The sequence below is a fragment of the Extensimonas perlucida genome (assembly GCF_007655255.1).
In the GTDB taxonomy this organism is placed as follows: Bacteria; Pseudomonadota; Gammaproteobacteria; order Burkholderiales; family Burkholderiaceae_C; genus Extensimonas; species Extensimonas perlucida.
The window spans coordinates 1-56419 of sequence record NZ_VMYE01000020.1 but is presented as its reverse complement, the minus strand read 5'-3'; the positions used below and the strand labels follow the sequence as shown (position 1 = coordinate 56419).

The following is a 56419-nucleotide window of genomic DNA, read 5'->3' as shown; positions in this document are numbered from 1 at the left end:
TACGATCAGGCCCACAACCAACAAGAACACCGCGAACAAGCCCACCGCGATAATATGCAGCGGATTGAGTTTTTCGATGTCTTGCTGGTATTCGCTGCCCTTGCGCAAGCCGACCAGCGACCAAGCCACCGCGCGCACCGTGCGGCCCAACGAGCCCTTGCGCTGCAGCGGTGACTGCGCAGAATCTTGCCCGCTCATGCGCCCGCCCCCGTCGCCCCTGGGGCTGCCGCTTGCTGCGGCGCCTGTGGGGTCTTGCCGCCAACCTCGAAGAAGGTGTAGGACAGCGTGATGGTCGTGACGTCCTTGGACAGTCGCGGATCAATCACGAAGGCAACCGGCCACTGCTTTTTCTCCCCTGGCTCGAGCGTGTACTGGTTGAAGCAAAAACACTCGAGTTTGTTGAAATGCGCGGCCGCCTGACGCGGCGCATAGCTGGGAATGGCCTGTGCCGACATGCGCCGATTTTGCGTGTTCTGGAACTCGTACATCACTGTGGCCAGCTCGCCCGGATGCACCTGCATCGAGTGCACCGCAGGTTTGAACGCCCAAGGACCGCGGACATTTGCGTCGAACTCCACGGTGATCGTGCGGCTCGTGTCCACCTGCGTATTTGCCGGCAGCTTGCTGCCTTTGGTTGTACCACCGGGCACGTCCAACTCTGCCAGCGACAGAATGTTGATGCCCGTGACCTCGCAGATGTGTTTGTACAGCGGGATCAAGGCATAACCGAAGGCGAACATGCCGGCCGCCACTACGGCCAGCTTGCCCACCATCTTGGCGTTGTCGCTGCGAATGCTCATGGCAATACCCGGGCAATGCGAGATTCAATGCGAAAGCCAAGCGATCTTGGCCACAAAGCCGAGGAAAAAAGCCAGCGCCACCGAGACCAGAATCAAGGCCATGCGCAGATTGCTCTTTCTTTTCTCAGGGCTCATGAGTGTGCTTTCAGCCGATCACGCGGGTTGCCGTGGCGTCGAGCTTGGGCGGCGTCTCGAAGGTGTGGAAAGGCGCGGGCGATGGCACTTCCCACTCGAGGCCTTCGGCAGCTTCCCAGGGCTTTTGCGGCGCCTTGGCACCATGGCCACGCATCATGGGCAACACGACGAAAAAGAAGAAATACACCTGCGCCAAGCCGAAGGCAAAACCGCCAATGGATGCCACCACGTTGAAGTCGGCGAACTGCATCGGGTAGTCAGCATAGCGGCGCGGCATGCCGGCCAGCCCCAGGAAGTGCATGGGGAAGAAGGTGACGTTGAACGAAATCAGCGACCACCAGAAATGGACCTTGCCGCGCGTTTCGTTGTACATCACACCCGTCCACTTGGGAGCCCAGTAATAGAACGCCGCAAACATCGAAAACAGCGACCCTGCCACGAGCACATAGTGAAAATGGGCCACCACGTAGTAGGTGTCCTGCAGTTGGATGTCGAGTGGCGCCATGGCCAGGAACAGGCCCGTAAAGCCACCCATGGTGAACACGAAGATGAAGCCCACCGCAAACAGCATGGGGGTTTCAAAGGTCATGGAGCCGCGCCACATGGTGGCGATCCAGTTGAATATCTTCACGGCCGTGGGTACGGCGATCAGCATGGTCGCGTACATGAAGAACAGCTGCCCCGTCACCGGCATGCCGGTAGCGAACATGTGGTGCGCCCACACGATGAACGACAGAATCGCGATCGAGGACGTGGCGTACACCATCGACGCATAGCCGAACAGCTTCTTGCGCGCAAACGCCGGCACCACCTGGCTGATGATGCCGAAGGCCGGCAAGATCATGATGTAGACCTCGGGGTGGCCGAAGAACCAGAAAATGTGCTGGTACATGACCGGGTCACCACCGCCGGCAGGATTGAAAAAGCTGGTGCCGAAGTGGCGATCCGTGAGCGTCATGGTGATGGCACCTGCCAGCACGGGCATCACGGCAATCAGCAAATACGCGGTGATGAGCCAAGTCCAGGCGAACATCGGCATCTTCATGAGCGTCATGCCAGGCGCGCGCATGTTGAGGATGGTCACGATGATGTTGATCGAACCCATGATCGAGCTCGCACCGAGGATATGCATGGCGAAAATGCCCGCATCCATAGACGGCCCCATTTGCAACGTAAGCGGCGCATAGAGCGTCCAGCCCGCGGCCGGCGCGCCGCCCGGCATGAAAAACGACGCCACCAGCATGATCGCCGCCGGGATCATGAGCCAGAAGCTGAAGTTGTTCATGCGCGCAAATGCCATGTCGGACGCGCCGATCTGCAACGGGATCATCCAGTTCGCAAAGCCGACGAAGGCCGGCATGATCGCGCCGAACACCATGATCAGGCCATGCATGGTCGTGAGCTGGTTGAAAAGCTCGGGGTTGACCAATTGCAGACCGGGCTGAAACAGTTCCGCGCGGATCAACAAGGCCAGCACCCCGCCCACCATCAGCATGGTGAACGAGAACAGCAGGTACAGGGTACCAATGTCTTTGTGGTTGGTGGCAAAGACCCAGCGCCTCCAGCCGCTCGGCGCATGGCTGTCGTGGGCATGATCGGCTGCATGCCCATGGTGGTCGAGAACTGCGCTCATTTTGGATTCCTCACTGCAAAAAGACGATGATCATTTGCCACGCTGGGCCACCACTTCGGCGGGCTGTACCAGCTGACCGGTTTTGTTGGACCAGGTGTTTTTGGTGTAGGTGACGACGGCTGCGATGTCGGTGTCGCTGAGCTGCGACCATGCAGGCATGCCCAGAGCCTGGCGCCCTTGGAGCAAGAGCTGGACTTGCTTCGCATGGTCTTCGTCGAGCACGATGGCAGCTCCGTCGAGCGGCTTGATCGGCCCCGCACCCTTGCCGTTGGCCTGGTGGCAGGCGGCGCAGTTGGCCGCATAGACCTTTTCGCCACGCTGCAGGATTTCGGCTAGCGTCCAGACCTTGGCCGGGTCGTCGAGCTTGGCGGCGGCGGTTTTCTTTTGCACGCCCACCCAGTTGGTGTAGTCCTGCGCCGACACCACTTTCACGTGGATGGGCATATAGGCGTGCTCCTTGCCGCAGAGTTCGGAGCATTGGCCATAGTAATCGCCGACCGTTTCGGCGCGGAACCAGGTGTCGCGCACGAAACCAGGAATGGCATCCTGCTTGATTCCGAATGCTGGCACCGCAAACGAGTGGATCACGTCATTGGCCGTGGTGATGATGCGCACTTTTTTGCCCACCGGAACGACCAGCGGGTTGTCCACGCGCAACAGGTAGTCTGCAGGCGCCTGGCTCACGTCGCCGCTGTCGGACATGGCGCGCTGGCTACTGTCCAGCGTAGAGATGAAGCCCAAGCCCTCGCCCTCGCCATTGAGGTAATCGTAGCCCCACTTCCATTGGTAGCCCGTGACCTTGACGGTCAAGTCGGCATTGGTGGTGTCTTTTTGCGCCACGATCGCCTTGGTGGCCGGCAGGGCGATCAAGATCACGATGATGAAGGGCACGATCGTCCAGGCAACCTCCACAGCCACCGATTCATGAAAGTTGGCGGGCTGGGCGCCGCGGGACTTGCGGTGCTTCCAGATGGAGTAAAACATCACGGAAAACACACCAATGAAGATCACCGTGCAGATGATGAGCATCATCCAGTGCAGAAAATGCTGCTCCTCGGCGATTTTGGTCGCGGGCGCCGCCAGATTCAACTGACGCACCCCTGGGCCGCCAGGCAGGCTTTGCACGGCGTAGGCCGCCCCACCGACCCACGCACCGGCAGCGAGCGAAATACGCGCCAATCTGTTGGGAATGCTCTTGATATTTTCCATTTGCTTCTTTGTCCCGATTGAAAACCAACCCTTCGCTACAGCCCGCGCGCCGCCTTCTGTCTCAGGCCGCGCGCAAAGCCATACGTATTTCCGATGCCAGTGCAGCACGCAATTCAGGGCGCACAAAGCGTCCGACCTGCACCACCCGCCCCTGCGCAGACAAGGTGATCAGCGAACGATCGCCGGTTTTGGGTTCGACACGCACCCACTGGCGGTCGAACTCCGAGCGCTCGAGCCTGCCTGCAGTTTCGCGTTCCACGACAAGTCGTGTGCCCTCGAGCGAAATCCGCTCGCCGTCTGCCGCATGGCGGCCGTACACGAGGAATGCGATCCCCAAAGCGACGATCTCCACCCCCGTGAACGGCAGCACCAGCAATGCGCCGTGCATCCAGAAAAAGACGGCGATCGCCAGCGACAACGCGCACAAGGACAGGTACATGCCGGCGAGTTGCGCGGGCGTGAAAGAGCAATTGCGCGCAAGGCGCCAGTCCACACGCTGCCCCGTCACGGTGGCGAAACGAAAAACCATGCGGCCTACCTGCATACCCACTTCGCTCTGCGCCAGCGGCTCCGTCCATGCAATGGACGCAGACTGTCTTCTGAGCAGACACGATCTGAAACCAAACAATCGTTCGCCGGAGATTGTAGCGCGCCTTGCTTTAGATCATTGACAAGAAATTTACTCAGGATCTTGCTGGGTGGCCTGCTCGCAGCAAAGTGCGCATGTCTGCCAAAGACACGCTGCTTTGCTCTGTAACGCGCACGCGCGGCGCGGGCTTGAGCGCGTGGCCGTAGATGATCTCGAAGGTCAACGCGAGTTGTCCGCCATGGCGCGGGTCAGCGAGCCGATCCGCGAGCGTCCGGTGCAGGTGCGCACGCCAGTGGCGCCCACGCATGGCCGCGAAACGCTGCGGATGCAGGTTGCGGCCCAGCTCGGCGAGCTCTTGCAACAGCCGCTCGGGCGTCGCAAAGGTGAGCGTGAGGCGCTCCATGTCCATGACCGGCTCGGCAAAGCCCGCGGCGATCAGCATGTCGCCCCAGTCGTGCATGTCGGTAAAGGCGTGGCTGGGCGGTGGCCAACCGAGCTCAGCGTAGAGCGCGCGCAATTCGCGCAGGGTGTCCGGCCCAAGACAAGAAAACATCACATAACCGTCCACGGCCAGCGCCTGCTGCCATTGCACGAACAAGGCTTGCGGATCGGCTGTCATGTGCAGCGCCATGTTGGACCAGAGCATCTGCACGCTGCCAGGCGCTGGCAGCGCAAAACGGGCTTTCGGGGCGCGCCAGCGCGTCGGGCGCCACCAGGGCTGACGCAACGCCCCGCGCGCCACGGCTGCATGGCGCGGCACAGTTTCCACGACCACACATTCGGCCTGCGGATAGCGCTGGCTGATCAGTGCATGGGCCTGCAGACCACCGCGCACCGGCTCCCAATGGCACCAAACCTTGGGCGCCAGGCGTATCCATTGCAGGCGCTCCTGCATGCGCCGAGCCACCTCTTCGTGCAACCAGGGTGGGTACGCAGGTGCGGCGGCGTGCCAGCGCGCCGCCGCAACCGGGTCTATGGTGGGAGGGCGCCCGATCTCCGCCATGGCCGCATCAAAGGAAGCGCTCGAGCAAGCGCCGCGACGGGCGGTCGAGGGCGGTGGCGTCTGGCACCTTGAACTGCAAGCCATCGCTCGAGGAGACCAGCAAGCGCGTGCGGCTACCCAGGCGACGGATGTCCTCCTCACCCTTGAGCACGAACTGCGCCGGGCCGCGATCCGTTTGCACCTGCCAGGTGCTGGGCGTGGAGAAGCTCGAGACGGAGAGGATTTTTTCTATCGCCGGAGTGAACTCGCGCACGGCGAGTTCTTCTTCAACGAGCTGCCGATCCGCGGCGCTCAGCTGATCAAGGCATTCCACCCACACGACCTCATGCCCATCCGGGCCCAGCAGCGCCAGTCCTTCCTGTGGCGCGGCGATGGGAAAGGCGCGCACGGGCGTGACGTCTGTGTGCACGCTGCCATCGGGCAGGGTCAGCACCAAGCGTCCGTGCGCATCGCGCTGCAACATGGCCTCCATGCCAGCCGGGGCATGGGCGGGAGAAGTCTTTGTATTCATGCACCCATTCCTTCGCAGTCAAGCCTGGCCTGCCGGATGCGCCGAATGCAGCACGCTGCTTTCGATCACCACACCAGCGGCCTCGGCATCTTCTTCGGCACGGCGCACCTGCGCCTGGTACAGCCGCCAATACGCGCCCTGGCGCGCCATGAGCTCGTCGTGCGGCCCCACCTCGACGATCTCGCCGCGATCCATCACGACCAGGCGGTCGGCCTTGCGCAGCGTCGAGAGGCGGTGCGCGATGGCGATCGTCGTGCGCCCTTGCACCAGGTTGTCGAGCGCCTTCTGGATTTCTTTTTCCGTTTCGGTATCGACGGCCGAAGTCGCCTCGTCGAGGATCAGGATGCGCGGATCGATGAGCAGCGCACGCGCGATGCTGATGCGCTGGCGTTCGCCGCCCGACAGGCCCTGACCGCGCTCGCCGACGAGCGAATCGTAGCCATGCGGCAAGCGCAGGATGAATTCGTGCGCATGCGCAGCGCGCGCCGCAGCGACGATCTCCTCGCGCGTGGCGTCGGGCTTGCCGTAGGCGATGTTCTCGGCAATGGTGCCGAAGAAGAGGAAGGGTTCCTGCAGCACCAGCCCGATGTGGCGCCGGTATTCGGCCACAGCGAAACGGCGGATGTCCACCCCATCGACCTGGATGCTGCCTTCACTCACGTCGTAAAAACGGCAGATCAGGTTGACCAGCGTGCTCTTGCCCGAACCGCTGTGGCCCACAAGACCGATCATCTCGCCGGGGCGAATGTCCAGGTTCAGGCCGCGGATCACCGTGCGGCTGCCGTAGCGAAAACCCACGTTGCGCAGGCTGATCGCACCTCGCACCTGCGGCAGCGGCACGGGCTGGGCCGGGTCGGGCACGTTGCTCACGTGGTCGAGGATGTCGAAGATGCGCTTGGCGCCCGCGGCCGCCTTTTGCGTGACCGAGACGATGCGGCTCATCGAGTCGAGCCGGCCATAAAAGCGCCCGATGTAGGCGATGAAGGCCGTGAGCACGCCGACCGTGATCTGGTGGCGCGCCACGAGCCAGATACCAAAGGCCCAGACCACCAGCAAACCGACCTCGGTGAGCAAGGACACCGTGGGCGAGAACAAGGCCCAGGTCTTGTTGAGCTTGTCGTTGACTTCCAGGTTGTGCAGGTTGGCCTCGCGAAAGCGCTGCGCCTCGCGTTGCTCCTGGGCAAACGCTTTGACCACGCGGATGCCGGGAATGGTGTCGGCGAGCACGTTGGTCACTTCAGACCAGACGCGGTCGATTTTCTCGAAGCCGGTGCGCAGACGGTCGCGCACGTTGTGGATCAGCCAGCCGATGAAGGGCAGCGGCACCAGCGTGACGAGCGCAAGCCACGGGTTGATCGAAAACAGGATCGCCGCGGTCATGACGATCATGAGCACGTCGGTGACGAAGTCGAGCGCATGGAGCGACAAAAATACGTTGATGCGATCCGTCTCAGAGCCTATGCGCGCCATCAGATCGCCCGTGCGCTTGCCGCCGAAATAATCGAGCGACAGGCGCAGCAGGTGCTCGTACGTCGTGGTGCGCAAGTCGGCGCCTATGCGCTCGGACACCAGTGCGAGGATGTAGGTGCGCGCCCAACTCAGCCCCCAGGCGAACACCGCCGCCAGCAACAAGCCGCCCAGGTACAGCAACACCAGCGAAGGGTCGATCGCCTGGCCGTTTTGGAACGGAATCAGGATGTCGTCCATCAGCGGAATCGTCAAGTACGGCGGCACCAGCGTGGCCGCCGTCGAGGCCAGTGTGAGCAAAAACCCCGCAATGAGCTTGCCCTGATAGGGCCGCGCAAACCGCCACAGGCGCAGCAGCACCCAGGTAGAGGTCTGCGGCGGCTGGGCGCGGGCGCAGGCCGGGCATTCTTCGCTGTCGGGCGGCAGTGGCGTATGGCAGACGGGGCATACGGGTGCCTCAGATATTTCGTGCGCGGGGCCACCTGCCGTCTGCTGCTCGAAGCGCTGCAGCAAGCGTAGCGCCTGCCCGTGCTTGGACTGGGTGAAGCGCCATAGCGCGACACGCGCCTGCGCCGAATGCAGCTCCAAGGTACCTACGCCCGCATGGTCGAAAATCCGTAAGCTCCAGCCCGGCATCAGCGGCCAAGAACGCCAGACGTCAGAGCCGTTGCTGCCATCAAGCAAACGCCGGTTCGTGAGCACGAGCCAGCCCTCGGTGAAATGCAGGTCGACGCTCAGGTCAACCTGTAACACGGCCAGCACGTTCTCATCGGAAGCGAGTTCGGCGCGCAGCGCCGCCCCGGCAGCGCCGGAAATGACATCAGAGGTATCCACGAGCAGGGTGATATATGAAGAGCCCAATCTGGCGAGGATTATCCCCCGCCACGTACCCCAGCCGGCCAGAGCCGCTATTTCGCGCCATTTCGCGCCGGGCTGCTTGGGTTCCCATGGGCCTCACAATAGCAGCCGCAAACGGCTACCCACTGCCACGCCGATCTCTTGCCTTTTTTCGACCCATTCCACCACCTTATGGCCCAGACCTTCGACGACATCCGCCTGCTGCGCATCCAATACCTGCGCGGCCCGAACATTTGGACGTATCGCCCGGCACTCGAAGTATGGCTGGACTTGGGAGCGCTCGAGGACTATCCCTCGAACCGCCTGCCCGGTCTGACGGAACGCCTGACTGCGTGGCTGCCGGCCTTGCGCGAACACCACTGCGGCGTGGGCGAGCGCGGGGGCTTTTTGCAGCGGCTGCAAGAGGGCACGTGGTGTGGCCACATCCTCGAGCACGTGGTAATCGAACTGCTCAACCTCGCCGGCATGCCCACGGGATTCGGCCAGACGCGCAGCACCTCGCAGCACGGGGTCTATCGCATGGTGTTTCGTGCGCGCGACGAGCAGGTGGCGCGCATGGCGCTCGTGCAGGGGCACCGCTTGCTCATGGCCGCGATCAACGACCAGCCCTTCGACGTGGCCGCCGCCGTAGCGCGCGTGCGCACCGAAGTCGATGAACGCTACCTGGGCCCGAGCACGGCGTGCATCGTCACCGCGGCGACCGAGCGCGGCATCCCGCACATCCGCCTCAATGACGGCAACCTCGTGCAACTCGGCTACGGCGCGCGCCAGCGGCGCATCTGGACGGCCGAGAGCGAGTTCACGAGCGCCATTGCCGAAGGCATCGCCTGCCACAAAGACCTCACGAAAAGCCTGCTGCAGTCCTGCGGCGTGCCCATCCCCGAGGGCCGGGTCGTGCACAGCCCTGAGGAAGCCTGGGAGGCAGCGCAGGACATTGGTCTGCCCGTGGTCGTCAAGCCCTCGGACGGCAACCACGGACGTGGCGTAACGCTCGATCTGCACGAGCGCGAGAGCATCGAAGCCGCGTTCCATGTGGCCCAACCAGAAGGCAGTGAAGTGATGGTCGAGCGCTACATTCCTGGGAGCGAACACCGCTTGCTGGTCGTTGGCTCCAAGGTGGTTGCAGCCGCACGCGGCGAAGTGGTCTGCATCACCGGCAACGGAACCTCGACGGTTGCCGAGCTGATAGACACGCAACTCAACTCCGACCCGCGCCGCGGCTACGAGGAAGAATACCCGCTCGAACTCATCGACGTACGCAGCAACCGCGCCGTGCAGCTCGAACTGCAGCGCCAGGGCCTGGACGCCGACGCCGTGCCCGCCGCGGGCCGGCAGGTCGTGGTGCAGCGCAATGGCAACGTGGCCGTGGACTGCACCGACGAAGTGCACCCCGAAGTCGCCTATACCGCAGCCCTGGCGGCCAAAGTGGTGGGGCTGGACATCGCAGGCATTGACCTCGTGGCGCAAGACATCGCACGGCCGCTGCGTGAGCAAGGCGGCGCGATCGTCGAGGTCAACGCCGGGCCGGGCCTGCTCATGCACCTCAAGCCCGCCGTGGGCGCGCCGCAGCCCGTCGGGCAGGCCATCGTCGAACACCTGTTCCCCTCGGACGACGCGCACGCGCCGGCAGGCCGTATCCCGGTCGTGGGTGTGGCAGGCAGCCGCAACACCGCGCTGATCGCACGCCTCGTCGCCTGGCTTCTGCACTTGAGCGGCCGCCACACCGGGCTGGCCTGCCGCGCCGGCTTGTTTCTGGATCGCCGCCGCGTCGATGCCGCCGACAGCGCCCATTGGGAGGCCGCGCACCGCCTGCTCGTGAACAAGATGGTGCAGGCCGCCGTGATCGAGAGCGACGCGCGCGCGATCCTGCGCGACGGCCTCGCCTATGACCGCTGCCAGGTCGGCGTGGTCACCGACATGGAAGGCGCGCAAGACCTGCCCGAATACGACATCCAGGAGCGCGAGCAAATGGTCAAGGTGCTGCGCACGCAGGTCGATGTGGTGCTGCCCGAGGGCGCGGCCGTGCTGCACGCCGCCGATCCGCTCGTGGCGGGCCTGGCGCCCTTGTGCGATGGCAGCGTGGTGCTGTACGCGCAAGACCCGACGCTCGAGGTGATCGTGCAGCACCGCGCGCACGACCATGGCCGCGCCGTGCTGCTGCGCCAGGGGCATGTGGTGCTGGCCACGGGCAGCCATGAACAGGTGCTAGGCACGCTCGCCGAGCTGTGTTTCGGCCGCAACGCCGTGGTGCCCGACACCGAGGCGCTGCTCGCCGCGATCGGCGCAGCCTGGGCGCTCGACATCTCACCCGACCTGATTTCCGCAGGCATCAAGACCTTCGAGCCCGCACTGCCGCTGGCCGAGATCGCCTCGGCGCGGGTCTGACCACCGTTACACCATCATTTCCCTCGCACGGCCCTGGCGACACGGCCCAGACCAACACCCCAAGAGACTCTCATGGAAGTATCCCGTATCCGCGCACTGCGCGGGCCCAACCTCTGGAGCCGCCACACTTCTATCGAAGCCATAGTGGCTTGCGCAGAGCCGGAGCGCTCCATAGACCAATTGCCAGGCTTCGAGGCGCGCTTGCGCGCGCTCTTTCCCGCCATCGGCGCTTTGCACCCCGAAGGCGGCGGCGCGGTATCGCTCGCGCATGTCCTGCAAGCGGCGGCGCTCGCATTGCAGGCGCAGGCCGGCTGCCCCGTGAGCTTCGCGCGCAGCACCGCCACAGTCGAGCCAGGCGTGTACCAGGTGGTGGTCGAATACAGCGAAGAAGCCGTGGGCCGGCAGGCGTTCGACGATGCGCAGCGCCTCATCGCAGCGGCGCTCGGGCAAGGCAGCTTCGACGCCGACGCGGCCATCGCGCAGCTGCAATCGCTCTACGAAGACGAGCGGCTGGGCCCGAGCACCGGCGCGATCGTCGAGGCTGCGGCGGCGCGCGGCATTCCGTGGCGGCGCCTGACGCGCGGTAGCCTGGTGCAATTCGGCTGGGGCTCCAGGCAGCGCCGCATCCAGGCCGCCGAGATCGACGCCACCAGCGCCGTCGCCGAATCCATAGGCCAGGACAAAGACCTCACCAAGCGCCTGCTGCACGCCGCGGGCGTGCCGGTGCCGCGCGGCCGCCCGGTCGAGAGCGTGGACGAGGCCTGGCAAGTGGCGCTCGAAGTCGGCCTGCCCGTGGTCGTTAAGCCGCAGGACGGCAACCAGGGCAAGGGCGTGACGGTCAACATCAACGACCGCGCCGGACTCGAAGAAGCCTACCGCAGCGCGGCCGAATACGGTACCGTCATGGTCGAACGTTACCTGCCGGGGCACGACTTTCGCCTGCTCGTGGTGGGCGACCAGCTCGTCGCGGCCGCGCGGCGCGACCCGCCGCAGGTGCTCGGCGACGGCCAGCACACGGTGCGCGCGCTGGTCGAGCAGGTCAACCAGGACCCGCGCCGCGGCGAGGGCCACGCCACCGCGCTGACCAAGATCCGCCTCGACGACATCGCGCTCGCGCAGCTCGCCGCGCAAAACCTCACGCCCGACTCGGTGCCGGCCAAAGGCCAGCGCGTGATCCTGCGCAACAACGCCAACCTCTCCACGGGCGGCAGCGCCACCGACGTGACCGACGACGTACACCCCGAAGTCGCGGCGCGCGCCGTGGCCGCCGCGCAGATGGTGGGGCTGCACATCTGCGGCGTGGACATGGTCGCGCAGACCGTGCTGCGCCCGCTCGAAGAACAAAGCGGCGGCATCGTCGAGGTCAACGCCGCACCGGGGCTGCGCATGCACCTTGCGCCCTCGTATGGCAAGCCGCGCAATGTGGGCCAGGCCATCGTCGAGCGGCTGTTCGCGCACGGGCAGGAGGGGCGCATCCCTGTGGTCGCGGTCACGGGCACGAACGGCAAGACCACCGTCACGCGCCTGATCGCGCACCTCTTTACCGCGCACGGCCAGCGTGTGGGCATGACCAACACCGACGGCGTCTATGTCGATGGCCGCCAGATCGACAGCGGCGACTGCTCGGGCCCGCGCAGCGCGCGCAACGTGCTGCTGCACCCCGAGGTGGACGCCGCCGTGTTCGAGACCGCGCGCGGCGGCATCCTGCGCGAGGGCCTGGGCTTCGACCGCTGCCAGGTCGCGGTAGTGACCAACATCGGTGCGGGCGACCACCTGGGCCTGAACTACATCACCACCGTGGAAGACCTGGCCGTGCTCAAGCGCGTAATCGTGCAAAACGTCGCGCCCACAGGCTATGCCGTGCTCAACGCGGCCGACCCCATCGTCGCCGCCATGGCCTCGGCCTGCCCCGGTCAGGTGATCTACTTCGCGAGCGACCGCCACCACCCCGTGATGGCCACGCACCGCGCGCAAGGCAAGCGCACGGTGTATGTCGATGGCGACTCCATCGTCGCCGCCGAAGGCTCGTGGCGCGAAGCCATCCACCTGCGCGACGTGCCCATCACGCGCAACGGGCGCATCGGCTTTCAGGTCGAAAACGTCATGGCCGCCGTGGCCGCGGCCTGGGGCGTGGGCCTGCCCTGGCAGACCATACGCCGCGGGCTCTCGGGCTTCGTGAACGACACCGACAACGCGCCGGGGCGCTTCAACCTCATGGACTACCGCGGCGCCACGGTGATTGCGGATTACGGCCACAACGCCGACGCCATGCGCGCCCTCGTGGCCGCCATCGACGCCCTGCCCGCGCGCCGGCGCAGCGTGGTCATCAGCGGCGCAGGCGACCGGCGCGACGAAGACTTGCGCGTGCAAACCGAGATTCTGGGCGACGCCTTCGACGACGTGATGCTTTACCAGGACGCCGCCCAGCGCGGCCGGGACGACGGTGAAGTGATCGCGTTGCTGCGCGAAGGCCTGGCCGGCGCCAAGCGCGCACACCACATCGAGGAGGTGCGCGGCGAATTCCTCGCCATCGACAAGGCGCTCGCGCGCCTGGAGCCGGGCGACCTGTGCCTGATCCTCGTCGATCAGGTCGAAGAAGCGCTCGCGCATCTGGCGCGGCGCATCCAGGAAGTCAGCGCGTGAGCATGCGCCTTGTTGTCCTGATGCGCACCGCCTTGGCCATCGGCCTCGCTGCGGCATGCGGAATCGGCCTACTGCTCCTCGCCAAGGCACACGCTGAAGTCATAGGCGCCGTCAGCACCGCCTTTCAGTGGGTAGGCCCCAACCACAAAGTGGTGGTCGAGGCCTACGACGACCCGCTCGTGGACGGCGTGACCTGTTACGTCTCGCGGGCGCGCACGGGCGGCATCTCCGGCGCGCTGGGGCTGGCGGAAGACAAGGCCGAGGCATCCATCGCCTGCCGTCAGGTCGGACCCCTGCGCTTTGACAAGCCCCTGCCCCTGCAGGACGAAGTGTTTTCCGAGCGCATGTCGGTACTGTTCAAGCGCCTGCGCGTCGTGCGCATGGTCGATCCAAAGCGCAACGCCCTGGTGTACCTGACCTACTCGGACAAGCTCATCGACGGCTCGCCGCAAAACGCCGTCACTGCCGTACCTGTCCTTTCTTCGCAGCCAATCCCTATCAAAAAATGAGCTTCAAGTGCTTGTCAATAGGGCGCGAAGCTCGGTTTTTAGCACTTTTCCGTAGCTGTTCTTGGGCAGCGCCTCGACGAACTCGTAACGCTTGGGGCGCTTGAAGCGGGCGATGTGTTCGAGGCACAGCGCATCGAGCTCCTCGGCGCTGACCTCGTCGCCCACGATGAAGGCCACGGGCACTTCGCCCCATTCGGCGTCGCGCAGGCCCACGACAGCCACTTCGCGCACCTGCGGGTGCAAGAGCAGTACCTCCTCGACCTCGCGCGGATAGATGTTCGAGCCGCCCGAGATGATCACGTCCTTGGAGCGGTCGAGAAGTGTGAGAAAGCCGTCCGCGTCGAGCTGCCCCACGTCGCCCGTGTAAAGCCAGCCGTCGCGCAGCGTCTTGGCCGTGGCCTCGGGGTTGCGCCAGTAGCCGGGCATCACGCTCGGCCCGCGCACCACCACCTCGCCCAGGGCGCCGGGCGGCAAGGTGTTGCCGGCCTCATCGACCACGCGCACCTGCACCGCTGCCTGCGCCGTGCCGACCGAAGCGGCGCGTTGCAGCCAGCGCGGATGGCCCATGTCGGCCAAGTGCCAGCGCGCGAGCGCCGTGATCGTCATCGGGCTCTCGCCCTGGCCGTAAATCTGCACGAAACGCTGCCCCATCACGCGCAGCGCCTCGCGCAGGTCGTCGACGTACATGGGCCCGCCGCCATAGACGATGGTTTTGAAACCCGACACGTCGGCACCCGTCGCCTTCACGTATTCGACGAGGCGGCGCACCATGGTCGGCGCGGCAAACAGCGTGAGCCGTCCCACCGAGGCCGCGAGCTGCACGAGCTCGGCCGGATCGAAGCCGCCCGAGCGCGGCACCACATGCCGCGCGCCGCGCTGCATCTGCGCGTAGTTGTAGATGCCCGCGCCGTGCGACATAGGCGCGGCATAGACCATGGCGTCCTCGGGCGCAATGTCGTCCACGTCGGAAAAGTAGCACAGCGTCGTGGTCAGCAGGTTGCAGTGCGTCTGCATCACCCCCTTGGGCCGGCCCGTGGTGCCCGAGGTGTAAAACAGCGAGGCGAGGTCGTCAGGCGCGCGCTCCTGCAGCGCCAGCGGCGCGTGCAGCAGGGCCTGCGCGTATGCCGCGCTGCCGAGCACCAGCGTGTGCGCCGCATCCGCCCCCGCGGCGAGCGCCGCGTCCCGCAGCTCTTCAGAGACGAACACCCAGCGCACCCCGGCGTCGGCAAGCACGTAGGCCAACTCCTTGGCATGCAGTTTGTAGTTGACCGGCACCGTCACCGCACCGGCCCAATACACGGCGTGCAGCGCCTCGAGGTATTGCGGGCAGTTGGCGGAAAAAATCGCCACGCGCTCGCCCGGCGCCACGCCCCATTGGTGGCGCAAAAAACCCGCGAGCCCGGCCACGCGGGCACCGAGCGTGCGGTAATCCATCAACACTTCGTCGCCCGTGAGCACGGCAGGCCGCTCGGCATACGCAAGGGCGCTGCGGCGCAACAGTTCGGTGATATTCATGGGGAACGTCTCCTGAAGAAAGCAAGCCATTTTCCCGCCATAGACTTGCAAGGCCGCTTCCAGCACATCAGTGAAAACCCTGATACGACGACCATCCTGAAAAAAGGCCTTAATTTCCCCTTCTTTTTGACGAAATGAAGAGCGAGACGGCGGAAGTCCATTGCGCGCCGCTTCATTTGTTTGCCGAAAGGAGCACCCCATGCCCATTCATGCCGTAGACCGATCTCCTCCTTGGCGACCGCAAGGGGCGGACTTGTATTCGAGCGGCGCCTCGGGCGCGCCGCCCGTGCGTCCGGTCAACACTTCACATCCGGTCGAGTCGACCGACCGCCTCGGCGAAGGCAGCACCTTGCGCACCCCCGAAAAGCTGCAAACCGAAGGCACGGACGGCATGCGTGCGCGCCGCGACGGCATCGAGACTCCGGCCGAAAAAGAGCAAAAAGCCAAAGAACAAATTCCGCCGCAGCCTCCGCTGTACCAGCAGTTGCTGGACTTCGTCCAATCGATGTGGCGCGCCAGCAGCAACGCCGTGGAGGTCGCACAAAACGTCCACCAGACCGCGCAGCAGGAGCGCCTGGCACAGCAGGCACCACCGGAGTCGCCGACCTACTCGGCGCCCAAGATCAAACGCAGCGGCGGCTCTTGAAGGCCCGCTCCCGCAGCGCATGCGCTTTGGACTCATGGCCGCTTTGCCCGCTGGTGCCCCACGTTTTACCGCGCAGATAGCGCGCAGGGTATACGACCACCTTCTGTTTCGCGTGCCCAGCCAATGCGCAATCTGCCGCGTCTGGCCTGCGCAACGCATCTGCTCGGGTTGCGTGGCACGCTTCGCCCAGCCACGCACGCGTTGCCTGCGCTGTGCGCTGCCTGTACCCGCGGGCGTGCACACCTGTGGCGCCTGCCTGCGCACGCCACCCATGCTCGACGCCTGTCACGCTGCGGTCGATTACGGCTACCCCTGGGCCGGGGTGATCGCAGACTTCAAATTCCATGGCGACCCGGGCTGGGCGGCAGCGCTGGCAGGATTGCTACGTGCCACACCCGGCGCCGAGTCAGCGCTCGATGCCGCCGACCGCGTGCTGCCCGTGCCGCTCGCTCGCGCGCGCCTGCGCGAACGCGGCTTCAACCAGGCCGCGCTGCTCGCGCAGCGGCTGGCAGCGCACAAAACCGACAAGCACCTGCTGCTGCGCCTGCGCGACACGCAAGCGCAAAGCAGCCTGCCGCGCCGCGAACGGCTGCGCAATCTGCAGGGTGCTTTTGCCGTCGAGCCGCTGCGCGCGGCGGACCTCGCCGGGCAGCGCATCGTGCTCATCGACGACGTGCTCACAACGGGCGCCACGCTGGACGCCGCAGCGCAGGCGCTGCGCGCTGCGGGCGCCGCGCACATCACCGCGCTGGTGCTCGCGCGCACACCGGCACGCTGAACGCGAAGCGCGGGGCATGGAGCCGCGCGCGACAATGCGCACCATGTTCCGCATCGTCCTCGTCGAACCTGAAATCCCGCCCAACACCGGTAACGTGATCCGCCTCGCGGCCAACACCGGCTGCGAGCTGCACCTGGTCGAGCCGCTGGGCTTTGCCATGGACGACCGGCGCCTGCGCCGCGCGGGGCTCGACTACCACGAATATGCGCGCGTGCAGCGCCACCGCGACTGGGAAGCCTTACTGCAAAGCCAGCAGCCCGATCCCGCACGCATGTTCGCGCTGACCACGCAAGGCAGCCAGAGCGTCTATGCCGGCCGCTTCATGTCCGGCGACTGGCTGGTGTTCGGCGCCGAAACACGCGGCCTGTCGCCCGCGTTGCGCGAGCGCTTTCCTCCTGCGCAGCGCCTGCGTCTGCCCATGCGTCCGGGCCAGCGCAGCCTCAACCTCTCGAACGCCGTGGCCGTGACCGTGTTCGAGGCCTGGCGGCAAAATGGATTTGCCATGCCAGACGACGCGCCGTGAAGCACTGATGTTCAGGTATCGAGCCAGGCGCAAATCCCCTGCCACTGTGCCAGGTCACGTGCCACGCGGCTGGGCGCGACGTCGAACAGCGTGAGCCCGTGCGCTGCGAGGTGCAGGTAGTTTTGCGTGTCGCGCAGATAGCCCAGCACCGGCAGGCCCAGCCCGCCGACAAAGCGCTGCAGCTGCTCGGCCGCGTGCGTGCGCTCGTCCACGCGCATGCCCACCAGGCCCACCGACACGCCTGCGGCGCGGCGGTGCTCGGCAAGCTGCTGCAAGAAGGCATGCGTGGCAAAGATGTCGAACACGCTGGGCTGCAGCGGCACGATGACCTTGTCGGCGCGCTTGAGCAAGGCGTCCAGGCGCTTGCCGTGCAGGCCCGCAGGGGTGTCGATCACGACATGCGTCGTGCCTTTGGGCGGCTTGGCGACCTGATCCGGGCCAATGTCCCAGGTACCTATGGGGCGCGCCTGCGCCGGGCGCAGCCCCAGCCACATGCGCGCCGATTGCTGGCGGTCGGTGTCGCCGAGCATGACGGCGTGGCTTTGCGCGGCAAAGTAGCCCGCGATGTTCGTCGCGAGCGTCGACTTGCCAACGCCGCCCTTGGGGTTGGCGACCAGGACTATGCGCATGGCCGCCCCTCTTGCCTGGAAATCGTGGGTCGATCCATATCCTTCGTAGCGCGCCTCACACGCGCTCGAGGATCACGGCGATGCCCTGGCCCACGCCTATGCACATGGTGCACAGCGCGTAGCGCCCGCCCGTGGCGTGCAGGCGGTTCACCGCGGTGGTGGCCAGGCGTGCGCCGCTCGCGCCGAGCGGGTGGCCCAGGGCAATCGCCCCGCCCCAGGCGTTGACGCGCGCGTCGTCGTCGGGCAGGCCGAGCAGGCGCAGCACGGCCAAGCCCTGCGCGGCAAAGGCTTCGTTGAGCTCGATCACATCGATTTGCGCCAGATCGAACCCCGTTTGCGCGAGCACTTTTTGCGTCGCAGGCACCGGGCCTATGCCCATGATGCGCGGCGCCACGCCGGCCACGGCCATGCCGACCACGCGCGCCTTGGGCGTGAGGCCGTGGCGCGCGGCCTCGGATTCGCTGGCGAGCAAGAGCGCGCAGGAGCCGTCGTTCACCCCGCTCGCATTGCCTGCGGTCACGCTGCCGTCGGGCTTGACCACGCCCTTGAGCTTGGCCAGCGCTTCGAGGCTGGTTTCGCGCGGGTGCTCGTCCTGCGTGACGACGATGGGATCACCCTTTTTTTGTGCAATGTGCACGGGCGTGATCTCGCGCGCGAGGTGGCCGGCGCGCTGCGCGGCCACGGCTTTTTGCTGGCTGGCAAGCGCCATGCGGTCTTGCGCCTCGCGTTCGATCTTGAACTCGGCAGCGACGTTTTCCGCCGTCTCGGGCATGGAATCGGTGCCATAGAGCTGCTTCATGCGCGCGTTCACGAAGCGCCAGCCTATGGTCGTGTCGTAGATCGCAGCATTGCGGCTGAAGGCGGATTCGGCCTTGGGCATGACGAAGGGCGCGCGGCTCATGCTCTCGACGCCGCCGGCGATCATCAGGCCCGCCTCGCCCGCCTTGATCGCACGTGCCGCCGTGCCCACGGCGTCCAGCCCCGAGCCGCACAGGCGATTGATGGTCGCGCCCGGCACTTCCACGGGCAGGCCGGCGAGCAGGCCCGCCATGTGCGCGACGTTGCGGTTGTCCTCGCCCGCCTGGTTCGCACAGCCGTAGAGCACGTCGGTGAGGCGCGCCCAATCGACCTGCGGATTGCGCTGCATCAGCGCCTGGATCGGGATCGCGGCAAGGTCGTCGGTGCGCACGCTCGCGAGCGCGCCGCCATAGCGGCCGATAGGGGTGCGGATGGCGTCGCAGATGAAGGCTTGGGTCATGGCGTCTCCTTGTCGATTCGATAAGCGCCGATAGTACCTGCAGTCACCAAGCCTGGATTTGCGACAATGGCGCCCTCTTTTTGCCGGAGCACCGTTTTCATGATCTGCCCCGTGGTTCTGTGTGGTGGCTCGGGCACGCGCCTGTGGCCGCTCAGCCGCAAGGCCCTGCCCAAGCAATTCGTCCCCCTGATCGACGGCCAAAGCCTGCTGCAGCTCACGCTGGCGCGGCTCAAGCTGCTGCAGCCCGAAGCCGACACCACGGCCGAGGCACGCGCCGTCTGCGTGGCGGCTGAAGAGCACCGCTTTCTCGTGCTCGATGCGCTGCAAGCCACGGGCGTGCGCGGCGAGGTCATCCTCGAGCCCGTGGGCCGCAACACCGCTGCGGCGATGGCGCTCGCCGCCTTGCGTGCGCCCGCGCACGAGCTGCTGCTGTTTTGCCCGGCCGACCACCACATCCCCGACGCCGCGGCCTTCGCCGCAATGGTGCAGCAGGCGAGCGCGGCCGCGCGCAGCGGCGCCATCGTCACCTTCGGTGTGCACCCAAGCTTTCCGAGCACGGCCTACGGCTACATCCAGCAAGGCGCGGCACGCGGCGACGGCAGCTACGCGGTGGCGCGCTTCATCGAAAAACCCGACGCCGCGCGCGCGCAGGCGCTGCTGCTGCAGGGGGACGTGCTCTGGAACGCGGGCATCTTTTTGTGCCAGGCCGACGTGCTGCTGGCCGCGCTGCAGGCGCACGCGCCCGACATCCTCGAGAGCTGCCGCCGCGCCATGGCGGGCGCCACGCAGGACGAGGTCTTCATCCGCCCCGAGCCCGCCGCCTTTCGCGCCTGCCGCGCCGAAAGCATCGACTACGCCGTGATGGAGCATTGCCAGAACGTCGCCGTCGTGCCTTTCCACGGGCGCTGGAGCGACGTGGGCAGCTGGAACGCGGTGGCCGAGCTCACGCCCGCCGACGCGCAGGGCAACCGCATCGTCGGCGCGGGCCTGGCGGTGCAGGCGCAGGACACCTACATCCACGCACCGCACCGCCCGGTGGTGGCGCTGGGCACGCAAGACCTGTTGATCATCGACACGCCCGACGCCGTGCTGGTCATGGAGCGCAACCATGCCGAGCAGGTCAAGGGCGTGGTCGCGCAGCTCGAAGCGCAGCAGACGCCGCAGGCCGCGCAGCACCGCAAGGTGGCGCGCCCCTGGGGCTGGTACGACAGCGTGGACGCGGGCGAGCGCTTTCAGGTCAAGCGCATCATGGTGCGCCCCGGCGCTGCCTTGAGCCTGCAGCTGCACCACCACCGCGCTGAGCACTGGATCGTCGTCAAGGGCACGGCCGAAGTCACGCGCGGCAAAGAGAGCTTTTTGCTCACCGAAAACCAGTCCACCTACATCCCCATCGGCGAATTGCACCGGCTGCGCAACCCGGGCAAAACCGACCTGGAGATGATAGAGGTGCAGTCCGGAAGCTATCTCGGCGAGGACGACATCGTGCGCCTCGAAGACCGCTACGGGCGCTAGGAGTCTGTCGGACTTTGGGCGTCGATAGCGAGAATGCGCCCCAGCGAGAACAGTTTTTGCCGGATTCGCCGCCCCATAGTGGTGTTATGGGGCAAGAAGACGGTAAAAAATGGGCCGCTGCGGCGCATTCACAGCCGACGATTCCAAAGTCCGACAGGCTCCTAGGACGCTTGATGCACGTCTTCAGCGCGCGACGAAGTTGCCCGACTTGCCGCCGTGCTTTTCGAGCACGCGCACGTCGGTGATCGTCATGCCGCGATCGACGGCCTTGCACATGTCGTAGATCGTGAGCAGCGCCACCTGCACCGCAGTGAGCGCTTCCATCTCCACGCCCGTGGGCCCCACGGTTTCCACGGTTGCAGTGCAAAATATGCCGATAGCGCCTGTCACATGGGCACTAGCAGCTTCGAAGTCGATAGCAACACGCGTGAGCGGCAGCGGGTGGCACAGCGGAATCAGCTCGCTCGTCTTTTTCGCGGCCTGGATGCCCGCGATGCGCGCGATGCCCAGCACATCGCCTTTTTTCGCGCTGCCCGATTCGATCAGCGCGAGCGTCTCGGGCAGCATCTCGATACGCCCGCCGGCCACGGCGATGCGGTGCGTCGCAGGCTTGGCCGCGACATCAACCATGTGGGCTTGGCCTTGGGCGTCGAAATGGGTTAGTGGGGACATGGCGGGGGACATGGCAAGGGATTGTCGGGGACTGGCATCATACGGATCTGCGTCCATGGCACGAGACGGTCTTTTATGCGGATTTTCAAGCCAAATCGGCCTCTAGCCTTTATCCATAAAGCGCTAGCAGCTTCTCTTATAGTAGCAATCGGAGCTGCACTGCCCATCAGCGTGCCCGCGCAGACGCGCTTGCCCGCGCTCGGCGAGGGCGGCGACATCACCGTCGCCGAGGAGCGGCAGCTCGGCGACATGATCGTACGCGACATCTACCGCGACCCGTCCTACATCGACGACCCTACGCTGGCCGAATACGTGCAAGGCATCTGGGACGAACTGCTCGCCGCGGCGCGCAAGCTCGGCGAGCTCACGCCCGAAATCGACGAGCGCTTCGCCTGGGAGGTGCTCCTGATCCGCGATCGCACCGTGAACGCGTTTGCGCTGCCCGGCGGCTATATGGGCGTGCAGTTCGGCCTGATCGGCGTCGTGACCTCGCGCGACGAGCTCGCTTCGGTCATGGCGCACGAGACCAGCCACATCACGCAGCGCCACATCTCGCGCCTGATCACGCAGCAGGGCCAGCAGACGCCGCTCGTGATCGCCGCGATGGTGCTGGGCGCGCTCGCGGCTTCGCGCAGCCCCGACGCGACGCAGGCGCTGGTGCTGGGCGGGCAGGCGCTCGCGGTGCAAAACCAGCTCAACTTCTCGCGCGACATGGAACGCGAGGCCGACCGCATGGGCTACACGCTGATGCAACCTGCTGGCTTTGCGCCGCAGGGCTTCGTGAGCATGTTCGACAAGCTGCAGCAGGCGAACCGCCTCAACGACAACGGCGCCTGGCCCTACCTGCGCACGCACCCCTTGACCACGCAGCGCATCGCGGACATGCAGGCGCGCCTGCAGTCCGCCGGCCTGAGTTTTTTCCTGCCGCCGCCCACGACCGAGCACGCCATGCTCTCGGCGCGCGCGCGCGTGCTCGCAAGCCCCGGCGTCGATGCGCTGCGCCAGCGCGTGGCCGAACCCAAGAGTCCGGGCTTTGCCAGCCTGCCGCTCGCGCGCCGCGCCGCCGCGCTATACGCCACGGCGCTCGCGAGCAGCCAGTTGCGGGATTTTGAGGGCGCGCGTGCCGGGGCCAGGCAACTCGCCGACACCGTGCGCGCCGACGCCGCTGCGCTACGCCAGGCACAACTGCTGGCGGCCGAAATAGAGCTCGCTGCGGGTGACGCCAATTCCGCGTTGCAATACCTGCCGGCGGCGCACACCAAGGTGCCGGAAAAGCGCCCCGAACTGCTGCTGCGCGCGCAAGCCCTACTGCGCAGCGGCCGCGCGGCCGACGCCGCCGAGGTGGCCGAGACCTTGCAAACCTGGGTGGCCACGCATCCGCGCGACGCCACGGCGTGGCAACTGCTGGCCAGCGCCTGGCAGGCCCAGGGCCAAGCGCTGCGCGCGATACGCGCCGAGGCCGAATCCTTTGTCGCGCATTACGACTACGCAGCGGCGGTCGATCGCCTCCAAGCCGCGCAAAACCTCGCGCGCAAGGGCGGCCCCAGCGTTGATTACATCGAGGCTTCGATCATTGACGCCCGCCTGCGCGCCGTGCAGCTACTTGCGAAGGAGCAGGCCGCCCAGCGCTGAATCGATCACGAGCCCGAGCAGCGAATACAAAACCGACCCCCACAGCGCCGCGCCAAAGCCGTTCACGTGAAAACCCTCGAGGATGGAGGCAGCGGCCCAGAACAGCAGCGCGTTGATCACGAACAAAAACAGCCCCAGCGTGAGCACCGTCACTGGCAAGGTCAGCAACACCAGCACGGGGCGCAACGCCACATTGAACAAGCCGATCACCAAGGAGGCGATCAAGGCCGCACCAAAACTCTGCACCTGCACACCGCTATACAGATACGCCACGCAAAGCAGCGCGACCGCGCTGAGCACCCATTGAAGAAGAAGTTTCATGCTCAAAGGATAGCACCATGCCGCGGCACGGTGGCGGTGTTCAATGCGCCACCGCCCCGCCGGCAAACAGGTTCCTGATCTGCCCTTCGGCTTCAACCCAAATTGTTCATTAGGACGCGGGATGATGGCGAGGTGGCTGGCGAGGCAGTTTGGCTGCTGAGGAGAAGTCCATGGCCGGTGCCATGGACGCCGAGGCAGCGGCCAAAATGCCCGTCAGGCGCCCGCCAGAGCCCGCGTAGGTGCGCAGCACCGCCTAATGGACAATCTGGGTTCAAACCAATCCTCATCCGGCGAGCGCCCCTGGAAGCCCCGCTGCTCGGCGATGAAATAGGCCGCCTCGGCCACATAGCGGTGGTGCAAGTCGGCAGGCAAAGACTGGGCGCTCGAAGTGCGCGACTTCTTTGCACGTGCTACAGCCGGCTTGCGCGCGGCACTCGCACTGCGCACAGCAGCGGAACCCGCAGCGGTCGCCTTTTTGGCCTTGGGCGCTGAAACAATGGCTTTTGTCATGGCTCACCTTTTTGAAAACGATCCGCGAACATTGGCAACTGCCCCACAGCCGTGCCGTGGGAAAGGCATCGTACCTGCGCACGCACAACGAGACAAGATGCTTATAACGGCAAAAGGCAGTTTTCGACCCCAGCAAATGCTGGGAATCCTTATCGCCCGGTCTTTGATCCGGATTGTTCGTGAGGGCGCGAGAGGATGGCGGGCTAAGTCCCAGCGGCGCGCTCGGCATAGCGGTTAAAGCGCCAGGCCGTGTGCTCGCACGTGATGCGCCGCCAGACGGCACGTTTTTCGGCGGCGCCCATTTCCGTCCAGCGCTGCACCTCGTCGAAGCTGCGGCCACAGCCTTTGCAGCAGGCATCGCCCTGGCTGGTGGAGCAAATGGCGATGCAGGGCGTGTCGGGCGTGCTTGCGTACCAGGCCTGCCAAGCGGCCAGAGCCTCTGGCGTCAGGGCCTCCTCATTGACCTCATGGGCGCGAAGGAACACCATGCCCGCATACACCTCGGCCAGCGCGCGCGTGGCAGGCGCGAGCATGCCGCTGCCGTCAGCGGGGGCCTGCGCGCGCCAGTAATTGATTGCAGCCTCGATGTCGGTGATGTGGATGGCGGCCATGGACATGAAGTGGGCTTCGTGCGGCGCCGACAAAAAAAAGCCCGGAACGCGCCGGGCTGATTTTTTGGCTTGCGCGCGGCACCCTCATTTTTTCTGGCGGTATTTACGCAATGCGGCAAGCTGCGCCGCCATGACCGCGAGTTCGGCCTGCGCCTTGGCCAGATCAAGCTCGCTCTTGGCATTCTTGATGGCTTCTTCGGCGGCGCGCCGGGCTTCGTTGGCCTTTTCTTCGTCTAGATCCCTGCCACGGATCGCGGTGTCGGAGAGCACCGTGACGCAATCGGGCTGCACTTCGAGAATGCCGCCCGCCACGAACACAAATTCTTCCTCACCGTTGGCCATCTCGATGCGCACCGAGCCGGGCTTGATGCGCGTGATCAGCGGCGTGTGGCGCGGGTAGATGCCCAACTCGCCCATCTCGCCGGGCAGCGCGACGAAGCGCGCCTCGCCGGCAAAAATGGATTCTTCCGCACTGACCACATCGACGTGGATGGTGTTCATCATTGCTCCTGCAAAAGCCTAGGGGGCCTAGAGGGTTCGTCGGACTCGGGCAGATCGGCAAAGCCGCGCTGCCCGCGCCAGATCAAACCAGCTTCTTGGCCTTTTCGAAGGCCTCGTCGATGGTGCCGACCATGTAAAAGGCCTGCTCGGGCAGATGGTCGCACTCGCCGTTCACGATCATCTTGAAGCCGCGGATGGTTTCAGACAGGGGGACGTACTTGCCCGGCGAGCCCGTGAACACTTCGGCCACGTGGAAAGGCTGCGACAGGAAACGCTGTATCTTGCGCGCGCGCGCCACGGCGAGCTTGTCTTCGGGCGCGAGTTCATCCATGCCCAGAATCGCGATGATGTCGCGCAGCTCCTTGTAGCGCTGCAGCGTGCCCTGCACGGCGCGCGCGACGCCGTAATGCTCTTCGCCGACGACCAGCGGGTCGAGCTGGCGGCTCGTGGAGTCGAGCGGATCGACGGCGGGGTAGATACCGAGCGCAGCGATGTCACGCGAGAGCACCACGGTCGAGTCCAAGTGCGCGAAGGTGGTAGCCGGCGAAGGGTCGGTCAAGTCATCGGCGGGCACATACACGGCCTGGATCGAGGTGATCGAGCCGACCTTGGTGGAGGTGATGCGCTCCTGCAGGCGGCCCATTTCCTCCGCCAGCGTCGGCTGGTAACCCACGGCCGACGGCATGCGTCCGAGCAGCGCGGACACTTCGGTACCGGCCAGCGTGTAGCGGTAGATGTTGTCCACGAAGAACAGCACATCACGGCCTTCGTCACGGAAGGATTCGGCGATGGTCAGGCCCGTGAGCGCCACGCGCAGGCGGTTGCCCGGCGGCTCGTTCATCTGGCCATACACCATGGACACCTTGGACTCGCTGAGGTTCTCGAGGTTCACCACGCCCGATTCGGCCATCTCGTGGTAGAAGTCGTTGCCCTCGCGCGTGCGCTCGCCCACCCCGGCAAACACCGACAGGCCCGAGTGCGCCTTGGCGATGTTGTTGATGAGCTCCATCATGTTCACGGTCTTGCCCACACCGGCGCCGCCGAACAGGCCCACCTTGCCGCCCTTGGCGAACGGGCAGACCAGGTCGATCACCTTGATGCCGGTCTCGAGCAATTCTTGCGAGGGCGACAGCTCGTCATACACCGGCGCCTTGCGGTGGATGGAGGCCGTGACCTCCTGGCTCACGGGGCCGCGCTCGTCGATGGGCGAGCCGAGCACGTCCATGATGCGGCCCAACGTGGCCTTGCCCACGGGCACGGTGATGGGGTTGCCCGTGTTGCTGACCATGAGGCCGCGACGCAGACCTTCGGACGAGCCCAGCGCGATGGTGCGCACGACGCCGTCGCCCAGCTGCTGCTGCACTTCGAGCGTCAGCGGCGAGCCCTCGAGCTTGAGCGCGTCGTAAATCTTGGGCATCCGCTCGCGCGGAAACTCCACGTCCACCACGGCGCCGATACATTGCACGATCTTGCCCAGAGCGCCTGCGTTCTGGGAGGTATTTTCTTGAGCCATTTGTTCTCGCTCCAAATTTGAGGTTGCCGGCGCCGCTTACACTGCGGCGGCACCCGCGACGATTTCCGAAAGTTCTTTCGTGATCGCAGCTTGGCGTGTCTTGTTGTAAACCAGCTTCAGCTCGGCAATCACGTTGCCCGCATTGTCGGTGGCGGCTTTCATGGCCACCATGCGCGCCGACTGCTCGGAAGCCATGTTCTCGGCCACGGATTGGTAGATCAGGGATTCGACGTAGCGCAGCAGCAGTTCGTCGATCACGCTCTGCGCGTCGGGCTCGTAGAGGTAATCCCAGCTGTGCGCATCCTTTCCGGCTTCCAGTTGCGCGGCAGACAGCGGCAGCAACTGCTCCACCATCGATTCCTGCTTCATGGTGTTGATGAACTTGGTGTAGCACAGATACACCGCGTTGATCTTGCCCTCTGCATACGCATCGAGTAGCACCTTGACAGGGCCAATGAGCTTGTCGAGGTGCGGCGTGTCGCCCAAACCCGTGACGTGCGAAACCACCTTGGCGCCGATACGGTTCAAGAACCCCAGGCCCTTGTTCCCTACGGCCACGGCCTGCACGTCCACGCCTGCGCCCTGCAGCTCGCGCAGCTTGGTGGTGATGGCGCGCAGCACGTTGGTGTTCATGCCGCCACAAAGACCCTTGTCGGTCGTGACGACGATCATGCCGGCCGCCTTCACGTCGTTGACCTTCATGAAGGGGTGCACGTATTCGGGGTTTGCCTGGCTCAGGTGCGCCGCGATGTTGCGGATCTTGTCGCTGTAGGGACGGGCGGCGCGCATCCGGTCCTGCGCCTTGCGCATCTTGGATGCAGCCACCATTTCCATGGCCTTGGTGATCTTCTTGGTGTTTTCCACCGATTGGATCTTGCTGCGTATTTCCTTGCCTACTGCCATATCAGTTCCTCGTTGATTGGGGACGGAGCGTGCGCTTGGCTACCGCTGCGCCCCACAAGGTTTATAGGTCAGGCGAAGGACTTTTTGAATGCCGTGATGGCGGCAGTCAATTCGGCTTCGGCGTCCTTGTCCATGGCCTTGTCCTTTTCGAGCTTGGCCAACAGGGCGGCGTGGCTGGTTTGCAGCAACTGGTGCAGGCCATGTTCGAACTCGAGCACCTTCTTGACGTCGACATCGTCGAGAAAGCCCTTGTTGACCGCAAACAACGAGGCCGCCATCAGCGAGATCGGCAGCGGGCTGTATTGCGCCTGCTTGAGCAGTTCGGTCACACGCGCGCCGCGGTCGAGCTGCTTGCGTGTGGCTTCGTCGAGGTCGGACGCGAATTGCGCGAACGCGGCCAGTTCGCGGTACTGCGCGAGGTCGGTACGGATACCGCCGGACAGGCTCTTGATCAGCTTGGTCTGCGCCGCACCACCGACGCGCGACACGGAGATGCCGGCGTTGATGGCGGGGCGAATGCCCGCGTTGAACAGGTTGGTTTCGAGGAAGATCTGGCCGTCGGTGATCGAGATCACGTTGGTCGGCACGAACGCGGACACGTCACCGGCTTGCGTCTCGATGATGGGCAGCGCAGTGAGCGAACCCGTCTTGCCCTTGACTGCGCCCTTGGTGAAGGCCTCGACATAGTCGGCGTTGACGCGCGCGGCGCGCTCGAGCAGGCGGCTGTGCAGATAGAACACGTCGCCCGGGAAGGCTTCGCGGCCCGGCGGGCGGCGCAGCAGCAGCGACACCTGGCGGTAGGCCACGGCCTGCTTGGACAGGTCGTCGTAGATGATCAGCGCGTCTTCACCACGGTCGCGGAAATATTCGCCCATGGTGCAGCCCGAATAGGCCGACACGTACTGCATGGCGGCGGATTCGGAGGCCGATGCCGCGACGACGATGGTGTATTCCATCGCGCCCGCTTGCTCGAGGGCGCGCACCACGTTCTTGATCGACGATGCTTTTTGGCCGATGGCGACGTAGATGCAGGTCACGCCCTGGCCTTTTTGCGCGAGGATGGCGTCCACGGCCACGGCTGTCTTGCCGGTCTGGCGGTCGCCGATGATCAGCTCGCGCTGACCGCGGCCGATAGGCACCATGGAGTCGATGGACTTGAGGCCGGTCTGCAGCGGCTGGTCCACCGACTGGCGCGCGATCACGCCGGGCGCGACCTTTTCGATCACGTCGGTGAGCTTGGCGTCGATCGGGCCCTTGCCGTCGATCGGCTGGCCCAGCGCATTGACCACGCGGCCCACGAGTTCGGGGCCCACGGGCACTTCCAAAATGCGGCCCGTGCACTTGACGGTGTCGCCTTCGGAGATATGCTCGTATTCACCCAGAATCACCGCGCCGACCGAGTCGCGCTCGAGGTTCAGGGCCAGGCCGTAAGAGGGCGTACCGCTGGGCGTGGGCGGGAATTCCAGCATTTCGCCTTGCATGGCGTCGGAGAGGCCATGCACGCGCACGATGCCGTCGGAGACGGACACGACGACGCCCTGGTTGCGGATGTCGGCATGCGCGGCCAGGCCCTCGATGCGGCTTTTGATGAGTTCAGAAATTTCTGCGGGATTGAGTTGCATGACTCTTTCCTTCCTTGGTTGAGCCTGATCCCACCGCGCTTCACGCGGTGAGGGCCGCTTTCATTTGTTCAAGACGGGCCTTGACAGAGGTGTCAAGCACCTCGTCACCCACCACTACGCGAATGCCGCCGATCAGCGCAGGATCGAGTTGCACGCTGAGGTTCAGCTTGCGGCCGAATCGCTTTTCGAGTGTCGCGGTCAAGTCGGCCAGCGCCGCCTCCGTTATGGGAAAGGCGCTATGGACGATCGCATCCGAACTGCCTTTGTGCTCGTTCACGCGGGCGCGCAATTGCGCGGCGATCTCGGGCAAGGCTGGCAGACGACCGTTGGCAATCAGCGTGCGCAAAAAGTTCTGCGCAAGTTGTGGCAGCGCAGAGCGCGCCACACCGGCGAAGAGGTCATAGACCTGCGCGTCCGTGACTTTGGGGCTTTCGGCCAGCTGCTGCACCTGGGGATTGGCGGCGATCGCCGCCAGCTCTTCGACCAAGGCTGCCGTGCCATCTAGGTCGGCACCCGTCTCGAGGGCCGCCTTGAACAAGGCTTCGGCGTAAGGGCGGGCGATGGTGGCGAGTTCTGCCATCTGTGTCCCCTTACAGCTCGGTCTTCAAGCGGTTCAGCAAGTCGGCATGCACCGTGGCATCGACTTCTTTGCGCAGGATCTGTTCGGCACCTTTGACGGCCAGCGCCGCCACCTGGTCGCGCAGAGCCTCGCGGGCCCGGATGGCCTGCTGCTGTGCCTCGGCCTGTGCTGCGGCGATGATCTTGTTGCCTTCTTCGCTGGCACGTGCTTTGGCTTGCTCGATGATGGACTGCGCCAGGCGCTCTGCGTCGGCCAGGCGCGCGGCAGACTCGTTGCGCGCCTGTGCCAACTCCTTTTCGACACGCTGGTTCGCAGCGCTCAACTCGGATTTGGCACGATCGGCGGCAGCGAGGCCATCGGCGATTTTCTGTGCTCTTTCATCCAGCGCCTTGGCGATCGGCGGCCACACGAACTTCATCGTGAACCACACAAGGATCAAAAAGACGATGGCCTGGAAGAACAGTGTCGCGTTGATACTCACGGCAACACCTTTCTATAGTGGCGTTGAACGGGATTACTTGGGCAGGTTGGCCAGCAAGGTCGAGACGAACGGGTTGGCGAAGGCGAACAGCAGGGCGATGGCCACGCCGATCAGGAAGGCCGCGTCGATCAGACCGGCCAAGATGAACATCTTGGTTTGCAGATCATTGATCAACTCGGGCTGGCGTGCCGACGATTCGAGGAACTTGCCACCCATCAGCGCAATACCGATAGAAGCGCCGATAGCGCCAAGGCCCACAATCAGACCGCAAGCCAGAGCGACGAGACCGAGAATGTTTTCCATGATGACTCCTGAGTTGAAAAAGAAAGGTTGAGGAAGGAAACGAAAGGAAACGCGAGAAAAAACCGAATCAATGTGCGCTGTGCGCCTGACCAAGGTAGATCAGCGACAGCATCATGAAGATGAAGGCCTGCAAGGTAATCACGAGGATGTGGAACAGCGTCCAGATCGTGCCCGCGATGACATGCCCCACGGGCAGCAGCACGCCGGACAAGGACAGCGCGGCAGCGCCACCCATCAAGGCAATCAGCATGAAGACGAGTTCGCCCGCATACATGTTGCCGAACAACCGCATGCCGTGCGACACCGTGTTGGCCACGTATTCGATGATCTGCATGAGCAGGTTGATCACGCCGAGGATCAAGGCAAACAGCGGATTTTTGCTGGTGCCGAATGGCGCCGAGACGAGCTCGTGCGCCCAGCCGCCCAAGCCCTTGACTTTGACGCTGTACCAAAAGCGCAGCAGCAGCACTGCAAAGGCCAGCCCCAACGTGGTGGACAGGTCGGCCGTTGGCACGACGCGCAGATAGGCATGGTGGGGATCGTGTCCGGCCGCCTCGTAAACCTTGGCCCAAATGGCTGGAAAGAGGTCAACCGGCAGCATGTCCATGGTGTTCATCAAGAAGATCCACACGAACACCGTGAGCGCCAGGGGCGCAATGAACTTGCGGCTTTGCGCATTGTGGATGTTGGCCTTGGCCTGGTTGTCCACCATTTCGACCAGAATTTCGACCGCCGCCTGGAATCTCCCGGGCACGCCCGAGGTGGCCTTGCGCGCTGCGAGCCACAGCACGAAAACGCCGAGCAAACCCAAGGCCAGGGCAATGACGATGGAATCGATATTGACCACAGAAAAATCGACAATCGATTTTTGCTGAATGTTCTGAAGGTGCTGCAGGTGGTGAACGATGTATTCACTTGCAGTGGGGGCGTGCGCTTCTGCGGACATCGGACGACTCTTCCCTCGATATCAATTGGTTGCTCGAACACTGGAACGCACCCACAGGGCGACCCAGTACGCTTTCATTGTGATCACCATACCCACCAGCAGGGCCAGCCAGCTCAAGCCCGGCACCAGCCTGGGCGCAGCCAGCAGCAGGGCGACCGAGACGAGGATCTTGGCCAGCTCCCAGCCAAAAAACCGCGCCATGACCGCGCTCGCCGTCCCGGCCTCCGAACGGCGTGATATGCCGCGCACCAGCAGGGCCGCAGGGGCCACCACCGCAAACGCTCCATACAGCGCCGACCAGCCCGCCTGGACATTCCCGCTTAGCAGCCAGACAAGCAAGGCCACGAGCCCCCCCGTCAACGCCTGCCCCGCCACCAAGCTCCACAAGGATACCGGAGGATGGCGACTGCGCCACTGCGCGGCTTCTTGGGCCGACAGAGGCTTGAAGTCCTGCTCTTGGGCTTCATCTGTATCTTTGGGTGCGATTTTTTTCATGTTGGATGGCACCCAGATTACAGAACGACAAAATTCACAAAGCCCCCCATTATAGGTAAAACCCCGATGGTTCCAGCGGCGGTTTCCTGCCGCCACGAAAAGGCATGGTGCGCGCAGACGGCACGCGCCGCTGCTTTTGCTGTCACACTGCCCTCGCAGAGGGTGCGCATTTTGCCCTGCCAGCGAGCTTGATCGAGCATGTCACAAATTCCGCCGCCGTTGGCGCGCATGGACACACTGCTGACTTATCCGATGCCCTTTCCCATCAAGGTCATGGGGGCGAAGTCGGATGCCCTGGTGGCCGCCGTGGCCGCACTTGCGCAGCAGTTTGACCCTTCGTTCGACCGCGCCAGCATCCGCTTGCGCGCCAGCCGCACAGGCAAGTATCTCGGCATCACGCTGACTATCACGGCCACCAGCCGCACGCAGCTCGATGGCTTGTACCGCGCGCTGACTTCGCACCCGCTCGTGCAAGTGGTGCTCTGACCCATGCCCATGCCACTGGAACTGCATATGCTCGGCCGCGCGGACTACGCGGCCACCGTGCAAGCCATGCAGGACTACACCGCCACGCGCACGCCGCACAGCCCTGACATGCTGCTGATGTGCGAGCACGAAGCGGTCTATACGCAAGGTCTGGCAGGCAAAAATGAGCATATCCTGGCGCCTGGTCACATCCCCGTGGTCGCGACCAACCGCGGCGGGCAGGTGACTTTCCATGGGCCGGGGCAGGTGGTGGCTTACCCGCTCATAGACTTGCAGCGCGCGGGCTATTACGTCAAGGAATACGTGCATCGCCTCGAAGAGGCTGTGCTGCGTACGCTCGCGCATTTTGGCGTGACGGGCCACCGCGTGGCGGGGGCGCCGGGCATCTACGTGCGTCTGGCCGATCCGACGGGGCACGCGATGCTTCCTCAGCGGCCGCGCAACATCGAGCGCAGCGAAATTGCGGCAGGCAGCGAGTCGGCCAGCGAGCCCGGCAGCAGGGCCCCCGCGCCCGATTTTTCCGGCCTGGGCAAGATCGCGGCGCTGGGCATCAAGGTCAGCCGGCACTGCAGCTACCACGGCGTGGCGCTCAACGTGGCGATGGACCTCGAGCCCTTTACGCGCATCAACCCTTGTGGTTATGCGCAGTTGCGCACCATAGACCTTTCTACAATCGGCGTGCACACCACCTGGGAGGAGGCCGCGCAGGTGCTCGCGCAGCAGCTCGGCATCTGGCTTGCCCCCTGAAGTTCATCCCTCCCCGCGGCCCGACCTTGGCCACCCTCCACCGTCTTGCCCCCTCCTGCCATGAGCTCCTCCGACATCGTGCGCGAAGCGCAATCCCCCGAAGCCTACAACCCGCTGGCCAAGCACAAGGCGGCGTCCAAGCTCGCGCGCATTCCCATCAAGGTCACGCCCGGCGAGGTCTTGCGCAAGCCCGAATGGATCCGCGTCAAAGCCAGCGCCGCGGGCTCGCGCTTTTACGAGGTCAAGGAAATCTTGCGCGCGCACAAGCTGCACACGGTGTGCGAGGAGGCGAGCTGCCCGAACATCGGCGAATGCTTCGGCAAGGGCACGGCCACCTTCATGATCATGGGCGACAAATGCACGCGCCGCTGCCCGTTTTGCGACGTGGGCCACGGTCGGCCCGATCCGCTCGACCCCGACGAGCCGCTGAACCTCGCGCGCACCGTGGCCGCGCTGCGCCTCAAGTACGTGGTCATCACGAGCGTGGACCGCGACGATCTGCGCGACGGCGGCAGCGCCCATTTCGTGGCCTGCATCCAGCAGATTCGCGCGCTTTCGCCGCAGACGCAGATCGAAATTCTGGTGCCAGACTTCCGTGGCCGCGACGACCGCGCGCTCGACATCCTGCGCGCAGCGCCGCCCGACGTGATGAACCACAACCTCGAGACCGTGCCGCGCCTGTACAAAGAAGCGCGGCCGGGCTCGGATTACCAGTTCAGCCTGAACCTGCTCAAGAAGTTCAAGGCGCAGCACCCTGGCGTGCCGACCAAGAGCGGCATCATGGTGGGCCTGGGCGAGACCGACGAAGAGGTGCTGCAGGTGCTGCGCGACATGCGCGCGCACGATATCGACATGCTGACCATAGGCCAGTACCTCGCGCCCAGCACCAGCCACTTGCCCGTGCGGCGTTACGTGCATCCCGACACCTTCAAGATGTACGAGGAAGCCGCCTACGCGCTGGGCTTCAGCCATGCCGCCGTGGGAGCGCTGGTGCGCTCGAGCTACCACGCCGACCTGCAGGCGCATGCGGCCGGGGTCTGAAAAGCAAAGCCCCGCGCCCGCCGCAGAAGAGCAGATTGCGCCCATGCACCTGCGTGCCAATGCCTATGCGCTGGGCGCGATCGCGCTGTGGGCATCGCTCGCCGCGCTTGCGGTGTCGCTGGGCCACGTGCCGCCGCTGTTTCTGACCGGCGCGGCGCTGGTGCTGGGCAGCGTGCCATCCTGGCCGCTGGTGCTGCGCGATCCGGCGCAGTGGCGCATTCCGCTGCGTACGCTCGCGCTGGGCATCTACGGCCTGTTCGCCTACCATTTTTTGCTCTTCATCGCGCTGCGCCATGCGCCCGCCGTGCAGGCCAACCTGCTCAACTACCTGTGGCCGCTGCTCATCGTGCTGCTGGCGCCGCTGCTGCTGCCGGGCATGCGGCTGCGCTGGACGCATGTGGTGGCGGGGCTGCTCGGCTTTACGGGCGCGGCGCTCGCGATCACGGGCGGGCGCGCGCCAGAGGCCGCGCGCGCCTGGGGCTACCTGCCGGCGCTCGCCGCGGCCTTTATCTGGGCCAGCTACTCGCTGCTGACGCGGCGCGTGGCGGCGTTCCCGACGACGGCGATCGGCCTGTTCGGGCTGGTGTCAGGCCTGCTCGCGCTGCTGTGCCACGCGCTGCTCGAGCCCGCCGTGCAGCTGCAGGCGCGCGACTGGGCCTTGCTCGCGCTGCTCGGCCTGGGGCCTTTGGGCGGGGCGTTTTTTCTGTGGGACAAGGCGCTCAAGCTCGGTGATGCGCGGCACATCGGCATCCTGAGCTACATCACGCCCGTGGCCTCGACGGCGCTGCTGATGCTCGTGCGCGGGCAAAGCCCCAGCGCGAGCCTGGTGCTCGCCACGGCCTTGATCCTGGGCGCGGCCATCGTGGGCATGCGCGCGTGAGGGTGTCTCACGACATTTTTGGTCTTTTTGGCCTCCAGGAGCCTGTCGGACTTTGGGCGTCGGTAACGAGAATGCGCCCCAGCGAGGCCAGTTTTTGCCGGATTCGCAGCCCCATAGTGGTGCTATGGGGCAAGAAGACGGTAAAAAATGGGCCGCTGCGGCGCATTCGCAGCCGACGATTCCAAAGTCCGACAGGCTCCTAGCCCTTATATATCAAGCGCAAGCAGCTATTATTTTGGAAGTATCTTGGGCATTGCCATGACCGCTACCGCCGCCGCACCCGATGCACTGCTGACCGGCCTGCCGCCCGTGGTGGGCGCGCACACGCGCGTGCTCGTGCTCGGCAGCTTTCCGAGCGTGGCGTCCTTGCGCGCGCAACAGTATTACGCGCATCCGCAAAACCACTTCTGGCGCATCCTGCAGGCGCTATGGCCCGCGCGTCCCCTGCCCGCGCTGGACGCGCCCGAAGGCTATGCGCAGCGCTGCGACTGGCTGCGCGCGCGCGGCCTGGGCTTGTGGGACGTGTATGCGCGCTGCACGCGCACCGGCAGCCTGGACGCGCAGATCCGCAACGCCGAGGTGAACGACTTTGCGCTGCTGCAAGCGCACTGCCCAGCGCTTGCCGCCATCGCGCACAACGGCGGCGAGAGCTTTCGCCACGCGCGCCAGACGGCCCGGCTCGGCGTACCCGTGCACCGCCTGCCCTCGACGAGCCCGGCGAATGCGTCCTGGAGTTTTGCGCGTAAATTGCAGGCCTGGGGCGAGCTGTTCGCCCGCTATGGCCTCGTTTGAGTTTTTCATTGCATGTCCACTGCCAAGACCGCTTCCAAAACCGTCACCAAAGCCGCCGCCAGCCTGCCCGAAGTCAGCATCTCCGAAGACGGCCCGGTACGCCACCTGCACCTGGGCACACCCTGGATCCAGGGCTCGATGCGCCTGGCCGATCCGTTTGCGATCGAGCTCGAGTACGTGCAGCGCATGATGGCCTGGCTGCTCTTCGTGGAGCCTGCGAGCGTGCGCCAGCGGCATGCGTTGCAATTGGGGCTTGGGGCAGGCGCGATCACGAAGTTTTGCTACAAAAAACTGCACATGTGCTGCACCGCCGTGGAGCTCAATCCGCAGGTGCTCGCGGTGTGCCGCAGCTGGTTCAAGCTGCCGCCCGACGGCCCCAAGCTGCGCGTGGTGCTGGCCGACGCGGCGCAGGAGATCCGCGACCCGATGTGGCTGGGCACGGTGGATGCGCTCGCGGTGGACTTGTACGACCACGAGGCCGCGGCGCCGGTGCTCGACAGCGCCGCGTTTTACGCCGACTGCCGTGCGCTGCTCAGCGACGACGGCTGCATGACGGTGAACCTGTTTGGCCGCGCGGCCAGCTTTGAGCGCAGCGTGCAGGCGCTCGGCGAGGCCTTCGGCGCCGAGGCGCTGTGGGCCTTCAAGCCCACGCGCGAGGGCAACACCGTGCTGCTCGCGCAGCGCACGCCAAGCCGCCCGCCACGCGCCGAGCTGCAGGCGCGCGCCGAAGCCGTGCAGGGGCGCTGGGGCATTCCGGCGACCAAGTGGCTGCGCGTGTTCAAGCCCGTCGTCACAGGCGCGAATACAACCCGCGTCTGAACCCGCAGCCGCCGCCGCGAACGGCGGCCCGCCTCATGCAACCGGCTTGAGCGCCCAGATTTCGTCCGCGTATTCCTGGATCGTGCGGTCGGACGAGAACCGCCCCATGCTGGCGATGTTGAGGATGGCCTTGCGCGTCCATTCGCTCGGGTTGCGATAGAGCGCATCAACGCGCTGCTGCGTGGCGACGTAGTCGGCGTAGTCGGCGAGCAGCTGGTAGTAGTCGGTTTCGAGCAACAGGTTCACGACGTCGTGGTAACGCTGCGGCTCCTGTGGCGAGAAGGTGCCGTCGGCGATGCGGTCTATGGCTGTCTTGAGGTCGTAGTTTTGTTCGTAGTAACTGCGCGGCCGGTAGCCCTTGGCGCGCAGCTCGGCCACTTCTTCGGCGCGGTGGCCGAAGATGAAGATGTTGTCCATCCCGACCTGCTGCGCGATCTCGATGTTCGCGCCGTCCCAGGTGCCTATGGTGAGCGCGCCGTTGAGCGCGAATTTCATGTTGCCCGTGCCCGAGGCTTCGGTGCCCGCGAGTGAAATCTGCTCCGACAGGTCGGCCGCGGGGATGATGAGTTCGGCCAGCGTGACGCGGTAGTTGGGCACGAACACCACCTTGAGCCGGTTGCCCACGACGGGGTCGCAGTTGATGGTGCGCGCCACGTCGTTGATCAGGCGGATGACCTTCTTGGCCATCTGGTAGGCGAACGCCGCCTTGCCGCCGAAGATCACGGTGCGCGGCACCCAGTCGTCCTGCGGGCGCGCCTGGATCTGGTGGTAGCGCGTGATCACGTGCAGCAGGTTCAGCAGCTGGCGCTTGTATTCGTGGATGCGCTTGACCTGCACGTCGAACAGGCTCTCGACGTCGAGCTGCACGCCGAGCTCGCGCGCGATGTAGTCGGCCAGGCGCTGCTTGTTTTGCTGCTTGGCCAGGCGCACGGCGTTGTTGAACACGGGGTCATCGGCGAGCGGCTTGAGCACGGCGAGCTGCTCGTCGAGGTCGCGCCGCCAGTCGGTGCCCACGCGCGCGTCTATCAATGCCGACAGCGGGCGGTTGGCCTGCGCGAGCCAGCGCCGTGGCGTGATGCCGTTGGTCTTGTTGCAAAAACGATCCGGGAAGATATGCGCGAAGTCGGCAAAAATGCTGCGCACCATGAGCTCGCTGTGCAGCTGCGACACGCCGTTGACCTTGTGGCTCGCGAGCACGCACAAAAAGGCCATGCGCACGCGCCGGCCGCCGTTCTCCTCGATCAGCGAGACGCGCCGCGGCAGGTCGTTGTCGTCGGGATGCTGCGCGTGCACCTGGGCCAGAAAGCGCGCGTTGATGTCGTAGATGATGCGCAGGTGGCGCGGCAGCAGGCGGCCCAACAGATCGACGGGCCAGGTCTCGAGGGCCTCGGGCATCAAGGTGTGGTTGGTGTAGCTGAACACGCGCGTGCACAGGCCCCAGGCGGTGTCCCAGTCGAGGTGCTGCTCGTCAACCAGCAGGCGCATGAGCTCGGGCACGGCGAGCGCCGGGTGCGTGTCGTTGAGGTGGATCGCGACCTTGTCGGCAAACTGGGCGAAATCGCCGTGGTCGCGCAGGAAGCGGCGCACGATGTCCTGGATCGAGGCGCTCACGAAAAAGTATTCCTGGCGCAAGCGCAGCTCACGCCCGCGCTCGGAGCTGTCTTCGGGGTAGAGCACACGCGAGACGTTCTCGGCCTCGTTCTTGGCCTCGACGGCGCGAAAGTAGTCGCCCTGGTTGAAAGCCTCGAGGTTGATGGTGTCGCTGTCGCGTGCCGACCACAGGCGCAGCGTGGCCACCGCGTGCAGCTGGTAGCCGGGCACGGGCGTGTCGTAGGCGGTGGCGATCACGTCTTCGGGCGCATCGACCCAGGCGAGCGCGCCGCCCTCGCCGGGCACGACGCGGCCGCCGAAGTGCACCGTGCAGCCGGCCTCGGGGCGCACAAATTCCCACGGGTTGCCGCCCACGAGCCAGTTGTCGGGCTCTTCGACCTGGCGGCCATCAAGGATGCGCTGCGTGAACATGCCGTAGTCGTAGCGTATGCCATAGCCCATCGCGGGCAGGCCCAGCGTGGCGAGCGAATCCATGAAGCACGCAGCCAGCCGCCCCAGGCCGCCGTTGCCCAGGCCCGGCTCGGCCTCGAGGTTGGCGAGCGCGTCGAAGTCCGCGCCCAGCAGCGCACAGGCGGCGCGCGTTTCGTCGTAGATGCCGGCGGCCATGAGCGCATTCGTGAGCATGCGGCCCATGAGAAATTCCATCGAGAGGTAATACAGCTGCTTGGCGTCCTGCTCGCGCGTGAGCTTGCGCGTTTCGCTCCAGCGATCCATGACGCGCTCGCGCACCGCATAGACGATGGCAAACAGCCAGTCGCGCTGGGTGGCCGAGCTCGGGTCTTTGCCCACGGCATAGACCAGCCAGGTCGCGATCGAGTCGCGCAGGGCCTGCACCGAGTTGCTCGGGTGCTCGACCTGGAAATCGAGGGTTTCGTTGTTCATGGCTTTTGCATCGATTTCATCAAAAAGAAGAGCTGCTTACGCAGATCCCGCGTGCGTAAACCGCGAAAAAAGCTCCAAATAGTGGTGCGCCGCGTGCGCCCATTCGAAACGCAGCTGCATCGCGTGGCGCTGCACCGCGGCCCATTCTGGCGCGCGGCGGCGCAGCGCAAAGGCGCGGCGCACGGCTGCCTCCAGGCCCGCGGCGGCGAAGGAGTGGAACACAAAGCCGCTGGCACTGCCGTCGTCGAGGTTTTCGAGCGCGCAGTCGGTCACGGTGTCGGCCAGACCGCCGACTTCGTGCACCAGCGGCAGCGTGCCATAGCGCAGCGCATAGAGCTGCGTGAGCCCGCAGGGCTCGAAGCGCGAGGGCATGAGCAGCACGTCGCCGCCCGCGACCAGGCGGTGCGCGAGCGCTTCGTCGTAGCCCAGGCGCAGCGCGGCGTGGTCGCCGTGGCTCGCAAATGCCTGCTGCAGCGCCGCCTCGATCGCGGCATCGCCGCTGCCCAGCACCGCGACCTGGCCGCCGCGCGCGCGCAGCGTGTCGAGCACTGCCGGCAGCAGGTGCAAGCCCTTTTGCTCGCTGAGCCGGCTCACGGCGACGAACAGCAGCGCGTCGGCGCGTGGCTGCAAGCCCAGTGCTTGCTGCAAGGCCCGCTTGGCACGTGCCTTGCCGTCGAGCCGATCGCGGTCGAAAGCAAACTCTGGTGCCATAAAGGGGTCTTGGGCCGGGTTCCAGACCGTGTAGTCGACGCCGTTGAGGATGCCCAGCAGGCGGTCGGCGCGCGCGCGCAGCAGCCCGTCGAGGCCGCAGCCCTGCTCGGGCGTCTGGATTTCGCGCGCGTAGCGCGGGCTCACGGTGGTGATGGCATCCGCGTATTGGATGCCGGCCTTCATGAACGAAATCTGGCCATAAAACTCCAGCCCATCCATGCCAAACGCCCAGCCGGGCAGCCCCAGCGCGCCCAGCAGGTGCGCGGGGAACAAGCCCTGATAGGCCAGGTTGTGGATGGTGAACACGCTCGCGGGGGGCCGCGCGCCCAGCGCGCGCGCGAGCTCGCGCGCGTACAGCGGCGCGAGGCCCGCGTGCCAGTCGTGCGCGTGCAGCACCTCGGGGCGCCAGCCAGGGTCGGCGCCCAGCGCGAGGCACGCCGCAGCCCAGCCGAGCAGCGCGAAGCGCTCGGCGTTGTCGGGCCACTCGTGCCCTTGCGCGTCGTGGTAGGGGCCGCCCGGGCGCGCGTAGAGCGCGGGCGCGTCGAGCAGGTACACGGGCTGGCCGCCCACGCGCACGCGCCCCGGCAGCAGGCGCGGCGCGCTCTGCCCGGGTGCCGCGTGCGCCACGCGCGGGCCGCCGGCAAAGCCGAGCGCGAGCGCAGGCCCGGTCACATCGACGCCGTTTTGAATCGCTGGAAAGGCCGGCAACACGAGCCTGACGTCGGCATGCGCGGCCCTGAGCGCAGCAGGCAAGGCCGCGCTCACGTCCGCCAGCCCGCCCGTTTTGAGCAAGGGAAAAAATTCGCTGCAGACGTAGAGGATTTTCAAGCCGCAGCTCCTGGTGTGGCGTGGGCCTCGGCGGCGGAATTGTTTGGCGCAAGGCGATCGAGCATGTCGCGCGTGACCAGCACCACGCCCTGCTCGGTGCGCAGAAAGCGGCGCGCGTCGTCCTCGGCGTCCAGACCGATGTGCATGCCCTCAGGGATGTGGCAACCCGTATCGACGATGGTTTTGCGCAGGCGGCAGCTGCGCCCCACCTCGACGCCGGGCAAAAGAACGGATTCCTCGACCGTGCTGAAGGAATTGAGGCGCACGCGCGAAAACAGCACCGAGCGCCGCACCAGCGCGCCCGAGATGATGCAGCCGCCCGAGACCAGCGAATCCACGGCCATGCCGCGCCGCCCCTCATCGTCGAACACGAATTTGGCCGGCGGCAGCTGCTCCTGGTAAGTCCAGATCGGCCATTCGCGGTCGTACATGTCGAGTTCGGGCACGGTGTTCGTGAGGTCTATGTTCGCGGCCCAGTAGGCATCGACGGTGCCCACGTCGCGCCAGTAGGGCGGCGCTTCGAGGCTGCTCGTGACGCATGAAAGGCCGAACGGATGCGCCACGGCCTCGCCGCGCGCGACGATGGCCGGGATCAGGTCCTTGCCGAAGTCGTGGCTCGAGAGCGCATTGGCCGCGTCGGCGTCGAGCAGGCGGTACAGGTATTCGGCGTCGAACACATACACACCCATGCTCGCGAGCGCGTGGCCGGGGCGCCCCGGCATGGGTGCGGGCTGCGCGGGCTTTTCGTCGAAGCGCACGATGCGCCGCTGCGCATCGATCGCCATCACGCCGAAGCCGCTCGCCTCGGCCAGCGGCACCTCGATGCAGGCCACGGTGCACGGCGCGCCCTGCGCCACGTGGTCGGCCAGCAGCTTGGCGTAGTCCATTTTGTACACGTGGTCGCCCGCGAGCACGAGCAGGAACTGCGGTTGGTGCGCGCGCACGATGTCGAGGTTTTGATAGACCGCATCGGCCGTGCCCAGGTACCACGACTGTTCGTTGATGCGCTGCTGCGCGGGTAGCAGGTCGAGGAATTCGTTGAACTCGCTGCGCAAGAACGACCAGCCGCGCTGCAAATGGCGCAGCAGGCTGTGCGACTTGTATTGCGTGAGCACACCGATGCGGCGCACGCCCGAGTTGAGACAGTTCGAGAGCGCGAAGTCGATGATGCGGAACTTGCCGCCGAAATACACCGCAGGCTTGGCGCGCCGGTCGGTCAGCGCCTGCAGGCGCGAGCCGCGCCCGCCCGCAAGCACGAGCGCGATGGTACGGCGCGCGAGCTGATAAGGATCGTTGTAGTCCATGGCCGTCTCCTTGGATGCCTGTGAAGATATTTTCGCGCCTGCGCCTGCCGTCCCGTCGGCAGGCCCCCATCAACCACCGCTGCGCCCATGCGCTCGCGCCATGGCTGCGAGGCGCGCGCCGGCCTCAGGCCCGACCTGCGACCAGTCAAAGCGCCAGCGCCAGCAGCCTTCGGTATGCCCTGGTGTGTTCATACGGTGACTGCCATCGAGCCCCAGCACGTCCTGCAAGGGTACGACGAGCGTGCGCGCAACCGATTGCGACAGCGACTGGATCAGCGCCCAATGGATTTCCTGCGCCGCCGCGGGGCCCAGGTAATCGAGCACTTTGCGGCGCAGCGCTGCATCCATGCTTTGCCACCAGCCCGCGGTGGTGTCGTTGTCGTGCGTGCCCGTGTAGGCCACGGTGAGTGGTTCGTAGTTGTGCGGCAGGTAGGGGTTGGCCGCGGTGTCGCCAAAGGCGAACTGTGCCACGCGCATGCCCGGAAAGCAGCAGTCCTGGCGCAGCCGATGCACGGCCTCGGTGATCAGCCCCAGGTCTTCGGCGATCACGGGCAGCGGCCCGAGGCGCTCGCGCAGCGCGTCGAACAGCGCGCGCCCCGGCCCCGCCTGCCAGTGTCCGCCCTCGGCCGTGGGTGCATGCGCAGGGATCGCCCAGCACGATTCGAAGCCGCGGAAATGGTCGATGCGCACCACGTCGACCTGCGTCAGCAAATGCGCCAGGCGCTGCGCCCACCAGGCGTAGCCGTCGGCGGCCATCGCGTCCCAGCGGTACAGCGGGTTGCCCCAGCGCTGGCCCGTGGCGCTGAAATAGTCGGGCGGCACGCCGGCCACGAGCAGCGGCGCGCCATCCGCATCGAGCTGAAACAGCTGCGGCCGGGCCCATACGTCGGCGCTGTGGTGCGCGACGAAAATCGGCACGTCGCCCACGAAATGGATGCCGCGCGCCTGCGCCTGCGCACGCAGCCCCTGCCATTGCACGTGAAAGCGCCATTGCACGAAGTGCCAGAAATCGAGCTCGGCAGCGGCATCGCGGCGCAGCGCCGCTAGCGCCTGCGCATCGCGCCACGCATAGGGCGCGGGCCAGCGGTTCCAGGGCTCGCCGTGGCGCTCGTGCAGCAGCATGAACAGGGCGTAATCCTGAAGCCAGTGCGCCTGCGCCTGCACGAAGTCGGCCAGCGCCTGCCGCTCGGGGGCGCCGGCACGCGCCACGAAGCCCTGCCAGGCCGTGCGCAGGGCCGCCGCGCGCCAGGGCAGCACGCGCGCAAAGTCGCAATGGCCCATGGGGAAAGGGGGGCCGCGTTGCAGCACCGCCCCATCGAGCCAGCCGCAGCGCACCAGCTCGTCCAGATCGACCAGCCAGGGACTGCCGGCAAAGGCCGAAGGGCTCTGGTACGGCGACACGCCCGCGCCCGGCGGCGTGAGCGGCAGCACCTGCCACAGCGTCTGCCCCGCCGACTGCAACCAGTCGAGAAAATGCCCCGCCTCCGCCCCCAGATCGCCCGAGCCGTGCGGGCCAGGCAGGCTGGTCAGGTGCAGCAGCACGCCGCTGGCACGACGCGACAAGAGGGGGTGCATGGGCGCTGTCATGGCGTGGGCTCTTTGGGGGGTGGCGGCAGGGCGCGGGGTGCATAGTGCAAGGGCTGGACGAGCAGGTGCACGCTCTGGGCGGATACGCGAAACACCGTTTGCACGATGGCCGACGCAGCCTCTGAACCATCGCATGCCACCCAGGCCTGCGCGCTGTCGAGCACCGGCTGCCAGTGCCCGGGCGGCAGCTGGATGTCCACGGCCTCCTCGCCCGCGTGCACGACCAGCAGCAGGCGCTCGTGCGCCGGCTGGTCGGCCTCGCCCACGGTGATCGTGCAGACCAGCAGGCGACCGTCTGCGCGCTCCCAATCCGAGAGTGCGGGCGGAGCACCCTTGGCCGTGCGCCACTCGATATCGGGCCAATGCTCGCCGGGCAGCGGCGCGCCGTGGAACCACTGTGCGTGGCGCAGTCCCGGGTAGCGGCGGCGCAGCGCCGTGAGGCCCGCGACGAAATCTGTCAGCTGCCGGTCGGCCTGCGCCCAGTCGAGCCAGCTGATGGGGTTGTCCTGGCAATAGGCGTTGTTGTTGCCCTGCTGGCTGTGCGCGATCTCGTCGCCCGCGAGCAACTGCGGCACGCCTTGTGCGACGAGCAGCGTGGCCAGCAGGCCGCGGCGCCGGCGCGCACGCCGCTGCAAAATGACCGGGTCTTGCGTCGGGCCCTCGTGGCCGCCGTTGGCGCTGAGGTTGTAGTCGTTGCCGTCGCGGTTGTGCTCGCCGTTGGCTTCGTTGTGCTTGCGGCTGTACGCGGTCAGGTCGGCGAGCGTGAAGCCGTCGTGCGCGGTGACCATGTTGATGCTCGCGAGCGGGCTGCGCCCCGTGGGCTCGAAAATGTCGCTCGATCCGGTGATGCGCCGCGCGAGCTGCCCGCGCGTGCACACCGGCCCGAGCCACCAGGCGCGCAGCGTGTCGCGGAATTGGTCGTTCCACTCGTGCCAGCGCGGGCCGAAGCGGCCGATCTGGTAGCCGCCCGCGCCCACGTCCCAGGGCTCGGCGATCCACTTCACGCGCGCGAGCACGGGGTCTTGCGCGATCGCCGCGAACAGCGCACCCAACGGATGGAAATGCCGCCCGAGCAGCGGGTCGCGCCCCAGCGACACCGCGAGGTCGAAGCGAAAGCCGTCGACGCCAAAGGCCTGCACCCACCAGCGCAGGCTGTCCATGACCATCTGCACCACATGCGGCCCGCCCATGTCGAAGGTGTTGCCGCAGCCCGTGGGGTTCTGGTAGTGGCCTTGCGCGTCGAGCGCGTACCAGCCCACGTTGTCGAGCCCGCGCCACGACAGCGTGGGCCCGAGCGCGCCGCCCTCGGCGCTGTGGTTATAGACCACGTCGAGCAGCACTTCGATGCCGTGGCGGTGCAGCGTATCGACCATGGCGCGAAATTCGGAGCGCACGCCCGCGTCGTCGAGGCGCGCGCCAAGCGCGTCGGCACGCGCCGCGGCGCTCGCGTAGCGCGGCTCGGGCACGAAAAAGCCCAACGTGTTGTAGCCCCAGTGGTTGACCAGGCCGCGCTCGATCAGGTGGCGTTCGTCGAGGTGGCGCTGCACCGGCAGCAGGCACAGGCTGGTGACGCCTATGCGCCGGTAGTGCGCAAGCATGGCCGGGCTCGCGAGCCCCGCGTAGGTGCCGCGCTGCGCCTCGGGCACCTCGGGGTGCAGCCGGGTCAGCGACTTGACATGCGCCTCATACAGCACGGTGCGCGCCATTGCAATGCCGGGGCCGGGCGCGATCGCGGCGCCCGCGCGCAGCTCGGCCTCCAGGTCGAGCACACGCGCCTTCGGCATGCGCGCGGCGTTGTCCGCGGGGTCGGGCAGCTCCGGCGCGTCGGCGCGAAAGCCGACTTCGAGCGCGAGCTTGTCCACCGCGCCGGGCAGCGAGCGCGCCCACGGGTCTATGAGCAGCTTGGCCGGGTTGAAGAAATGCCCCGCGCGCGGATCCCACGGCCCGTAGGCGCGCAGGCCGTAGCGCTGCCCCGCGCCCAGGCCGGGCACGAAGCCGTGCCAAATGCCGTCGGTGCACGCGGGCAAGGGTAGCCGCGCCGTCTCGGTGCTGCCGTCGGCGCTGAAGCAGCACAGCTCTATGCGCGTGGCGCGGCGCGAAAACACCGCCATGTTGAACCCCGCACGCCCACCCAGCACCATGGGCGTCGCACCCAGCGGCCAGGCTTGGCCGGGCAGACACTGAAGAGGCGGAGGATTCATGGCGCTGACAGCCCGCATTGCGTGCACGAGAGATGGCTATGAATGCCCCAGCGCGCGCAGGCGTACCGCGCAGGGCAGACTGAGAAAGTGAACAAAAAAACAAAAGAGCACAGCATGGGCGCAAATTTTGGCACTTTGGTGAAAATTGCTTCCTTCCCTGCCCTTTACGCCTTCTTTTGCACACGCGCCACACACTTGGCGCTCTTGATCAGCGTCCGGCGCGCGCATGGTCGTTATTTACACAAAGCGCAGAAAATGCAAATAATGCACCGGGCTATTCACGCGGGCATGAATAAGAGCCTGTTCATGGTCTTTGCATGAACAGGTCAGAGGAGGCGAGTTTGGAACGAGGTCTCACCGGCGAATATAGGCTGGCATCCACTGCCGGGGAGGCCGTGCGCGCTTTCGTTCCCCATCCTCTGCCGCCCACCCCGCCGCTCCTGCTCACTGCGTCCATCCAAAGGCGGCTGGAGAGGGCGCTGCTCGCCTGCGGTCGGCTCGACGCCATTACGGCGCTGCTGCCAGAGCCCGATCTCTTTCTCTATGCCTATGTGCGGCGCGAAGCCGTGCTCTCCAGCCAAATAGAAGGCACGCAATCGTCGCTCTCCGACCTGCTACTGTTCGAGCTCGACCAAGCGCCCGGCGTGCCTTTCGACGACGTGGTCGAGGTCTCCAACTATGTGGCGGCGCTGGAGCATGGGCTGGCGCGGCTTTCCGATGGCTTCCCCTTGAGCAACCGGTTGCTGCGCGAAATCCACGGCAGGCTGCTCGCGCGCGGGCGGGGTGCCGACAAGCAGCCGGGCGAGTTTCGCCGCAGCCAGAACTGGATCGGCGGCACCCGCCCCGGCAATGCCCAGTATGTCCCCCCGCCACCGCCCGAAGTCGAGCCTTGCATGGCCGCGCTGGAGCGCTTCCTGCACGCCCCCGAGGCCCCAGGAGCGCTGGTCAAGGCGGCGCTCGCCCATGTGCAATTCGAAACCATCCACCCGTTCCTGGATGGCAATGGTCGCGTCGGGCGACTGCTCGTTGCCTTGATCCTGCACCATGACGGCGTGCTGCGTCAGCCGCTCCTGTACCTTTCGCTCTACTTCAAGAAGCACCGTGTCGAGTACTACCGCTTGCTCGATGTCGTGCGCACCGCCGGCGACTGGGAGGCTTGGCTCGACTTCTTCCTTGAAGGGGTAGAGCAAACCGCCACGGGTGCCGTGGACACCGCGCACCGGCTGCTCGCCCTGTTTGCCGCCGATGCCGCGCACGTGCAAACCCTGGGCCGCGCCGCGGCCAACGCCTTGCGTGTGTTCGACGCCCTGCGCCGCCGGCCTTTGGCCAGCATCCACACCTTGGCCGCAGCGACGAGCCTGAGCTTCCCCACCGCCGCGCGGGCAGTCGAAGCGCTGGAGCGCCTGGGCATCGCACGCGAGATCACCGGCCGCAAGCGCGAGCGTGTGTTTGCCTATCCGGCCTATCTCGACATTCTGAACGAGGGGGTGCAACCGTGATCCCTGGAGCCTGCCGGAGTTTGGTCGCCGAAGTCCCTGCCAGAGAATGGCGACACGCAATCGCCCGCCCTACTCCACCGTCACCGACTTGGCCAGGTTGCGTGGCTTGTCCACGTCGGTGCCGCGCGCGCAGGCGGTGTGGTAGGCCAGCAGCTGCAGCGGCACCACGTGCAGCAGCGGGCTCAGCGGGCCGTAGTTCTCGGGCATGCGGATGACGTGCATGCCTTCGCCGTTGTCGATCTGCGTGCCGGCATCGGCGAGCACGTAAAGCTGGCCGCCGCGCGCGCGCACCTCCTGCATGTTGCTCTTGAGCTTTTCGAGCAGCGCATCGTTGGGCGCGATGGTGACCACCGGCATGGCGCTCGTGACGAGCGCGAGCGGGCCGTGCTTGAGCTCGCCCGCGGGGTAGGCCTCGGCGTGGATGTAGCTGATTTCCTTGAGCTTGAGCGCGCCTTCCTGCGCGATCGGGTAGTGCATGCCGCGGCCCAGAAACAAGGCGTTTTCTTTGCTCGCGAAGGCTTCGGCCCAGCTGATGATTTGCGGCTCGAGCGCGAGCGCCGCATGCAGCGCCGCAGGCAGGTGGCGCATGGCCTTGAGATGTGCATCTTCCTGCGCTTTGGCCAGGCGCCCGCGGGATTGTGCTAGCGCGAGCGTGAGCAGAAACAGCCCCGCGAGCTGCGTCGTGAACGCCTTGGTGCTCGCCACGCCGATTTCGACGCCGGCGCGCGTGATGTAGGCAAGCGCGCACTCGCGCACCATGGCACTCGTGGCGACGTTGCAGATGGTGAGCGTGTGGCGCATGCCCAGGCTTTGCGCGTGGCGCAGCGCGGCCAGCGTGTCGGCGGTCTCGCCGCTCTGGCTGATGACCACGACCAGGGTGCGCGCGTCGGGCACGCTCGCGCGGTAGCGGTATTCGCTCGCGACCTCGACCTGCGTGGGGATTGCGGCGATGTCTTCGAGCCAGTAGCGCGCGACGCAGCCGCTGTAATAGCTCGTGCCGCAACCCAGGATCAGCACGCGGTCGATCTCCTGGAACACGCGCCACGCGGCTTGGTGCGGGCGGCCCGGCTGCGCAATGCCGTCGAACAGCTCGGGCACGATGCCCGCCACGCCCTGGAGCGTGTCAGCGAGCGCGCGCGGCTGCTCGAAAATTTCTTTTTGCATGTAATGGCGGTACGGCCCGAGCTCGACCGCGCCGCTGAAGGCCTGCACGGTGCGCACGGGGCGCTCCTGCGGTGTGAGCGGGCGCCCCGCCGGGCCGACGATCCAGTAGCGCCCCGGCTGCAGATCGACGAGGTCGCCTTCTTCGAGGTAGATGATCTGGTCCGTCACGCCCGCGAGCGCCATCGCGTCGCTCGCCACGAAGTGCTCGGCCCCGCCCTGGCCCACGCCCAGCACCAGCGGCGAGCCCGCGCGCGCGCCCACGAGGCGGTGCGGCTCGTCGCGGTGCAGCACGGCGATCGCGTAGGCGCCGCGCAGCTCGGCCACCGCGGCCTGCACCGCGGCGAACAGGTCGCCGCCGTAGTGGCTGTCCACCAGGTGCGCGATCACCTCGGTGTCGGTCTGGCTCGTGAAGCGGTAGCCGCGCGCCTGCAGCCGCGCGCGCAGCTCTTCGTAGTTTTCGATGATGCCGTTGTGCACCAGGGCCACGCGCCCGGGCGTGCCCGCGTCGGCGTCGGCCTCGTCGCCGCATGCACCGTGGCTGAAATGCGGGTGCGCGTTGTCCACCGTGGGCGCGCCATGCGTGGCCCAGCGCGTGTGCGCGATGCCCGTGGCGCTTTCGAGCTGCTGCGCCTGCACCTGCGCGAGCAGCTCGGCCACGCGCGCGGTGCCGCGCACGCGCTGCAAGCCCGCGGCGCCCTGCGGCGCCAGGCTGCCCGCGTGCACGGCGATGCCGCACGAGTCATAGCCGCGGTACTCGAGCCGCTGCAGGCCCTGCACCAGGATGGGAACGATGTTGCGCGTGGAAACCGCGCCGACGATGCCGCACATGAAAACCTCCTTGGGCGAAACGGCTGCCATCGTAGGCAAAGAGCTTTTTCTTTGGCGCTCGAATTTCAGCCGATTTTGAAACTATATTTCAGACCTACCCATGCCTGAAATTTATTTTCATATCCATGCAGAAAACTGAAACCTTCCAACTGGACGCCACCGACCTGCGCCTGCTGGACCTGCTGCAGCAGGACGCCTCGCTGAGCCAGCAGGCGCTCGCCGCCAAGGTGCATGTCTCGCCGCCCACCTGCCTGCGCCGCGTGCAGCGGCTGCGTGCGCTCGGGCTCATCGAGCGGCAGGTCGCCATCCTGGCGCCCGAGCGGCTCGCCGCCCTGCAAGGGCACGGCCTCGCGTGCATCGTCGAGGTGTCGCTGGAGCGCCAAGGCGCGGAGCAGCTGGACGCCTTCGAGGCGCGCGCCGTGGCCGAGGAGTGCGTGCAGCAATGCTGGCGCGTCGCGCCGGGGCCGGACTTCATCCTCGTGGTGCACACGCGCGACATGCCGAGCTACCAGGCGCTCGCGCAGCGCCTGTTCACGAGCGACGCGAACGTGCGCAACGTGCGCGCCTTTTTCGCCACCCGGCGCGCGAAATTCGACACGAGGCTGCCGCTGGCGGTCGAGGACGGCAGGTGAGCCCCGCCCCTCAGCCCAAATGCTTGCCGAGAATCCCCGCAAGTTCGAACATCGATATTTGCGGTTTGCCGAACAGCGGCTGCAGCTTGGCGTCGGCGTTGATCGCGCGTTTGTTCGTGGCGTCTTGCAGGCCGTGGGCTTTGATGTAGTCCCAGACTCTTTTGAGCGCCTCGGTGCGCGCCACGGGTTCGGGGCCGATCACGGCGGCGAGCTCGGGGCTGGGCGCGCGGCCTGCGGCGGGCGCGCGTGGCGCTTTGACAGCGGCGGATTTCGCAGCGACCGATTTCGCGGCGCTGGTTTTGGCGGTGGTTTTTGCTGCGCGCTTGCCCGCAGCTTTTGCCGTGGTTTTTCCGCCCGCTGATTTTGAGTCTTTTTGGCCTCCAGCACTTGCTGCACCTGCGTCAGAAGCTCCTGATTTGGATGCGCCCGCGGCGCTTGTGGCGCCCGCGCGCGGCGGGAATTTGCTCGGCGCGAATTCGAAGCCGACTTTGCCCGCGTCCTTGTCCCAGGCCAGGTGCGCCTTGAACGGGCGGCGCGTGCGCGTGCTGATGAATTTGTCGAGCAGGTCGGTCTTGCCCGTGGCGAGCAGCTTTTGCATCTGCGCGCGCTCCACGGGCTGCTGCAGGATGATCTTGCCGGTCTTGAAGTCGCAGCTCGGCACGGGTTGCTCGGGCGTGGGCACGGACTTGCTGCAGACGTAGTTGCTGCCGTGCTCATAGACGGGCGCGCCGCAGCGCGGGCAAGGGCCCAGGCTTTCCTGCCCGGAAAAGTCCACGGGCGCGCCGGCTTCGTCGGCCTTGCCGTCGTCGCCAAAGTCGAATTCGAGCTTGTAGTTTTTGCTGTCCTCGTCGAACACGAGCGCGAGCTCAGCCGTGAAGGGCCAGCCGGCCTTGGAGCGAAAGCCTTCGAGCGGGCCGATGCGCTTGTCGCGCAGCAGCTGCTCGGCCTCGGCCGTGGAAAAGGTGCGCCCGCCGGGCGACTTGCTGAACGAGAAGCCGCAGCCCGCGCCGTCGCCGTGCGCGCCCATGCAGGCGAAGCGGCGGTAGTTTTCCTTGACCACGCCGCCGCAGTTGGGGCAGGGCGTTTGCAGCGTGGCGTAGTCGCCGGGGATGGTGTCGCGGTCGTATTCCTTGGCTTTTTGCACCAGGCGCTCGGTCATGGCGGCGATCTCGGCCATGAAGGCGTCGCGGCTGAGCTGGCCTTTTTCCATCTGCGCGAGCTTGTATTCCCACTCGCCGGTGAGGTCGGCGCGCGAGAGTTCTTCCACGCCCAGGCCGCGCAGCAGCGTCATGAGCTGGAAGGCCTTGGGCGTGGGCACGAGCTCGCGGCCGTCGCGCAGCAGGTATTTTTCGGCGATCAGCCCTTCGATGATGGCCGCGCGCGTGGCCGGCGTGCCCAGGCCTTTTTCGCGCATGGCGGCGCGCAGTTCTTCGTCTTCCACTTGCTTGCCTGCGCTTTCCATGGCGCTGAGCAAGGTGGCTTCGGTGTAGCGCGCGGGCGGGCGGGTTTTCAGGCCCTTGGGTTCGGCCTGCTCGGTGCGCACCTGCTCGCCCGGCTGCACGGGCACGAGGCTTTGGTTTTTCTCGCCTTCTTTGGCTTCCTTGCCGTCCTCGGTCTCGGCCGCGGCCTCTTTGCCGTAGATCGCAAGCCAGCCCGGCTGCACCAGCACCTTGCCCTCGGTCTTGAAGTGGTGCTTGTCTTCCACGGTGGTGATGCGCGTGGTCACGAGGTATTCGGCGTTCGGGAAGAACACCGCCAGAAAGCGCCGCGCCACGAGGTCGTAGAGCTTTTGCTCGGCCTCGGACAGGCCGCTGGGCGGCTGCAGCGTGGGGATGATGGCGAAGTGGTCGCTGACCTTGCTGTTGTCGAAGATGCGTTTGCTCGGACGCACGTAGTCGCCGTCTAGCGCCTGCTGCGCGAACGGCGCGAGGTGGCGCAGGCCGCTTGCCGCGAGCGTGCGCAGCGTGTCGCGCGCGACGGGCAGGTAGTCTTCGGGCAGGGCGCGCGCGTCGGTACGCGGGTAGGTCAGCGCCTTGTGGCGCTCGTACAGGCTTTGCGCGAGCGCAAGCGTGGTCTTGGCGCTGAAGCCGAACTTGCTGTTGGCCTCGCGCTGCAGGCTGGTCAGGTCAAAGAGCAGCGGGCTGGCCTGCGTGCTGGGTTTGCTTTCTTCGTGCACGCGGCCCGGCTTGCCGCGCACCGCGTCGGCAATGGCGCGCGCCTGTGGCTCAGACCAGAGGCGGTCGGCGCGGGCTTCGGGGTCTTCGCTTTTCTTCCATTGCGGGTCGAACCACTTGCCGGGGTAGTGGCCGGCCTGCGCGGCAAAGCTCGCGTGCACTTCCCAGTAGTCGCGGCTCACGAAGCGGCGGATTTTTTCTTCGCGCTCGACCACGAGCGAGAGCGTGGGCGTCTGCACGCGGCCCACGGTGGTCAAAAAGAAGCCGCCGTCGCGCGAGTTGAACGCCGTCATCGCGCGCGTGCCGTTGATGCCCACGAGCCAGTCGGCCTCGGAGCGGCTGCGCGCGGCCTGCGCCAGGCCCTGCATCTGCGCGTCCGAGCGCAGCGCGGCAAAGCCGTCGCGGATGGCCTGCGGCGTCATGGACTGCAGCCACAGGCGCCGCACGGGCTTGCCCAGCGGCACGGGGTGGCCGTTCTTGCTGCCGCCCGCGTACTGCTCGATCAGGCGGAAGATCAACTCGCCCTCGCGGCCCGCGTCGCAGGCGTTGATGAGCTCGGTCACGTCCTTGCGCCGCGCCAGGCGCACCACGGCGCTCAGGCGGCTCTTGGTCTTGTCCACGGGCTTGAGCTCGAAATACGGCGGAATCACGGGCAGGTGCGCAAAGCTCCATTTGCCGCGCTTGACGTCGTAGGCTTCGGGCGCCTGGATCTCGAGCAGGTGGCCCACGGCGCTGGTGACGATGTAGCGCTCGTTCTCGAAATAATCGTCGTGCTTGTCGAACTTGCCCGCCACGGGCGTGAGGGCGCGCACGATGTCTTGCGCGACGGAAGGCTTTTCGGCGATGACCAGGGTTTTGCTCATGCGGAATATTTTGGTGTGTTTTCTACAATGTTTGGCCTTGCGCGCGCATACACGCGCGCGCAGGTGCAAATTTCAAATTAACAGAGTTTTGCCATGTCTTGCACGAATGCCGCCGCGGCGGCGGAAGATTTTCCTGCCACTGCTGTGCGGGGCCGGGGCCGGCGCCTGCAGGTGCGGCGCTCGGCCGTGCACGGCAGGGGCGTGTTCGCGCTGCAGGACATCGCCGAGGGCGAGGTGCTGATCGAATATACCGGCGAAGTCATCAGCTGGCAGGAGGCGCTGGCGCGCCACCCGCACGATCCGGCGCAGCCGCAGCACACGTTTTACTTCCACATCGATGACGAACACGTGATCGACGGCAAGGTGGGCGGCAACGCCTCGCGCTGGATCAACCACAGCTGCGCGCCCAACTGCTACGCTGACGAACGCGCGGGCCGCATCTTCATCGTCGCGCTGCGCAACATCCGCGCGGGCGAGGAGCTGAGCTTCGACTACGCGCTCGTGATCGACGCGCGCCAGACGGCCAAGCTCAAGGCCGAATACGCCTGCCGCTGCGGCAGCCCCGACTGCCGGGGCACGCTGCTCGCGCCCAAGCGCGCGCGCAAAAGCGCACGCCGGGGCCAGCCATGACGCAAACGCCCCTGCACGCAGCCACCGACGCCGCCAGCGCGGACAGACCTGTCTGGCCCATCGCCGCACTGCAGCAGGCGCTCACGGCGCACCTGCCGGGCGGGATCGTCGAGGTGCTCGAGCGCATCGACTCGACCAACACCGAGCTCATGCGCCGCGCACGCGACGGGCACTGCGTGCCCACGCTGCTCGTGGCCGAGCAGCAGACCGCAGGGCGCGGGCGCCTGGGGCGGCAATGGCTCAGCAGCCCCGGCGATTCGCTAACCTTTTCGCTGGGCCTGCCGCTCGCGCCGCGCGACTGGTCGGGCCTGTCGCTGGCCGTGGGGCTGAGCGTGGCCGAGAGCCTGCAGCCGGAACTCGGTGCGCTTGATCGTAAGCTGCGCCTGGGCCTCAAGTGGCCCAACGACTTGTGGCTGGCCGACGACCGCAAGCTCGGCGGCATCCTGATCGAGACAGCGAGCTTCGTGCTGCCGGACGCGGCGCCCGGCTTTGCCGCACAGCCGCGCACCTCAGCGTCCGCATCAGCGCGCTACGTGGTCATAGGCATAGGCATCAACATCCGCCCGCGCGACGCGCAAGGACTCGCCACGCCGCCCGCCTGCCTGCAAGACATCGCGCCAGGAGCCTGCCAGGCTTTGGGCGTCGATAGCGAGAATGCGCCCCAGCGAGATCCGTTTTTGCCGGATTCGCAGCCGACGACTCCAAAGTCCGACAGGCTCCAAGGCATGGACGCGCCCAGCGCGCTGCTGCGCCTGCTGGGGCCGCTACTCGCCACCGTGCAAGCCTTCGCCGCGCACGGCTTTGCGCCGCTGCGCGCCCGCTACGCCGCGCGCGACCTTCTGGCAGGGCGCGAAGTGCTGCTCAGCGACGGCACGAGCGGCGTGGCGCAAGGCGTGGGCGCGGACGGCGCCCTGCAGGTGCAAACGCCCACGGGCCTGCGCAGCGTCACGAGTTCCGAGGTCAGCGTGCGCCCGCGCGCCCGCGCTGTTGGCGCCGCCGGAGCGGGTGCTGCCGATGACTCCGGCGCCGTCGGCGCGGCCACCTCAGGCCCTCCCGCGGCGCCATCGTCCGCTGCCAAATAAGCTCTTTGCCCATGCTGCGCTTCTTCGTCTTGCTCCTGTTTTTGCTAAACCTTGGCTACTTCGCCTGGTCGCACGGCGCCTTGCGCGCGCTGGGCCTCGCGCCCGCCGAGACTTCCGAGCCGCAGCACCAGCTGCAGCAAATCCGGCCCGAGACGCTGCAAATCCTGCGCACAGCGCCGGCCTCCGCCCCCTTCTCTGTCTCATCTTCCGCGCCTTCCAGCACATCGGCAGCCTCTTCGGCGGTGCCTGCGGCGTCTGCGCCCCCGACCGACGCAGCCGCAGCACCCGCATCGGCTCCAGCCACCGCTGCCGAAGCGGCGTCCGTGGCCGCTGCCGCCCCCCATCCAACCGGCCCCGCAGCGGCCTCCCGCCCCTCCGCGGCGCCCACGGTATGCCTGCAGGCCGGCACCTTCGACGCGCACCAGGCCGAGACGCTGCGCAAGGCCCTGGCGCGCTGGCCGCAAGGCAGCTGGACGCTAGACCCCGTTCCGGTCGCGGGGCGTTGGATGGTGTATCTGGGGCGCTTCCCGCAGGAGGACTTGCTCGACAAAAAAAAGGCCGAATTGCGTGAACTCGGCATCGCCTTCGACCGCCCCGGCGCCGCCTGGGAGCCCGGCCTGTCGCTGGGCCGCTACAGCAGCGAGGATGCCGCCCAGCGCGCCCTGACCGAGCTGCGCGCCAAGGGCGTGCGCACCGCGCGCGTGGTGCCCGAGCGCCCCGCCGGCACCGCCTACGTCCTGCGCCTGCCCGCCGTCACCGAAGCCCTGCGTCCCCAGGCCGACGCGCTGCGCCCGCAGCTCGGGGGGAGGGCTTGGCGCAGTTGCGAGGGGTGAAGGGGGGAAATTGGGGTCAGATTCCAATTATTGGGCGCAGGTGATTGGGCGAAGTGCGGGCGCCGGGAGTTGCGCCCGACGGCGCACCTTCTTTTCTTGTCTCGCCAAGAAAAGAAGGCAAAAGAAGGCGACCCTGCTGTCTGCGTCCCTGCCCGCCTCGCGGCGGTCAGGGCAACCTGCGGTGCTCGCACCCGGCGGGGTCGCGCGAAACTCGCTGCGCTGCGCTTCGCTCAAACAATCGCGCGCCCTTTATCCGCCGGGCGCTGCGCTCCTCGGCGCATACAGAAGGGCGGGGATACCGCACGGGCATTCGCTGCGCTCGGCCCTTTGGAAATTGGGGTCAGATTCCAATTATTTGCAGATCAAGACGCTGTTTGCGCTGTCCAACCTGTGGATGGTGCGTCACACATTGATGGGTGCCAAGGCATGAGTGCGCCCGAAAGCCTGCAAAGGCTGCGCGAAAATGGCAAAGGGGCCGTAAAACACGCGAAAACGACACTGACGCGGGCAAAAATCAGCGTCGTTCAGGCCCAATCGACCGGAATCCCACGACATGAAAAACCAGACCGGCGTAGCACGCTTGAAAAGGCGTTTTTCAGGGTGTCCCTAATCTGTTTGGCAACGCGGTCAAGCATGCCAGGAGGTAGTGATTTCAGGTTCTGCAGTGCTTCACTGCGCGCCATCGCTTCGAGAGCAGGCTGATCGATTCCAAACACGGTGCTGCGCTCCCGGAGCTTACTCTTTGACCATTGCGGCCAAGTCGATCTTGGCAGCTATGGGAGCCAGGCTGATTTCCATCCGCATCCCGCTATTGATGCTTTCAATGAATCGTAGGACCCTTTGGGCTTGATCTCTGATTTCGGCAGAAATCGTTCCATTTTCGGCATCCACTCTCAATTTTTCCCGCAAGGCACTGCTGCGTTTTTCATTCTGGTCGGATGCTATGAGATAGGCATGGATTCCAATTCCGGCGCGTCCTATCTTGAACTCTTCTCCATTGGGTAAGTGTCCAGTCCCGGACGATCATAAGGCCGCCGATGGAACAAATGAGGGTATGAATCGTACCACCCACTCATAGCCTGCATAGGCGTCTTGCTCTGCAGGGCTGATTGGGGCAAGTGGTGGTTGTAGA

53 protein-coding genes and 1 pseudogene (1 of these 54 cut by a window edge) are annotated in these 56419 nt (G+C 66.1%); 20 read left to right on the top strand and 34 right to left on the bottom strand.

The features are described from left to right. The 9 genes from FK527_RS14045 to FK527_RS14010 all read right to left on the bottom strand — a co-directional run. Positions 1–198 carry the 5' portion of a DUF2970 domain-containing protein gene (locus tag FK527_RS14045; RefSeq protein WP_144735106.1) on the bottom strand. 21 nt of this gene lie to the left of the window's left edge, so the window shows 198 of its 219 coding nt (coding positions 1–198); it begins with the start codon at positions 196–198; its stop codon lies off the left edge, out of view. Beyond that, on the bottom strand, positions 195–800 hold the full coding sequence (locus tag FK527_RS14040) for a cytochrome c oxidase assembly protein (RefSeq protein ID WP_144735104.1): 606 nt from the start codon (positions 798–800) through the stop codon (positions 195–197). The genes FK527_RS14045 and FK527_RS14040 overlap by 4 nt, the downstream gene beginning before the upstream one ends. A gap of 24 nt (positions 801–824) precedes the next feature. Further along, positions 825–935, bottom strand: coding sequence for a cytochrome oxidase small assembly protein (locus FK527_RS17365; protein ID WP_222116161.1), 111 nt, complete (start codon positions 933–935; stop codon positions 825–827). A 10-nt stretch (positions 936–945) separates the two neighbouring features. After that, positions 946–2568: a cytochrome c oxidase subunit I gene (ctaD, locus tag FK527_RS14035; protein WP_144735102.1), complete on the bottom strand. Its 1623-nt coding sequence runs from the start codon at positions 2566–2568 to the stop codon at positions 946–948. 30 nt (positions 2569–2598) lie between these two features. Continuing rightward, positions 2599–3768 carry a cytochrome c oxidase subunit II gene (coxB, locus tag FK527_RS14030; RefSeq protein WP_144735129.1) on the bottom strand — a complete coding sequence of 390 codons (1170 nt, stop codon included), beginning with the start codon at positions 3766–3768 and terminating at the stop codon, positions 2599–2601. 70 nt (positions 3769–3838) lie between these two features. Continuing rightward, complete coding sequence (locus FK527_RS14025; protein ID WP_246072820.1) at positions 3839–4306, bottom strand: DUF2244 domain-containing protein; 468 nt, start codon at positions 4304–4306, stop codon at positions 3839–3841. A 154-nt stretch (positions 4307–4460) separates the two neighbouring features. Further along, positions 4461–5369, bottom strand: coding sequence for a class I SAM-dependent methyltransferase (locus FK527_RS14020; protein WP_144735098.1), 909 nt, complete (start codon positions 5367–5369; stop codon positions 4461–4463). 7 nt (positions 5370–5376) lie between these two features. Beyond that, on the bottom strand, positions 5377–5880 hold the full coding sequence (locus FK527_RS14015) for a cyanophycin metabolism-associated DUF1854 family protein (protein WP_144735096.1): 504 nt from the start codon (positions 5878–5880) through the stop codon (positions 5377–5379). 18 nt (positions 5881–5898) lie between these two features. Then, entirely contained in the window at positions 5899–8181 is a 2283-nt protein-coding gene (locus tag FK527_RS14010; RefSeq protein ID WP_144735094.1) for a cyanophycin metabolism-associated ABC transporter, read from the bottom strand. Positions 8182–8376: 195 nt separating this feature from the next. Here FK527_RS14010 and FK527_RS14005 point away from each other — a divergent pair, with 195 nt between their 5' ends. The 3 genes from FK527_RS14005 (at position 8377) to FK527_RS13995 (ending at position 13742) form a co-directional block, all read left to right on the top strand. Beyond that, on the top strand, positions 8377–10590 hold the full coding sequence (locus tag FK527_RS14005; RefSeq protein WP_144735092.1) for a cyanophycin synthetase: 2214 nt from the start codon (positions 8377–8379) through the stop codon (positions 10588–10590). A 72-nt stretch (positions 10591–10662) separates the two neighbouring features. Then, positions 10663–13233, top strand: a complete 2571-nt coding sequence (gene cphA / locus FK527_RS14000; RefSeq protein ID WP_144735090.1) for a cyanophycin synthetase — start codon at positions 10663–10665, stop codon at positions 13231–13233. A gap of 2 nt (positions 13234–13235) precedes the next feature. Then, positions 13236–13742, top strand: a complete 507-nt coding sequence (locus FK527_RS13995; RefSeq protein ID WP_425460449.1) for a CreA family protein — start codon at positions 13236–13238, stop codon at positions 13740–13742. Between the two features lie 3 nt (positions 13743–13745). Here FK527_RS13995 and FK527_RS13990 read toward each other — a convergent pair whose 3' ends face one another. After that, positions 13746–15257 (bottom strand): class I adenylate-forming enzyme family protein, encoded by a 1512-nt coding sequence (locus FK527_RS13990; protein ID WP_144735088.1) that lies wholly within the window; start codon positions 15255–15257, stop codon positions 13746–13748. Positions 15258–15456: 199 nt separating this feature from the next. On the opposite strand from FK527_RS13990, the gene FK527_RS13985 reads away from it, so the two are divergent. The 3 genes from FK527_RS13985 (at position 15457) to trmL (ending at position 17204) form a co-directional block, all read left to right on the top strand. After that, positions 15457–15903: a hypothetical protein gene (locus FK527_RS13985; RefSeq protein ID WP_144735086.1), complete on the top strand. Its 447-nt coding sequence runs from the start codon at positions 15457–15459 to the stop codon at positions 15901–15903. A gap of 172 nt (positions 15904–16075) precedes the next feature. Beyond that, positions 16076–16681: a ComF family protein gene (locus FK527_RS13980; RefSeq protein ID WP_425460448.1), complete on the top strand. Its 606-nt coding sequence runs from the start codon at positions 16076–16078 to the stop codon at positions 16679–16681. Positions 16682–16724: 43 nt separating this feature from the next. Beyond that, positions 16725–17204 carry a tRNA (uridine(34)/cytosine(34)/5-carboxymethylaminomethyluridine(34)-2'-O)-methyltransferase TrmL gene (gene trmL / locus FK527_RS13975; protein WP_144735082.1) on the top strand — a complete coding sequence of 160 codons (480 nt, stop codon included), beginning with the start codon at positions 16725–16727 and terminating at the stop codon, positions 17202–17204. 11 nt (positions 17205–17215) lie between these two features. Here the strand turns inward: trmL and FK527_RS13970 are convergent, their stop codons facing one another. Together FK527_RS13970 and pcaF are read right to left on the bottom strand one after the other, a co-directional pair. Next, positions 17216–17833: a ParA family protein gene (locus tag FK527_RS13970; protein WP_144735080.1), complete on the bottom strand. Its 618-nt coding sequence runs from the start codon at positions 17831–17833 to the stop codon at positions 17216–17218. Between the two features lie 55 nt (positions 17834–17888). Further along, on the bottom strand, positions 17889–19091 hold the full coding sequence (gene pcaF, locus FK527_RS13965) for a 3-oxoadipyl-CoA thiolase (RefSeq protein WP_144735078.1): 1203 nt from the start codon (positions 19089–19091) through the stop codon (positions 17889–17891). Between the two features lie 99 nt (positions 19092–19190). Here pcaF and FK527_RS13960 point away from each other — a divergent pair, with 99 nt between their 5' ends. After that, on the top strand, positions 19191–20603 hold the full coding sequence (locus FK527_RS13960) for a mannose-1-phosphate guanylyltransferase/mannose-6-phosphate isomerase (RefSeq protein ID WP_222116160.1): 1413 nt from the start codon (positions 19191–19193) through the stop codon (positions 20601–20603). A 183-nt stretch (positions 20604–20786) separates the two neighbouring features. On the opposite strand, the gene moaC is transcribed toward FK527_RS13960, so the two are convergent. After that, complete coding sequence (gene moaC / locus FK527_RS13955) at positions 20787–21275, bottom strand: cyclic pyranopterin monophosphate synthase MoaC (RefSeq protein WP_144735074.1); 489 nt, start codon at positions 21273–21275, stop codon at positions 20787–20789. A gap of 75 nt (positions 21276–21350) precedes the next feature. On the opposite strand from moaC, the gene FK527_RS13950 reads away from it, so the two are divergent. Next, positions 21351–22907 carry a M48 family metalloprotease gene (locus FK527_RS13950; protein ID WP_144735072.1) on the top strand — a complete coding sequence of 519 codons (1557 nt, stop codon included), beginning with the start codon at positions 21351–21353 and terminating at the stop codon, positions 22905–22907. Here FK527_RS13950 and FK527_RS13945 read toward each other — a convergent pair. The 13 genes from FK527_RS13945 to FK527_RS13885 form a co-directional block, all read right to left on the bottom strand. Next, positions 22875–23228 carry a phage holin family protein gene (locus FK527_RS13945; RefSeq protein ID WP_144735070.1) on the bottom strand — a complete coding sequence of 118 codons (354 nt, stop codon included), beginning with the start codon at positions 23226–23228 and terminating at the stop codon, positions 22875–22877. The two genes, FK527_RS13950 and FK527_RS13945, sit on opposite strands and share 33 nt — an antisense overlap. A gap of 213 nt (positions 23229–23441) precedes the next feature. Further along, positions 23442–23738, bottom strand: a complete 297-nt coding sequence (locus FK527_RS17810; protein WP_144735068.1) for a DUF2934 domain-containing protein — start codon at positions 23736–23738, stop codon at positions 23442–23444. Positions 23739–23941: 203 nt separating this feature from the next. Beyond that, positions 23942–24349, bottom strand: coding sequence for a DUF3717 domain-containing protein (locus FK527_RS13935; RefSeq protein WP_144735125.1), 408 nt, complete (start codon positions 24347–24349; stop codon positions 23942–23944). Between the two features lie 84 nt (positions 24350–24433). Continuing rightward, on the bottom strand, positions 24434–24850 hold the full coding sequence (locus tag FK527_RS13930) for a F0F1 ATP synthase subunit epsilon (RefSeq protein WP_144735066.1): 417 nt from the start codon (positions 24848–24850) through the stop codon (positions 24434–24436). An 82-nt stretch (positions 24851–24932) separates the two neighbouring features. Then, positions 24933–26363, bottom strand: coding sequence for a F0F1 ATP synthase subunit beta (atpD, locus tag FK527_RS13925; RefSeq protein ID WP_144735064.1), 1431 nt, complete (start codon positions 26361–26363; stop codon positions 24933–24935). Positions 26364–26399: 36 nt separating this feature from the next. Next, positions 26400–27266 (bottom strand): F0F1 ATP synthase subunit gamma, encoded by an 867-nt coding sequence (gene atpG, locus FK527_RS13920; RefSeq protein ID WP_144735062.1) that lies wholly within the window; start codon positions 27264–27266, stop codon positions 26400–26402. A gap of 68 nt (positions 27267–27334) precedes the next feature. Next, entirely contained in the window at positions 27335–28888 is a 1554-nt protein-coding gene (atpA, locus tag FK527_RS13915; RefSeq protein ID WP_144735060.1) for a F0F1 ATP synthase subunit alpha, read from the bottom strand. A 40-nt stretch (positions 28889–28928) separates the two neighbouring features. Continuing rightward, a complete protein-coding gene (locus FK527_RS13910) occupies positions 28929–29468 on the bottom strand; it encodes a F0F1 ATP synthase subunit delta (RefSeq protein WP_144735058.1) in 540 nt (179 codons plus the stop codon). Positions 29469–29478: 10 nt separating this feature from the next. Continuing rightward, positions 29479–29949: a F0F1 ATP synthase subunit B gene (locus FK527_RS13905; RefSeq protein ID WP_144735056.1), complete on the bottom strand. Its 471-nt coding sequence runs from the start codon at positions 29947–29949 to the stop codon at positions 29479–29481. A gap of 33 nt (positions 29950–29982) precedes the next feature. Beyond that, positions 29983–30252, bottom strand: a complete 270-nt coding sequence (atpE, locus tag FK527_RS13900) for a F0F1 ATP synthase subunit C (protein ID WP_114483482.1) — start codon at positions 30250–30252, stop codon at positions 29983–29985. A gap of 67 nt (positions 30253–30319) precedes the next feature. Next, positions 30320–31198, bottom strand: coding sequence for a F0F1 ATP synthase subunit A (atpB, locus tag FK527_RS13895; RefSeq protein WP_144735054.1), 879 nt, complete (start codon positions 31196–31198; stop codon positions 30320–30322). A gap of 21 nt (positions 31199–31219) precedes the next feature. After that, positions 31220–31693 carry an ATP synthase subunit I gene (locus FK527_RS13890; protein ID WP_144735052.1) on the bottom strand — a complete coding sequence of 158 codons (474 nt, stop codon included), beginning with the start codon at positions 31691–31693 and terminating at the stop codon, positions 31220–31222. A 17-nt stretch (positions 31694–31710) separates the two neighbouring features. Then, the gene (locus tag FK527_RS13885) at positions 31711–31923 is read right to left on the bottom strand and encodes a hypothetical protein (RefSeq protein ID WP_186298446.1); all 213 of its coding nucleotides are present in this window, start codon (positions 31921–31923) and stop codon (positions 31711–31713) included. Between FK527_RS13885 and FK527_RS13880 the strand changes: the two genes are divergently transcribed. The 6 genes from FK527_RS13880 (at position 31922) to FK527_RS13855 (ending at position 36458) form a co-directional block, all read left to right on the top strand. Next, positions 31922–32179: a YbeD family protein gene (locus tag FK527_RS13880; RefSeq protein WP_246072818.1), complete on the top strand. Its 258-nt coding sequence runs from the start codon at positions 31922–31924 to the stop codon at positions 32177–32179. The two genes, FK527_RS13885 and FK527_RS13880, sit on opposite strands and share 2 nt — an antisense overlap. 9 nt (positions 32180–32188) lie before the next feature. Beyond that, complete coding sequence (gene lipB / locus FK527_RS13875) at positions 32189–32926, top strand: lipoyl(octanoyl) transferase LipB (protein ID WP_144735123.1); 738 nt, start codon at positions 32189–32191, stop codon at positions 32924–32926. 60 nt (positions 32927–32986) lie between these two features. Continuing rightward, the gene (gene lipA / locus FK527_RS13870) at positions 32987–33967 is read left to right on the top strand and encodes a lipoyl synthase (protein WP_144735046.1); all 981 of its coding nucleotides are present in this window, start codon (positions 32987–32989) and stop codon (positions 33965–33967) included. Between the two features lie 49 nt (positions 33968–34016). Continuing rightward, positions 34017–34847: a DMT family transporter gene (locus tag FK527_RS13865; RefSeq protein ID WP_144735121.1), complete on the top strand. Its 831-nt coding sequence runs from the start codon at positions 34017–34019 to the stop codon at positions 34845–34847. Between the two features lie 258 nt (positions 34848–35105). After that, positions 35106–35639 carry a DNA-deoxyinosine glycosylase gene (locus FK527_RS13860; RefSeq protein ID WP_144735044.1) on the top strand — a complete coding sequence of 178 codons (534 nt, stop codon included), beginning with the start codon at positions 35106–35108 and terminating at the stop codon, positions 35637–35639. Positions 35640–35651: 12 nt separating this feature from the next. Next, positions 35652–36458 carry a class I SAM-dependent methyltransferase gene (locus FK527_RS13855; RefSeq protein ID WP_144735042.1) on the top strand — a complete coding sequence of 269 codons (807 nt, stop codon included), beginning with the start codon at positions 35652–35654 and terminating at the stop codon, positions 36456–36458. Between the two features lie 33 nt (positions 36459–36491). Here FK527_RS13855 and FK527_RS13850 read toward each other — a convergent pair whose 3' ends face one another. From FK527_RS13850 to glgX, 5 genes are all read right to left on the bottom strand, one after another. Beyond that, positions 36492–38951 (bottom strand): glycogen/starch/alpha-glucan phosphorylase, encoded by a 2460-nt coding sequence (locus FK527_RS13850; RefSeq protein WP_144735040.1) that lies wholly within the window; start codon positions 38949–38951, stop codon positions 36492–36494. Between the two features lie 36 nt (positions 38952–38987). After that, a complete protein-coding gene (gene glgA, locus FK527_RS13845) occupies positions 38988–40490 on the bottom strand; it encodes a glycogen synthase GlgA (protein ID WP_144735038.1) in 1503 nt (500 codons plus the stop codon). Next, positions 40487–41794, bottom strand: a complete 1308-nt coding sequence (gene glgC, locus FK527_RS13840) for a glucose-1-phosphate adenylyltransferase (protein WP_144735036.1) — start codon at positions 41792–41794, stop codon at positions 40487–40489. The genes glgA and glgC overlap by 4 nt, the downstream gene beginning before the upstream one ends. A gap of 69 nt (positions 41795–41863) precedes the next feature. Beyond that, complete coding sequence (malQ, locus tag FK527_RS13835; RefSeq protein WP_144735035.1) at positions 41864–43369, bottom strand: 4-alpha-glucanotransferase; 1506 nt, start codon at positions 43367–43369, stop codon at positions 41864–41866. Positions 43370–43377: 8 nt separating this feature from the next. Then, positions 43378–45582: a glycogen debranching protein GlgX gene (gene glgX / locus FK527_RS13830; protein WP_222116159.1), complete on the bottom strand. Its 2205-nt coding sequence runs from the start codon at positions 45580–45582 to the stop codon at positions 43378–43380. A 42-nt stretch (positions 45583–45624) separates the two neighbouring features. Here glgX and FK527_RS13825 point away from each other — a divergent pair, with 42 nt between their 5' ends. Continuing rightward, positions 45625–45903 (top strand): hypothetical protein, encoded by a 279-nt coding sequence (locus FK527_RS13825; protein WP_144735030.1) that lies wholly within the window; start codon positions 45625–45627, stop codon positions 45901–45903. A gap of 20 nt (positions 45904–45923) precedes the next feature. Beyond that, positions 45924–47081, top strand: a complete 1158-nt coding sequence (locus FK527_RS13820) for a Fic family protein (protein ID WP_144735028.1) — start codon at positions 45924–45926, stop codon at positions 47079–47081. 69 nt (positions 47082–47150) lie between these two features. On the opposite strand, the gene glmS is transcribed toward FK527_RS13820, so the two are convergent. Continuing rightward, on the bottom strand, positions 47151–49073 hold the full coding sequence (glmS, locus tag FK527_RS13815) for a glutamine--fructose-6-phosphate transaminase (isomerizing) (protein ID WP_144735026.1): 1923 nt from the start codon (positions 49071–49073) through the stop codon (positions 47151–47153). Positions 49074–49198: 125 nt separating this feature from the next. On the opposite strand from glmS, the gene FK527_RS13810 reads away from it, so the two are divergent. After that, positions 49199–49705, top strand: coding sequence for an Lrp/AsnC family transcriptional regulator (locus tag FK527_RS13810; RefSeq protein ID WP_144735024.1), 507 nt, complete (start codon positions 49199–49201; stop codon positions 49703–49705). Positions 49706–49715: 10 nt separating this feature from the next. Here FK527_RS13810 and FK527_RS13805 read toward each other — a convergent pair whose 3' ends face one another. Continuing rightward, a complete protein-coding gene (locus FK527_RS13805) occupies positions 49716–52742 on the bottom strand; it encodes a DNA topoisomerase III (protein WP_144735022.1) in 3027 nt (1008 codons plus the stop codon). Positions 52743–52835: 93 nt separating this feature from the next. Between FK527_RS13805 and FK527_RS13800 the strand changes: the two genes are divergently transcribed. Genes FK527_RS13800 through FK527_RS13790 form a run of 3 tightly spaced genes read left to right on the top strand, consistent with a single transcriptional unit; the run spans position 52836 to position 55287 of the window. Beyond that, positions 52836–53372: an SET domain-containing protein gene (locus tag FK527_RS13800; protein ID WP_144735020.1), complete on the top strand. Its 537-nt coding sequence runs from the start codon at positions 52836–52838 to the stop codon at positions 53370–53372. Beyond that, positions 53369–54454 carry a biotin--[acetyl-CoA-carboxylase] ligase gene (locus FK527_RS13795; protein WP_144735018.1) on the top strand — a complete coding sequence of 362 codons (1086 nt, stop codon included), beginning with the start codon at positions 53369–53371 and terminating at the stop codon, positions 54452–54454. The genes FK527_RS13800 and FK527_RS13795 overlap by 4 nt, the downstream gene beginning before the upstream one ends. Before the next feature lie 11 nt (positions 54455–54465). Then, the gene (locus FK527_RS13790) at positions 54466–55287 is read left to right on the top strand and encodes an SPOR domain-containing protein (protein ID WP_144735017.1); all 822 of its coding nucleotides are present in this window, start codon (positions 54466–54468) and stop codon (positions 55285–55287) included. 977 nt (positions 55288–56264) lie between these two features. Here the strand turns inward: FK527_RS13790 and FK527_RS13780 are convergent. Continuing rightward, a pseudogene (locus FK527_RS13780) lies at positions 56265–56419 on the bottom strand (IS481 family transposase); the annotation flags it as partial.

Excerpts from the sequence above, each read along its gene's own strand:
- FK527_RS13800 (WP_144735020.1), top strand. The coding sequence starts at position 52,836 with ATGTCTTGCACGAATGCCGCCGCGGCGGCGGAAGATTTTCCTGCCACT.
- cphA (WP_144735090.1), top strand. The coding sequence starts at position 10,663 with ATGGAAGTATCCCGTATCCGCGCACTGCGCGGGCCCAACCTCTGGAGC.
- FK527_RS13880 (WP_246072818.1), top strand. The coding sequence starts at position 31,922 with ATGGACACACTGCTGACTTATCCGATGCCCTTTCCCATCAAGGTCATG.
- FK527_RS14025 (WP_246072820.1), bottom strand. The coding sequence starts at position 4,306 with ATGGTTTTTCGTTTCGCCACCGTGACGGGGCAGCGTGTGGACTGGCGC.
- FK527_RS13985 (WP_144735086.1), top strand. The coding sequence starts at position 15,457 with ATGCCCATTCATGCCGTAGACCGATCTCCTCCTTGGCGACCGCAAGGG.
- FK527_RS13930 (WP_144735066.1), bottom strand. The coding sequence starts at position 24,850 with ATGAACACCATCCACGTCGATGTGGTCAGTGCGGAAGAATCCATTTTT.
- atpA (WP_144735060.1), bottom strand. The coding sequence starts at position 28,888 with ATGCAACTCAATCCCGCAGAAATTTCTGAACTCATCAAAAGCCGCATC.
- FK527_RS13805 (WP_144735022.1), bottom strand. The coding sequence starts at position 52,742 with ATGAGCAAAACCCTGGTCATCGCCGAAAAGCCTTCCGTCGCGCAAGAC.
- FK527_RS13890 (WP_144735052.1), bottom strand. The coding sequence starts at position 31,693 with ATGAAAAAAATCGCACCCAAAGATACAGATGAAGCCCAAGAGCAGGAC.
- glmS (WP_144735026.1), bottom strand. The coding sequence starts at position 49,073 with ATGTGCGGCATCGTCGGCGCGGTTTCCACGCGCAACATCGTTCCCATC.
- FK527_RS13935 (WP_144735125.1), bottom strand. The coding sequence starts at position 24,349 with ATGGCCGCCATCCACATCACCGACATCGAGGCTGCAATCAATTACTGG.
- FK527_RS17365 (WP_222116161.1), bottom strand. The coding sequence starts at position 935 with ATGAGCCCTGAGAAAAGAAAGAGCAATCTGCGCATGGCCTTGATTCTG.
- FK527_RS13950 (WP_144735072.1), top strand. The coding sequence starts at position 21,351 with ATGCGGATTTTCAAGCCAAATCGGCCTCTAGCCTTTATCCATAAAGCG.
- atpG (WP_144735062.1), bottom strand. The coding sequence starts at position 27,266 with ATGGCAGTAGGCAAGGAAATACGCAGCAAGATCCAATCGGTGGAAAAC.
- FK527_RS13970 (WP_144735080.1), bottom strand. The coding sequence starts at position 17,833 with ATGCGCATAGTCCTGGTCGCCAACCCCAAGGGCGGCGTTGGCAAGTCG.
- FK527_RS13960 (WP_222116160.1), top strand. The coding sequence starts at position 19,191 with ATGATCTGCCCCGTGGTTCTGTGTGGTGGCTCGGGCACGCGCCTGTGG.
- FK527_RS13810 (WP_144735024.1), top strand. The coding sequence starts at position 49,199 with ATGCAGAAAACTGAAACCTTCCAACTGGACGCCACCGACCTGCGCCTG.
- trmL (WP_144735082.1), top strand. The coding sequence starts at position 16,725 with ATGTTCCGCATCGTCCTCGTCGAACCTGAAATCCCGCCCAACACCGGT.
- FK527_RS14020 (WP_144735098.1), bottom strand. The coding sequence starts at position 5,369 with ATGGCGGAGATCGGGCGCCCTCCCACCATAGACCCGGTTGCGGCGGCG.
- FK527_RS13825 (WP_144735030.1), top strand. The coding sequence starts at position 45,625 with ATGCCCCAGCGCGCGCAGGCGTACCGCGCAGGGCAGACTGAGAAAGTG.
- FK527_RS13795 (WP_144735018.1), top strand. The coding sequence starts at position 53,369 with ATGACGCAAACGCCCCTGCACGCAGCCACCGACGCCGCCAGCGCGGAC.
- lipA (WP_144735046.1), top strand. The coding sequence starts at position 32,987 with ATGAGCTCCTCCGACATCGTGCGCGAAGCGCAATCCCCCGAAGCCTAC.
- FK527_RS14005 (WP_144735092.1), top strand. The coding sequence starts at position 8,377 with ATGGCCCAGACCTTCGACGACATCCGCCTGCTGCGCATCCAATACCTG.
- atpB (WP_144735054.1), bottom strand. The coding sequence starts at position 31,198 with ATGTCCGCAGAAGCGCACGCCCCCACTGCAAGTGAATACATCGTTCAC.
- FK527_RS13885 (WP_186298446.1), bottom strand. The coding sequence starts at position 31,923 with ATGCGCGCCAACGGCGGCGGAATTTGTGACATGCTCGATCAAGCTCGC.
- FK527_RS13910 (WP_144735058.1), bottom strand. The coding sequence starts at position 29,468 with ATGGCAGAACTCGCCACCATCGCCCGCCCTTACGCCGAAGCCTTGTTC.
- ctaD (WP_144735102.1), bottom strand. The coding sequence starts at position 2,568 with ATGAGCGCAGTTCTCGACCACCATGGGCATGCAGCCGATCATGCCCAC.
- FK527_RS13850 (WP_144735040.1), bottom strand. The coding sequence starts at position 38,951 with ATGAACAACGAAACCCTCGATTTCCAGGTCGAGCACCCGAGCAACTCG.
- atpE (WP_114483482.1), bottom strand. The coding sequence starts at position 30,252 with ATGGAAAACATTCTCGGTCTCGTCGCTCTGGCTTGCGGTCTGATTGTG.
- FK527_RS13860 (WP_144735044.1), top strand. The coding sequence starts at position 35,106 with ATGACCGCTACCGCCGCCGCACCCGATGCACTGCTGACCGGCCTGCCG.
- malQ (WP_144735035.1), bottom strand. The coding sequence starts at position 43,369 with ATGCACCCCCTCTTGTCGCGTCGTGCCAGCGGCGTGCTGCTGCACCTG.
- FK527_RS14040 (WP_144735104.1), bottom strand. The coding sequence starts at position 800 with ATGAGCATTCGCAGCGACAACGCCAAGATGGTGGGCAAGCTGGCCGTA.
- lipB (WP_144735123.1), top strand. The coding sequence starts at position 32,189 with ATGCCACTGGAACTGCATATGCTCGGCCGCGCGGACTACGCGGCCACC.
- FK527_RS17810 (WP_144735068.1), bottom strand. The coding sequence starts at position 23,738 with ATGACAAAAGCCATTGTTTCAGCGCCCAAGGCCAAAAAGGCGACCGCT.
- FK527_RS13945 (WP_144735070.1), bottom strand. The coding sequence starts at position 23,228 with ATGAAACTTCTTCTTCAATGGGTGCTCAGCGCGGTCGCGCTGCTTTGC.
- pcaF (WP_144735078.1), bottom strand. The coding sequence starts at position 19,091 with ATGACCCAAGCCTTCATCTGCGACGCCATCCGCACCCCTATCGGCCGC.
- glgX (WP_222116159.1), bottom strand. The coding sequence starts at position 45,582 with ATGAATCCTCCGCCTCTTCAGTGTCTGCCCGGCCAAGCCTGGCCGCTG.
- FK527_RS13995 (WP_425460449.1), top strand. The coding sequence starts at position 13,236 with ATGCGCCTTGTTGTCCTGATGCGCACCGCCTTGGCCATCGGCCTCGCT.
- moaC (WP_144735074.1), bottom strand. The coding sequence starts at position 21,275 with ATGTCCCCACTAACCCATTTCGACGCCCAAGGCCAAGCCCACATGGTT.
- glgC (WP_144735036.1), bottom strand. The coding sequence starts at position 41,794 with ATGGACTACAACGATCCTTATCAGCTCGCGCGCCGTACCATCGCGCTC.
- FK527_RS13855 (WP_144735042.1), top strand. The coding sequence starts at position 35,652 with ATGTCCACTGCCAAGACCGCTTCCAAAACCGTCACCAAAGCCGCCGCC.
- FK527_RS14015 (WP_144735096.1), bottom strand. The coding sequence starts at position 5,880 with ATGAATACAAAGACTTCTCCCGCCCATGCCCCGGCTGGCATGGAGGCC.
- FK527_RS13990 (WP_144735088.1), bottom strand. The coding sequence starts at position 15,257 with ATGAATATCACCGAACTGTTGCGCCGCAGCGCCCTTGCGTATGCCGAG.
- atpD (WP_144735064.1), bottom strand. The coding sequence starts at position 26,363 with ATGGCTCAAGAAAATACCTCCCAGAACGCAGGCGCTCTGGGCAAGATC.
- FK527_RS13790 (WP_144735017.1), top strand. The coding sequence starts at position 54,466 with ATGCTGCGCTTCTTCGTCTTGCTCCTGTTTTTGCTAAACCTTGGCTAC.